This window comes from Pseudomonas sp. ef1, from assembly GCF_007293365.2.
GTDB classification, from domain to species: domain Bacteria; phylum Pseudomonadota; class Gammaproteobacteria; order Pseudomonadales; family Pseudomonadaceae; genus Aquipseudomonas; species Aquipseudomonas siliginis.
In genome coordinates, this window is record NZ_CM129815.1 from 1,548,722 (window position 1) to 1,606,392 (window position 57,671).

The window sequence follows — 57,671 nt, forward strand, 5'->3', positions numbered from 1 at the left end:
CAACGCTGGCGCCGATGCCGCTGCCGGAATGCAGCGCGATGAAGTGGCGGAAAGCCTGCGCGCGCTGTCGCAAATGGCAGACGAGGCGCAGTCGGAAAGTCAGGCGATGCAGGCGGCGCTCAAGCAGGTTGTCGATATTCGTCAGGCCACCGATGAGAACACCCGGACTTCGGCGAAAGTTGGCAGCCTGATCGAAGCACTGGCCGGGCAGGTCGATACCGGGGCGAAGGTTATCGAGCGACTGGCGCAGCAGAGCGAGCAGATCGAGGTGGTGCTGACGGTGATTCACGGCATCGCCGAACAGACCAACCTGCTGGCATTGAACGCTGCGATCGAGGCGGCGCGGGCCGGTGAAACCGGGCGTGGGTTTGCCGTGGTGGCGGATGAAGTGCGTGCACTGGCGAGCAAAACACAGAGCTCGACGGGCGATATTCAAGCGCACATCGTCGCTCTGCAGCAGGGCGCACGTGAGGCAGTCGAGGCGATTGGCCAGGCCGGACGGCAGGCCAGCGAAGGTTTGCTGGTCTTGCGCGACAGTGCGCGCTTGCAGCAATCGGTGCAGGCTTCGGTCGAGCAGGTGCATGCGGCGATCGGTCTGGCGACGCAAGCAGCAGCGCATCAGGCGCAGGGTGCACAGGCAGTGCGTGGGCGCGTCGAAACGATTCATGCACAGGCCGAGAAAGCGGCTCAGGCAGTGGTGGAAACCACGGCCAGTGGCAAGGTGCTGGATGGTCTGGCGGCGCAGTTGAAGGCTAGCCTGGGGCAGTTTCGCGCTTGATGTTATCCGGGCTGGCCTCTTCGCGTGCAGGCTCGCTCCCACAGGGAAACTCAATCCATTGTGGGAGCGAGCCTGCTCGCGAAAGCGGTATCAGCGGCTCAGATACATCCGCGTCGTCAGCAGATAAACCGGCAGCCCCGAGACCACAATCAACAACGCCGCATAAGGCGCCGCCGCCGCAAACTCGACATTCGCGGTATGCGCCCAGACTTCGGTCGCCAATGTATTGAGTCCGGTTGGGCTGAGCAGCAACGTTGCCGTCAATTCCTTCATCGCATCGAGAAACACCAGCGCAAACGCCGCGCCCAGTGCCGGGAAAATGATCGGTAATGTCACCCGGCAAAACGCCGTGAACGACGATGCGCCCAAGGTCCGCGCCGCTTCTTCCAGCTGCGGTGCAGCCTTGTTCAGTGCCGTACGAATCGGCGCCTGCGCCAATGGCAGAAACAGCAGCGCATAGGCGATCAGCAGCAAGCCCGACGTCTGATACAGCACCGGCACGTAATGCAGGGCGAAATACACCAGCGTCAACGCAATCACCAGGCCCGGCAGCGCGTGCAGCAGATAAGGCAGGCGTTCGGCCCAGATTGCCAATTGGCCTTTGTAGCGCACCACCAGCAGCCCGACCGGCACTGCCAGCGCCAGGCACAACGCCGCGCCGCCCAACGACAATGCCAGCGATGACAACAGCGCCTCAGTGATTGCTGCTACCGGGAACGCTGCCGACGAACCGACCGCCAGCCAGTAGGCCAACATGCCCAGCGGAACGCCGCTGCCGATAATCGCCAGCAACAGGCAATACAACTGACCTGCCGCAGCCCATGGCCCAAGCTTGACTTGCTCAGCCTGTCGCGCTGCACCTTGGCCGGTGCGCACATGCCGGCCCTTGCCGCGCACCCGCAGTTCCAGCCACAACAGCAGCAGGCACAGCGCCAGCAACACCGCCGAAAGCATCGCTGCGTTGGCGTTACTGAATTCCAGTTCGAATTGCTGGTAGATCGCCGTGGTAAAGGTCTGCAAACCGATGATCGACAGCGCGCCGAATTCCACCAGCATGTGCAGGGCAATCAGCAGCGAGCCGGCCAATAGCGATGGCCACAACAGCGGCAGGGTGACGCGGAAAAACACGCCCCAGCGATTCTGTCCCAGCGTGCGGGCGGATTCTTCGAGAGAGGGATCGAGATTGCGCAGGGTCGCCGCGACTGGCAGGAAGATCAGCGGATACTTCGACAGGCTCATCACCAGAATCGCTCCGCCGAGGCCTTCGAACTGCGCACTCAGCGACACCCAGGTGAAGCTGCTGACAAACGCCGGCACCGCAAACGGCAGGCACAGGATCACGCCCCACAGGCGTCGCCCCGGCAGATTGCTGCGCTCCAGCAGCCATGCCAGCGACAGACCGATCACGGCGCAGGTGATCGTCACGCCGACCATCAGTGCCAAGGTGTTGCGCAACAGGCCAAACACATACGGGCGCCACAGCAAATGCAGCGCCTCGGCCCAGCCGGCCTGCCAGGCTTTCACCCCGACGTAGGCCAGTGGCAACAGGCTCAGTACCACCAGTAGCAATACCGGCAGCACCAGCCAGATCGACGGCCGTTTGCGTCTTGGTACGTAACCCCCGCGCGCGGCGGGGGCCGATAACGATGCTGCCATCAGTTCAGGCCAACTTCGCGTTCCAGTTCCAGCGCTTCTTCAGCGTTGCCCAGATCCGCCGGGGTGACGTTTGGCGCTTCCAGTTCGCTGAACGGCTTGAGACCGCGATCCGATTCCATGCCTTTGTGCAGCGGGTATTCAGCGGTTGTCTGAGTGATCACGCGCTGACCTTCTTCGCTGGCCATGAAGGCGAGGAATTGCTGGGCTTCTTTTGGATGTTTGCTGGATTTCAGCACGGCAGCGCTGGACACGGTGATCAAGCCGCCAGCGTCGCCGCCGGTGAAGTAATGCAATTTGGAATCGAGCTTGCCTTTCTCGCGTTGCAGGGCGAACCAGTAGTAGTTGTTCACCAGTACGGTGGCGACTTCACCGTTTTCCACCGCTTTGAGCGCGACCATGTTGTTACTGTAGGTCTTGCCGAATGCGCGCAGGCCGGTCAGCCATTCTTCGGCGGCGTCACGACCGTGCAGCTTGATGATCGCTACGGCCTGCTCCTGGAAGGCGCCGCTGGTCGGAACGAAGCCGACCTTGCCCTGCCACTGCGGCTCGGAAAATTCCATCACCGATTTCGGCAGGTCTTTTTCATCGATCAGTTTCGGATTGAACGCGACCACGCGTACGCGGGCGGTAACGCCGATCCAGGTGCCATTGGCGGCGACGTATTTTTCCGGCAGAACTGCCAGCGTGGCGTCATCGGCCTTGGCCAGCAGACCCTGTTCGCCGAGGTTATTCAGCGGCGGCGACTCTTCGGTGTAGATCACATCGGCGGGGGAGCGGTCGCCTTCTTCGATGATCTGGCTGGCGAGCTGGTTGCTGCTGCCTTTGCGCACGTTGACGTGGATGCCGGTCTTGGCTTCGAAAGCCTTGGCAATCGCGTCGCCGACTTCCTTGTGCTGGCCGTTGTAGAGAGTCAGGGAAACCGCATCGGCAGCCTGGGTGAGGGGAGTGGCGAGTGCCAGGCCGAGGAGGGTGAAGGTCAGGCCTCGGCGCAGGGTATTTCGAAACGTCATTCGCAGGGTTCCTCACTGTCGCATTGCAAAAACTTGCAACAATGATAAACGATATTGTTTCTCAAGTGCGCCTTGTGCGGGACAAGGGGATCGGGTAGGAGCAGCAGAAGGCTCGGGCCGCGTTCGGACGATCTTTTGATCTGCCTCCTACGTGTTACGGGGGAAAGCTAGATCAAGAGATCGCAGCCTCGTTGCACTCGTCAGCTCCTACAAGCTCCTACAAGACCTGCGGAAATTCAGGAAGCCAGAAACGCAAAAACCCGCTTTCGCGGGTTTTTGTGAAATCCAAGGCCTGAACCTTGAATTTGAATTGGTGCCCAGAAGAAGACTCGAACTTCCACGACCGTAAGGTCACCAGCACCTGAAGCTGGCGTGTCTACCAATTTCACCATCTGGGCAATCATCGCAAGCGTTGCCGCTGTTGATGTGGCGCACTATACGGAGGCCTTTTTGATCTGTAAACCCCTGATTTGGTTTTAATAAATCAGTGTGAACAAAAGCTTTCCCGCAAATGCAAAAAACCCGCTTTCGCGGGTTTTGTGTGAGTCTTGAAACTGATCTAGTCTCAAACTCGAAATTGGTGCCCAGGAGAAGACTCGAACTTCCACGACCGTAAGGTCACCAGCACCTGAAGCTGGCGTGTCTACCAATTTCACCACCTGGGCATCATCGAAAGCGCTTGTGCGTCGTCGATGGCGCGCACTATACGGAGCGCCTTTTTAACTGTAAACCCCTGCTGCAGAAAAAACTGAATTTTTTTACCAGCGGCGTTCAAAACCCTATCAGAGCGTCGATACAGGGCCATGCAAAGCCTTATAGAAGCGGAAATTTCCCGTTTCCCGGCGCCTATGCCAAACTAACCCGCATATAGACAAGGTGAAAACTCTCTAATGGCCGATTGGCAGTCCCTCGATCCCGAGGCCGCTCGTGAAGCGGAAAAATACGAAAACCCTATTCCCAGCCGCGAACTGATCCTGGCGCACCTCGCCGATCGGGGTTCGCCTGCTGCCCGCGAGCAACTGGTCGAAGAGTTTGGTCTGACCACAGAAGACCAGATCGAGGCCCTGCGCCGCCGCTTGCGCGCCATGGAGCGCGACGCTCAACTGATCTACACCCGCCGTGGCACTTACGCGCCGGTGGACAAGCTCGACCTGATCCTCGGCCGCATCAGTGGTCACCGTGACGGTTTCGGCTTCCTGGTGCCGGACGACGGCAGCGACGACCTGTTCATGAGCCCGGCGCAAATGCGTCTGGTGTTCGACGGTGACCGCGCGCTGGCCAGGGTTTCCGGGCTCGACCGTCGTGGTCGCCGTGAAGGCGTGATCGTCGAAGTGGTTTCCCGCGCTCACGAAACCATCGTCGGCCGCTACTTCGAAGAAGGCGGCATCGGTTTCGTCGTTGCCGACAATCCGAAGATCCAGCAGGAAGTGCTGGTGACGCCGGGCCGCAACGCCAATGCGCAGATCGGTCAGTTCGTCGAGGTGAAAATCACCCACTGGCCAACGCCGCGTTTCCAGCCGCAAGGCGATGTGGTCGAAGTGGTCGGCAACTACATGGCGCCGGGCATGGAAATCGATGTTGCCCTGCGCACTTACGACATTCCGCACGTCTGGCCTGAAGCGGTTGTGAAAGAAGCCGCCAAGCTCAAGCCGGAAGTTGAAGAAAAAGACAAAGAGAAGCGCATCGACCTGCGTCATCTGCCGTTCGTCACCATCGACGGCGAAGACGCCCGCGACTTCGACGATGCGGTCTACTGCGAAGCCAAACCGGGCAAGCTGCGTCTGTTCTCCGGTGGCTGGAAGTTGTACGTGGCGATTGCCGACGTTTCCAGTTACGTGAAGATCGGTTCGGCGCTGGATAACGAAGCTCAGGTTCGCGGCAACTCGGTGTACTTCCCCGAGCGCGTGATTCCGATGCTGCCGGAGCAACTGTCCAACGGCCTGTGCTCGCTGAACCCGCAAGTCGATCGTCTGGCCATGGTTTGCGAGATGACCATCTCCAAGTCCGGCGAAATGACCGACTACTGCTTCTATGAAGCGGTGATCCATTCCCACGCCCGTCTGACCTACAACAAGGTCAGCGCGATGCTGGAAACGCCGAAGGCTACCGAAGCGCGCAAATTGCGCGGCGAGTACACCGACGTCGTGCCGCACCTCAAGCAGCTCTACGCGTTGTACAAGGTATTGCTCGCCGCCCGTCATGTGCGTGGCGCGATCGATTTCGAAACCCAGGAAACCCGGATCATTTTCGGTTCCGAGCGCAAGATTGCCGAAATCCGTCCGACCGTGCGCAACGATGCGCACAAGCTGATCGAGGAGTGCATGCTGGCCGCCAACGTGGCCACTGCCGAATTCCTCAAGAAGCACGAAATCCCTGCGCTGTATCGCGTTCACGCCGGTCCGCCGCCAGAGCGTCTGGAAAAGCTGCGCGCGTTCCTTGGTGAGCTCGGCCTGTCCCTGCACAAAGGCAAGGATGGTCCGTCGCCGAAGGATTATCAGGCTTTGCTCGCGAGCATCAAGGATCGTCCGGATTTCCACCTGATCCAGACTGTGATGCTGCGTTCGTTGAGTCAGGCGGTGTACAGCGCTGAAAACGACGGCCACTTCGGCCTGAATTACGAAGCCTATACCCACTTCACCTCGCCGATCCGTCGTTATCCGGACCTGCTCACGCACCGCGCGATCCGCAGCGTGATCCATTCGAAACAGGACACCCCGCACGTTCGTCGTGCCGGTGCGATGACCATTCCGAAAGCGCGCATCTATCCGTACGACGAAGCGGCGCTGGAGCAGCTTGGCGAGCAGTGCTCGATGAGCGAGCGCCGTGCCGACGAGGCGACCCGCGACGTGGTGAACTGGCTCAAGTGCGAGTTCATGAAGGATCGCGTGGGCGAATCGTTCCCGGGCGTAATCACCGCTGTGACCGGTTTTGGTCTGTTCGTCGAACTGACCGATATCTACGTCGAAGGCCTGGTGCATGTCACCGCGCTGCCGGGCGATTACTACCACTTCGATCCTGTGCATCACCGCTTGGCGGGCGAGCGCACCGGTCGCAGTTTCCGTCTTGGCGACACCGTTGAAGTACGCGTCATGCGCGTCGACCTCGATGAGCGCAAGATCGACTTCGAGATGGCCGAGAAAACCATCAGCGCGCCGATCGGTCGCAAGAAACGTGGCGCCGAAACCGCTGCGCCTGCTGCCAAGGCTGCGGAAGAAAAGGCTCCAGCGAAAACCGCCAGCCGTCGTCCGGCCAAGGAAAAGGTTGCCGAAGCCTATCGTCCGAGCGATGCCGTGGCGAAAAACGCCGAGCTGCGCAAAAGCCGTGAATTGAAGAAGGCCTTGCTAGCCGATGCGAAAAACGGTGGTAAAGCGGCGTCCGGGGGAAAGACCGGACGGTCGGCGCCTGACAGGGCGACCGACGGCAAGCCAGCCAAACCGAGCAAACACCGTAAGGGCCCGCCAAAAGCGGGTTCCGCTCCAGCCAAAAGTGGCGGGGCGCGTAAACCGAAGGCGAAGTCATGAGTCAGTTGGAAAAAATCTACGGCGTTCACGCGGTAGAAGCGTTGCTGCGTCACCACCCCAAGCGCGTCAAGCAGATCTGGCTGGCGGAAAGCCGCAACGATCCGCGCGTGCAGACGCTGGTCGAGCTGGCCAATGAAAACCGTGTTCAGGTCGGCCAGGCCGAGCGTCGCGAAATGGACGCCTGGGTTGAAGGCGTGCATCAGGGCGTTGTCGCTGAAGTCAGCCCGAGTCAGGTCTGGGGCGAGGCGATGCTCGACGAGTTGCTCGATCGCACCGAAGGCGCGCCGCTGTTGCTGGTGCTCGACGGCGTGACCGATCCGCACAACCTCGGCGCCTGCCTGCGTTCGGCCGATGCGGCCGGTGCACTGGCGGTGATCGTGCCGAAAGACAAGTCGGCCACGCTGACCCCGGTGGTGCGTAAAGTTGCCTGCGGCGCGGCGGAAGTGATCCCGCTGGTGGCCGTGACCAACCTGGCGCGCACGTTGGAAAAACTTCAGCAGCGCGGTTTGTGGGTAGTCGGCACCGCTGGTGAAGCCGAGGTCAGCATTTATGACCAGGACCTGACCGGTCCGACCATCCTGATCATGGGCGCCGAAGGCAAAGGCATGCGTCGCCTGACCCGCGAGCACTGCGACTATCTGGTGAACCTGCCGATGGCCGGCAGCGTCAGCAGCCTCAACGTCTCGGTCGCCACCGGCGTGTGCCTGTTCGAAGCCCAGCGCCAGCGCGGTGCGAAGGCCAAGGCTGCCGCGAAGAAATAAGCTTCACGCAATCAACTGTGGGAGCGAGCCTGCTCGCGAAGAGGGAGTGTCAGTCGACGTCATTGTTGCCTGGCAGGCCGCATTCGCGAGCAGGCTCGCTCCCACATTCGTTTACGGTGTCTGGAAGATCGGTGGTTGTTCAAATATTCACCAATTGCCTTGCGCGCCCGCAGTCCCTTCTCTACAATTGCGCCCCTTGCTGTGACGGCAGGCACGCATGTGCCCCGCGCCAGCAAGTCCATAAGTGTCATTCACTCCTTGTCTGACCGTTTTTGAGCGGCAGGCTACAACCCGTAAGGAGCATTCATGCGTCATTACGAAATCATCTTTCTGGTCCACCCGGATCAGAGCGAGCAAGTCGGCGGCATGGTTGAGCGTTACACCAAGCTGATCGAAGAAGACGGCGGCAAAATCCACCGTCTGGAAGACTGGGGCCGTCGTCAACTGGCCTACGCAATCAACAATGTTCACAAGGCTCACTACGTGATGCTGAACGTTGAGTGCACTGGCAAGGCCCTGGCCGAGCTGGAAGACAACTTCCGCTACAACGATGCAGTGATCCGTAACCTGGTCATCCGTCGCGACGAAGCCGTTACCGGCCAGTCCGAGATGCTCAAGGCTGAAGAAAACCGCAGTGAGCGCCGTGAGCGTCGCGACCGTCCTGAGCACGAAGGCGCCGAAGGCACCGACAGTGATGACAGCGACAACAGCGATAACGCTGACGAGTAATCCACGGACCTTATTAAGGAGCCTATCAAATGGCACGTTTCTTCCGTCGTCGTAAATTCTGCCGCTTCACCGCTGAAGACGTGAAAGAGATCGATTACAAAGATCTCAACACTCTGAAAGCCTACGTATCCGAGACCGGCAAAATCGTTCCAAGCCGCATCACCGGTACCAAAGCTCGTTATCAGCGTCAGCTGGCCACCGCTATCAAGCGCGCCCGCTTCCTGGCCCTGCTGGCCTACACCGACAGCCACGGCCGCTGAGACCGGGCAGTCGACAAGTAGCAAAGGATTGAATGCATGCGCGCCTTAGCTGAGTTCATCATGCGAGGCCGAATGCAGGCCACTCTCGTGGTGGCCGGATGTGCAACATTGCCGTTGTTGTATTGGTTGGGTGCTGCCGCCGGGAGCCTTGTGCTGCTGCGGCGCGGATTGACGGACGCCCTTGGCGTTCTGTCACTGGGACTGCTGCCGGCATTGATCTGGTGGCTGTATGCCGATGACCCACGGGCACTTCTGGTGCTGCTGGGGTCTTCGGGGCTTGCGTTGGTTTTGCGCGCAAGCGAATCCTGGGTCCGCACGCTGCTGGTCAGCGTAGTGATCGGAGTGGTGTTTTCAGTGGTGCTCGGGGTCGCGTTTGCGGCCCAGATCGAGATGCTTGCACAGGCCCTTATAAAGGTCATGCCGGCACTTCTCGGTGAGACCTACAAGCAATTGTCGGTCGATGAGCAAGCGCGTTTCGCGTCCCTGATTGCACCGGTCCTGACCGGACTGATTGCGGCCTTGTTGCAGATCGTCAGCGTGCTGAGCCTGATTGTCGGGCGGCATTGGCAGGCGTTGTTGTACAACCCGGGTGGTTTCGGTCGCGAGTTTCGCGCCATCCGCATCCCGCTGGGGCCGGCGATGTTACTGCTGGCGTTGATGCTTCTGGGCCCGAATCTCGGTGCACAGATGGCCATGTTGACGCCGTTGTGCAGTGTACCGCTGGTGTTCGCCGGGCTGGCCCTGATTCACGGGCTGGTCGGGCAGAAGCGACTGGCCGGTTTCTGGCTGGTGGGGTTGTACGTCACGCTGCTGTTGTTCATGCAGCTGATCTATCCGTTGCTCGTGGTTCTGGCCATTGTCGACAGCCTGATTGATTTTCGCGGTCGTCACGTGTCGAAAGACACCGACAGCGCGAACGGTGAAGGTTAAAAGTTAGAGGATTTTCACATGCAACTGATCCTTCTGGAAAAAATCGCCAACCTGGGCAACCTGGGCGACAAAGTAAACGTTAAGGCCGGTTACGGCCGTAACTACCTGCTGCCTTTCGGCAAGGCTACCGCTGCGACCGCTGCCAACCTGGCTGCGTTCGAAGAGCGTCGCGCCGAGCTGGAAAAAGCCGCCGCAGACCGTAAGGCATCGGCTGAAAGCCGTGCTGCCCAACTGGCCGAGCTGGAAGTGACCATCACTGCCACCGCTGGCGACGAAGGCAAGCTGTTCGGTTCGATCGGTACTCACGACATCGCTGACGCACTGACCGCCTCCGGCGTTGAAGTGCAGAAGAGCGAAGTTCGTCTGCCGAACGGCACCATCCGCAACGTGGGTGAATTCGACGTGGCCGTGCACCTGCACGCCGAAGTTGAAGCCACCGTACGCGTTGTCGTGGTAGCAGCTTAAGCAACACGGATCGGCTGGCGGCTTGTCCGTCAGACGGTTAACATCGGGCACGATCCTGTTTACAGGTCGTGCCCTTTGTCTTTCTGAATTCCCTGCTTTTCACTAATACTCAAGTGGCCATGAACGATATCTCCGCTCCCGAGCAATACGATCTGCAAACCGCTGCCCTGAAGGTGCCGCCGCATTCCATCGAGGCCGAACAAGCCGTACTCGGTGGTCTGATGCTGGACAACAACGCCTGGGAACGCGTGCTCGATCAAGTCTCCGATGGCGATTTCTATCGACATGACCACCGTCTGATCTTCCGAGCGATCGCCAAACTGGCTGATCAGAACTCGCCGATCGACGTCGTGACCCTTGCCGAACAGCTGGACAAGGAAGGTCAGACGTCGCAAGTCGGCGGCCTCGGCTATCTTGGCGAACTGGCGAAAAACACCCCGTCCGTCGCCAACATCAAGGCCTATGCGCAGATCGTCCGCCAGCGTGCGACGTTGCGCCAACTGATCGGCATCAGTACCGAGATCGCCGACAGCGCCTTCAACCCCGAAGGCCGCACCGCCGAAGAGATACTCGATGAAGCTGAACGGCAGATCTTCCAGATCGCCGAAGCGCGGCCGAAGACCGGCGGCCCGGTCGGCGTCAACGAGCTGCTGACCAAGGCCATCGACCGGATCGATACCCTGTTCAACACCGCCGACGCCATCACCGGCCTGTCTACGGGTTACACCGACCTCGACGAGAAGACCAGCGGCTTGCAGCCGTCCGACCTGATTATCGTCGCCGGCCGTCCGTCGATGGGTAAAACCACCTTCGCGATGAACCTGGTGGAAAACGCCGTGTTGCGCAGCGAGAAGGCTGTCCTGGTTTACTCCCTCGAGATGCCAGGCGAATCGCTGATCATGCGTATGCTGTCTTCGCTCGGCCGAATCGACCAGACCAAGGTGCGTTCCGGCCAGCTCGAAGATGACGACTGGCCGCGCCTGACGTCAGCGGTCAACCTGCTCAACGATCGCAAACTGTTCATCGATGACACCGCCGGTATCAGCCCTTCGGAAATGCGCGCGCGGACCCGGCGTCTGGTGCGTGAGCACGGCGATGTCGGCTTGATCATGATCGACTACCTGCAACTGATGCAGATCCCCGGTTCCAGCGGTGACAACCGCACCAACGAGATTTCCGAGATCTCGCGATCGCTGAAAGCGCTGGCCAAGGAATTCAACTGCCCGGTAGTCGCCCTGTCGCAGCTCAACCGGTCCCTCGAACAACGCCCGAACAAACGCCCGGTCAACTCCGACTTGCGCGAATCCGGAGCGATCGAGCAGGACGCCGACGTGATCATGTTCGTTTATCGCGACGAGGTGTATCACCCGGAAACCGAGCACAAGGGCATTGCCGAAATCATCATCGGCAAACAGCGTAACGGCCCGATCGGGTTTATTCGGCTGGCGTTCATCGGCAAGTACACGCGCTTCGAAAACCTCGCGCCGGGCAGTTACAACTTCGACGACGACGAGTAACAGCAGACCGGATCATCCGGCCTGCTGTCGTGGTCGGTTTCAATCGGCCGAAGCTGCCGTCTCGCTGCTTGCAGTTGTTTCGACTCCGTCACCGGGGCGAATTTCCTCGCGGGTCAGTGCCTGGATCAGCGTCGCTTCGCTGATGGCCAGCTGGGCTGTGACGTCATTGGTTTGCGCCTCATATTCGATTTCGGTCAGGGCATTTGTCGCGGACTGCGCGTCCAGTGCGGCCTGTTGCTGTTGATAGGGCTGACGTGCGGCGTCGAACCGGGACGAGTATTTGTGCGTGATGAAGTCCTGCCAGAAATCCATCGATACCAGAGCCTGAAACTCTTCAGGGGAGTCGTTCAAGGCGATGACCTTTCGGTAGGCCACTTCCAGCATCGGCGATGTGACGCCGGCCATGCCGATAAAGGACAGTGTCTGCGGCTGAAACGGTAACTGCAGCCGATCCTTGAGCCCAAAGCGGTAGGCCATCGTCATCTCGTGCGGGTCGCGCAAGCGCAGCTGATGGATATTGCGCTCCCTCGCTGAAGTTTGCGGATCGTCGACGATTGCCCTGCTCGCAGCGATTTCGGCTGCGGCCAGATCATCGACCTGTCTGAGTCTGAACAGGCTTCTGGACAGGTCCACCAATCGAGCACCATCGCCGTCTTGCCTCGCCTGCATTCGCGCCTTGTGCGTCATGGTCAGTACTTGCATGTCTGTAAACGTGGCAGCGGCAAGGTCAGTGCAGCCAGCCTCGCAGGCGCGATCAAAAACGTCTCTGCGCAGAGCACGTGTCTGCACGCTGTTCTCGCTGATCGCATCGACCACGTCCCAGATCTGTCGGCGGAAATCGGCATGGTGGGCGAGCTTGGAAATGATGTTGAAAAAGCCATCTGAGCCCACCTGTGCTTTGAGCCTGTTCAATTGCTCGGCGCGAATCATCGCCTCGTCTGCCGTCATGCCGACGGTCAACTGCGGATAGACCGAAACAGAGTTCGTTGCCACTGCTTGCGGGTGGGCTGCCGAAACAGAAGTCGTCAGCAGGTTCAATGGATTGTAGAGCGATGCGGAGGAGCGGTTCAGCCATTCACCATAGACGGCCAGGCGTTCTCGTGTGTATGCGCTCAGGGGATTACCGCTTATCTGAGTGCCACTGTTGACCTGAATCGAATGCGTCAGGCGATCCGCTGCCGGTGCGACGACAAAGTCGGGCAGACTCGTGATCCGGTTGTTGTTCAGATGGACCTTGCCCAGCAGGGGCTGATCGAACAGCCCGGTTGGCCAGCTTTCGATGCCCGTATTGGACATGTCGACCTCGCGCATGTCAGTGATCGCACTGAAATCCGGGCTCACGCTCAAGTGCGGGTTGTCGTGAATCCACAAGGCCCTCAGAGTGGTTCTGCCGGCCAGTATCTGCGCGGTCTCGGCGGTGAGTTCCAGTTGATTGCCCTGCAGGAACAACCGCGTCATCCCGTGCATCTCGCCGATCGCCGGAGGGAGATCCCTGAGTCGATTGTTCGCCATGTTCAGCCAGCGCAAATGCCGGAAGCGGGTCAGGAAACCTTCCGGGGATTCGGTGAGATTCATGTTGTTGAGTCTGAGTGAGCCGACATGGCTGAAGTCGCTGCTCAGATCCGGCAGGGTTGGCAGTGTCAAGCCGCTCAAATCCAGTTCAAGACCTATCGGCGTGCCGTCGAAGGCGTGTTGCTCGGGCGTTTCACGTCGCCAGCAACTGATGATCCGGTCCCGTGCCTCGATGCGCTCATTGCGGGTTTGAGTGTTGGCGTGCAATTGATTGACGCGGATATAGCGCAGACGATTGCTGCCTCCGGAAAAAACCCAGTCATCCAACTGGTTTTTCAGCACGGCGAAATCCTGCTCGAGCGCCAACAGCCTGGTCGCGACAGTGCCCTTGTCATGGCTCCAGATAAAATCCCGGCAGGCCTTGATGCTTTTGCCGGGAAACAGTCTTCGGTAGCGTTGCGCTCGCGAGTTCTCAGTATCAAATACGGCGGGGTGGGCTGGAGTCATCAACTCGGGATGCAGTTCATTGAGTCTTCGCCAGTAGCCATCGAACTTTCTCCAGTAAGGCGAAGGGAAGTCGTTGCCCTCAATCAGCGTGCGGTTGTTGATCCGCGCGACCACGGCCAATTGATCGGCAGGCGGGTTGATATGCGCGTCGGGGACGTTGCGCAGTTTATTGTTGCTGAGGTCGACGCCGGTCAAGGTGGTCTTGTCAGCCAGCCCGAGGGGCCACTCGCTGATTCCGGTGTTCCTCAGCTCCAGTGTCTGCAGTCCGGACATCGCGCTGAAATCGGGCGGTATCTGCAGTGGGTTGTCAGACAGCTTGACGGTAACCAGCTGATGCAATGCACTCAATGCACCAGCGCTGTGCTCATCGAGTTTTATCTGGTTTTCAGTCAGATTGAGGTGGGCGAGCCGGCTCATCCCGCTGATGGCTGCGGGCAATTTTTTCAGGTCGGAGCGGGTGATCGTCAGAATGTCCAGATCAGGCAACCGCGACAGGAACGTGTCGGCAGTGTCGGACCAGACGACGTTATTGAGGATGAGCATATTCAACCGACTGAAGTCGGCAGTCAGTGACGGTAGCGGTCCGTTCACTGCTGGCAGCATGAGCGACGTCGATTCCTGGAGCCAGCAGTCCTTGATAGTCCGGGCAATGTATTCTGCCCGAAGCTTTTCCTGGCCGGCGGCGCTGGATACTGCCGACGTGCTGTCGGCGACGTAAGCCTGCAGCTGTGCGTCGAGCACCTTGAACTCCTCGAAACGCCGGCTGATCGTGGCTTCTGCATCATCCCCCAGACCGATCAGGTATTCCCGGGCAGTTTGCGGGTTTCTCTCTGGATGCATCTGCAGCAGCATGGCGACTTCTGGAATGTCGCCATCAATCCGGAATGCAGCCGTGCGTGCGCTGGTGATCAGTGCCGGGTATTGCGCCGTAACCCGCTGCCAATAGACTTCCAGCCGCCGCCAATAACCGCTGGCGAAGGGATTGCCTTCGATCAGGGTGACGCGGTTGATGTTGGCGATGGCGAGCAACTGATCATTCGCCGGATTGATGATTGCCTGCGGAATTTCGCGCAATCGGTTGTCGCGCAGATCGATTGACTCTATCGCTAGCTGATCTCGCAGCCCCGTTGGCCATTCATCCAGCCCGGTGTTGCGCAGACTCACGGTCTTGAGCTGGAGCATGCCGCTGAAGTCCAGGGTCTTGCCCAGCGGGTTGTCCGACAGATCAAGGTTTTCCAGTTGGCTGAGCGAAGCCAGCTCGCCGGCGGTTTGCTCGCTCAGTTCAATGCGGTTCGCTCGCAGGTCCAGTTCCTTCAGGCCGGGCATCTGCGTGAGATTCGCCGGCGGTGTATCGAGCGCCGAAGCGTTGATTTTCAAGCGCTCAAGGGCTGTGAATCGCTTGAGAAAAGTTTCGGAGCCCGCCGACCATGCCACCGCCTGCAAGTGCAGCGTGCGTACATGGCTGAAATCTGCCGAGAGCGCAGCGATGCCGGCGCCGCCAAGATCCAGCTGCAGCGTTGTTCCCGTCTGCCGTTTCCAGCAACGCTTGATCTCTTGCGCGGCGCGCTCCACCGAGGGATGGGCCGCCCCGCCGGCCAGCGTACTGGTCTTCAGCCACGTCGCGAGTTCCAGCTTCAAGGTCTTGTATTCAGTCTCGACGCGGGTCAAGAAGCCTTGTACATCGTCGCTGTGGGGTCTCAGCAGCGTGCGGATCTGCTCGCTGTCCAGAGAGGGATAAAGTTTTCGCAGTCGCGATTGTGGCGTGCGCAGTCGGTTGAACGCGGTGTTGAGCCGTTCCCGCAGCCCCGGTGAAGCCGGTTGGTCGGGACTGCCACGCTGCATTCCGCCGGCTCCGCCGACTAAGATGCCTTGCCAGCCCTGACGGGCATCGAACACCACAGGCTCTGATCTGCCCGGGCGCGTAGCGCTGTAGATGTTGTCGACGTCGGCGGCGACAGGATCTTGCGGGCGAACGATGCGCATCACTTCGGCCAGAGGCGTCGACGCATCGGAATCGTACAGGACCTGATAGCCGTGATTATCGATCACTGCATAGAGCTTGCCGTCATGGCGGTGCAGCCCGTCGCTGTCGGGTGAGCTGGTGCTGAAGTCGAGCGGCGTGCGAAACGCCTGCAGACGCGCCCCCGATAAAGCGAAGGTGCTTGGTTGCGAAAATTCCAGCGCATGCCATCGCCCACTCTCGGGGTCGTGCAGCATCAGCGGTCCGGAGGGGATCGATTCACTGGCCAGCCTGGCGCGCCAGAGGCCGCTCTGCGCATCCTTGCCCACCTGCACGAAGCCACCATCGGTCATTTCCACGTAATGGCGGCCCTTGAATGTTCTCAGGCCTTCAGCGTCGGCATCGGGCAAGCCGATCGTTGCACTGAGCCGGTAATGCTCAGGCGGGTGGCCCACATGAGCGAAGGCGTCATGCATTGAAGCAATCGCATGCACTGTGACGTTGGGAGCAGGAACGATTGCATCAGGATCGATACCGTCTGTGAGCCTGTTCGCGCGGATTGACGGGCCGCTCAACGTGGTCGGATCCAGGCCGGGGCGCGGCGTCAGGTTGAGGCGTGGCGGGGGCGTATCCATGGATGTGTCCGGTCGAATATGTGAATGACCGGGAAGCGTCACTTTCGACGGCGGTTTGCTTGGCATGTCTTACATTCCTTGTAGTCGTTGCACGGTAGCTTCTTCAGCGGAAGCTGCCGGCCTGTTCGGCGTCATTGCCTGAGGCTGTGTCATCGGGTGAGCGGAGGCGGCGGCCAGGTCGAAGATTTTCTGCGCTGTGCGTCCATCGAGATATTCGCGCCAGACAGGTTGATGCGGCCGCTGCGCCAGTTCTTCCCTGCGCTGCGATTGAATACCCCTGCTGCTTTGTTCAAGGGTTTTCAGATGCGCGCCGCGCACGTTGAAATTCAAGTCCGGGGAATCCTGTCTCGCATAATGAAAATGTGCGTGCCAGAGGGGATCGTGGGTATGTGCATCGGTGACTAGATAGATGTCGAGATATTGCCGGTCCGAACCCTTGCCACGTTTCAATCGGCTCTCGATTTTCCGGGCGTTCACGTGGCCCTTGTCGATCAGGTACAGCAGTCGGTCGACGTTCAGAACATGCTTGTCCTTATAGATTCGCAGGCGGATGGTTTCGCCCTCATTGCGCAGACGTTCACTGGCGTCCTGCAGGCGCCGAATCAGCGCGGCGGTCTCATCATGGGCCAGTTCCGCCCGCTGCAACTGCAATACGGTGTCATCCATCGCCCCGGCGCTGCTTTCGAGCATCTCGACAATGTTGTCCGGATGGTTTCTTTGCCGTTCTTCGTGCAGGGCAGCGCGGACATGCGCGTCGACACGGTCAAGGTGCCGAGTGGCTTCGGCAACCAATGAAGGCAAGCTCCTCTGCGGCGTTGTCCGCGGCGAACGCCATTCACCGCGTCCTCGGTCATAGGTCTGTGACGGCTGCCTGGGATTGTGGAGGTTGCGGACCTCAATCACCTCTTCGTTTTGCGCGGTGCGTCGAGACTCGCCGACATTGAGCTTGTAGACGCCGTTTTTCTTTGCCCGAAAGATGAGCTTGGGCGGTGGTTGGAGACCGCTTCTGTCCTGGGCCGGAATGAACTCGAAATCAATGTTCTGCTGGTCGAACGTCAGCACCGGACGGTCAGCCTGATGGAGAAGCTGGTTCAAGCGGCCTACCAGCGTCTGCTCGAATATTTCGATTTCCGCAGTGATCTCCCTGCGTGAAGTGGCGTGCTGCTCCCCCGGTGCCAGATCAAGGCGTTCGAACCAGTGGCGGATGGCTGTGCATTCCTGGAACAGGTTATTCAATACGGCAGGGTGGGAAACCTCGGGAACTGCGCCAAGCGCTCCGTAAACAAAGGTCACCTGACCAAAGCGGGTAGCCAGTTCCGATGCCAGAGGGGCGTTGCCGGCCGATTGTGGGGTATCCAGCATCAGACTTTTGGTCAGGACCCAGGAGGCAACAACGTTATGGGTGTCCATTGGTGAAAGAACATCCGCGCTGAACTCGTCTGGAGAGACCCGCCATTTGTTCACCAGATTGTCGGCGATTTGCTGGCGCTCTTTCAGATGACTCAGCATCCTGCCCAGAACGTTGACTGTTCGCGGAAGCCGCTCCGGGTCGAGGTCGATCATCGGACCCTCCAGGGCGTGGCGCGTCAAGCCGCATTCGATCAGTTGCTGATAGGCGAGCATCTGTTTTTTTTGCAGCCTGATTATGTTGTTCAGGTAAGCGTCCTGCTTCATGAAGCGCTTGATCGAGGATTTTTGCTCCTCGTAGTATTTCAGCGCCTTTCCAAGGTGTTTCAGTTCTTTGTGGCAGTGAACCTCGCGATCAAGCAGCGCCATTGTTTCGCGTCGAACGGTTTGCGCATGCTCTCCCTGCGCGTTACTCGCCTCCAGCCAGGCGTTTATCAGCTGTTCACGTTTATCCTGATCCTGCTTGATCCGCTTGTTGATACCCTCGAGTGCGACTGTCACCTCCAGATGCAGCCATAAGTCTGAGGGTCGCGCCGCTGCGCCTCTCGGCATTCCGGCTACACCTGTCAAGGAGGTTCCGCGCCAGCCGGATTGAGCATTGAAAGTAATCGCTTCCGACCTGCCGGGACGTGATGCGACGTAAACGTTTGTCGCATCGGCGGCGATCGGATCTTCAGGGCGAACGATGCGCATCACCGCTCTGTGCGGTGTCGAGGCGTCGAGATCATGCAGAACCTGATAGGCGTAGCTCTCGATCTGCACATAGAGTTTGCCGTTGAAGCGCAACAGGCCATCGCCGTCCGGCTCGACCGTGCTGAAATCCAGATCGGTGCGAAACGCCTCCAGCCGGGTAGTGGACAAGGGGTAGGTGGAGGGCGCCGAGGTGTCGATGGGCTGCCAGAGACGGCTGTCGGTATCGAAGCGCAATAGCGGTCCCGACGCGTGCAATTCGCTGGGCAATTTTGCCCGGTAGAAACCGCTGGCCGAGTCCAGACTCACCTGTACGGTGCCACCCTCCGGTACCTGGACATACTGGCGTCCATTGAGCGTCGACATGCCTTCGGCATCGGCCGCCGGCAGCACAACCAGCGAAGTGATCCAGTAATCCTTCAAAGGGCGGTCGTGCACAAAGGCAACAGATTGCGCTACCGCCGCCGTTCTGACCGCCGCCCGCGCAGGCATGGGGATAATGTGGTTGAGCACGAGATCGATCGCTGTTGCGATCGTTGTCGTCGGGCGCGTGGGAATCCTGAGCCCCGACGCGCCATCGAAGGACAGGGGGAAACCAGGCCGGGTTAGCGAATAATCGGGTCGCGGATTATGGATCGAGACGGTAGTGATGCCTCTGATTGGCGGTTTGGGTGACATTGCCTGTCTTCCTTTACGTTGAATGCCCCGTTACTCCCGGGGGAGTGCTGCGGGCGGGCGGCTTCCTTGCCGTTTTGGTGCGTCGTACGCTCAGCGAAAACTCGTGATGTGTCGCGGGCTGGCTGCGCGAGACCAGCTCGCAGAGAAACCGACCACCGTCGTCGGAATTGGTCAAAATTTGTGCTATATTCCGCGCCCGCGATTTTTCACTTCAGCACCGGTCGTCGACATGCAAGCAGCCAAGCCGTTATTTGACTATCCAAAATATTGGGCCGAATGTTTCGGGCCAGCGCCATTCCTGCCGATGAGCAGGGAGGAGATGGATCAGCTCGGCTGGGATTCGTGCGACATCATCATTGTTACCGGTGATGCCTACGTCGATCATCCGTCGTTCGGCATGGCGATCATCGGCCGGCTGCTGGAGTCGCAAGGCTTCCGCGTCGGGATCATCGCGCAGCCGAACTGGCAGTCCAAAGACGACTTCATGAAGCTCGGCGAGCCGAACCTGTTCTTCGGCGTCGCGGCGGGCAACATGGACTCGATGATCAATCGTTACACCGCGGACAAGAAAATCCGTTCCGATGACGCGTATACGCCCGGCGGCATGGCCGGCAAGCGTCCGGATCGCGCCAGTCTGGTCTACAGCCAGCGCTGCAAGGAAGCCTACAAGCATGTGCCGATCGTGCTCGGCGGCATTGAAGCCTCGCTGCGCCGCATCGCCCACTACGACTATTGGCAGGATCGTGTGCGCAACTCGATCCTGATCGACGCCAGCGCCGACATTCTGCTGTACGGCAACGCCGAGCGCGCGATTGTCGAAGTTGCCCAGCGCCTGTCGTGGGGCCACAAGATCGAAGACATCACCGATGTGCGCGGCACCGCGTTCATCCGTCGCGACACGCCGCAGGGCTGGTACGAAGTCGACTCCACGCGCATCGACCGTCCGGGCAAGGTCGACAAGATCATCAACCCGTACGTGAATACCCAGGACACCCAGGCCTGCGCCATCGAGCAGGAAAAAGGCCCGGTCGAAGATCCGCAGGAAGCCAAGGTCGTGCAGATCCTGGCCAGCCCGCGCATGACCCGTGACAAGACCGTGATTCGTCTGCCGTCGATGGAGAAGGTGCGTAACGACCCGGTTTTGTACGCCCACGCCAACCGCGTGTTGCACCTGGAAACCAACCCGGGCAACGCCCGTGCGCTGGTGCAGAAGCATGGCGAGCTCGATGTCTGGTTCAACCCGCCGCCGATTCCGATGACCACCGAAGAAATGGACTACGTGTTCGGCATGCCTTATGCCCGTGTGCCGCACCCGGCGTATGGCAAGGAGAAGATCCCGGCCTACGACATGATCCGTTTCTCGGTGAACATCATGCGTGGCTGCTTTGGTGGCTGCACCTTCTGCTCGATCACCGAGCACGAAGGCCGCATCATCCAGAACCGTTCCGAAGAGTCGATCATTCGTGAAATCGAAGAGATCCGCGACAAGGTGCCGGGTTTCACCGGCGTGATTTCCGACCTCGGCGGCCCGACTGCGAACATGTACCGCATCGCCTGCAAGAGCCCGGAAATCGAATCCGCCTGCCGCAAGCCGTCGTGCGTGTTCCCCGGTATCTGCCCGAACCTGAACACCGACCACTCGTCGCTGATCCAGCTGTACCGCAGCGCCCGTGCCCTGCCGGGGGTGAAGAAGATCCTGATCGCCTCCGGTTTGCGTTACGACCTCGCCGTCGAGTCGCCGGAGTATGTCAAGGAACTGGTGACTCACCACGTCGGCGGTTATCTGAAGATCGCCCCGGAACACACCGAGGAAGGTCCGCTCAACCAGATGATGAAGCCGGGCATCGGCAGCTATGACAAGTTCAAGCGCATGTTCGAGAAGTACACCAAAGAAGCGGGCAAGGAGCAGTACCTGATTCCGTACTTCATCGCTGCCCACCCGGGCACCACCGACGAAGACATGATGAACCTTGCTCTGTGGCTCAAGGGCAACGGCTTCCGCGCCGACCAGGTGCAGGCGTTCTACCCGTCGCCGATGGCCACCGCCACGGCGATGTACCACTCGGGCAAGAACCCGCTGCGCAAGGTGACGTACAAGAGCGACGGCGTGACCATCGTCAAGAGCGAAGATCAGCGTCGTCTGCACAAGGCGTTCTTGCGTTATCACGACCCGAAAGGCTGGCCGATGCTGCGTGAAGCGCTGGTCCGCATGGGCCGCGCCGATCTGATCGGGCCGGGCAAGGATCAACTGATCCCGGCGCATCAGCCTGCCACCGACAGCTACCAGAGCGCCCGTCGCAAGAACTCGACGCCAGCCGGCAGCCACAAGGTCGCCAAAGAGAAGACCACCAAGATTCTCACTCAGCACACCGGTCTGCCGCCGCGTGCCAGTGATGGCGGTAATCCGTGGGACAAGCGTGAACAGGCCAAGGCTGCGGCATTCGCCCGCAACCAGCAGGCGGCCAAGGAGCGCAAGGATGCGGCCAAAGGCAAAGGGCCGAAGCCGACACGCAAGCCGGTCGTGCCGCGCTAAACACTGCTTGAGCTGAACAGAACGCCAACCTTCGGGTTGGCGTTTTGCTGATCGTTCCCACGCAGAGCGTGGGAATGATCAAGTTGTTGCCGCTGGCCTCTTCGCGAGCAGGCTCGCTCCCACCGGGGAACGCATTCCAAATGTGGGAGCGAGCCTGCTCGCGAAAGCGTCCGATCAAACACCGCAAGAATCAGCGCCCGCAACATTTGCGTGCAACTGAGTCCAAGCATTTCCTCGCATCGCCCGGTTTTGGTGCTGTACTGCCTTGAGCATTTCGCGAAAGCGCGCAAGCCTGTGCATGGCATAAGTCTTGCGCGCTTTCCCATACGCCCAAGGCTCGCAGGAGGCACGCCGTGTCGATTCATGTCGCATTGCATCACGTCACGCATTATCGCTACGACCGCGCTGTCGAACTCGGCCCGCAGATCGTCCGCCTGCGCCCCGCGCCCCACAGTCGCACGCGGATTCTGTCCTATGCGCTGAAAGTCTCGCCCGAGCAGCATTTCATCAACTGGCAGCAGGACCCCCAGGGCAATTACCTGGCACGTCTGGTGTTCCCCGAAAAAACCGCAGAGCTGCGCATCGAAGTCGATCTGGTCGCGGAAATGGCGGTGTTCAATCCGTTCGACTTCTTCCTCGAACCCTACGCCGAGAGAATTCCGTTCAGCTACGCCGCCGACGAGCGCAAGGAGCTGGCGCCCTACCTCGAAACCCTGCCGCTGACGCCAACGTTCAAGGCTTACCTGGACAGCATCGACCGCACGCCGCTGCCTGCGGTGGATTTTCTGGTGGCGCTCAACCAGCGCCTCAGCGAAGACATCGGCTACCTGATCCGCATGGAGCCCGGCGTGCAGACTCCTGAGCACACACTGCAACACGCCTCCGGTTCCTGCCGTGATTCGGCATGGTTGCTGGTGCAGCTGTTGCGCAATCTCGGTCTGGCGGCGCGGTTTGTTTCCGGTTACCTGATTCAACTGACCGCCGACGTGAAAAGCCTCGACGGCCCGTCCGGCACCGAAGTCGATTTCACCGACCTGCACGCCTGGTGCGAGGTGTATTTGCCGGGTGCCGGCTGGATCGGCCTTGATGCCACGTCCGGGTTGTTCGCCGGGGAAGGGCATATCCCGCTGGCGTGCAGTCCCGATCCGTCCTCGGCGGCGCCGATCAGTGGTCTGGTCGAGCCTTGCGAGACACAGTTCAGCCATGAAATGTCAGTGGAGCGAATCTGGGAAGCGCCGCGCGTCACCAAGCCCTACAGCGATGAACAGTGGCGGGCGATCCAGGCGCTGGGCCGGCAGATCGATGCCGACCTGCTCGAAGGCGATGTGCGCCTGACCATGGGCGGCGAGCCGACCTTCGTCTCCATCGACGACCCGGACGGCGCCGAATGGAACACCGCCGCACTGGGGCCGGACAAGCGTCGGCTGTCCGCCGAACTGTTTCAGCGCCTGCGCAAGCAATATGCACCGCAGGGGCTGGTGCATTTCGGTCAGGGCAAGTGGTATCCCGGCGAGCAATTGCCGCGCTGGTCGCTCAATTGTTACTGGCGCCGCGACGGTCAGCCGATCTGGCACAACGACGCATTGATCGCCGACGAACAGCAGGACTATGGCGCCGACGGCGAACTGGCCGGACGCTTTCTCGCCAGCGTCGCCGAGCGTCTGAAGTTGCCTGCACGCTTCGTCTTCCCGGCCTACGAGGATCATCTCTACTACCTGTGGCGCGAGGGTGCGTTGCCCGGCAACGTCAGCGCCGAAGATTCGCGCCTGGAAGATCCGCTGGAGCGTGCGCGGTTGCGCAAGGTCTTCAGTCAGGGCCTGAACAAGGTGATCGGCCAGGTGCTGCCGCTGGCGCGCACGGCCAAGGGCGATCATTGGCAGAGCGGGCGCTGGTATCTGCGCGATGAGCACTGTCGCTTGGTGCCGGGGGATTCGCCGCTGGGTTACCGCTTGCCGCTGGCCTCGCAGCCGTGGGTGAAAGCGGCGGAATATCCGTTCATCCGTCCCAACGATCCGAATCAGGACTTCGCTGAACTGCCGGATCCGGCGCAGCTCGGTGTGCACGGCGAACCTGCTGCGCTGGATGAGCGCGTGCCGAAAATCGACGAATCCGCTGACTGGCTGACCCGTACCGCATTCTGCGCCGAGGCCCGCGAAGGCCGGCTGTATCTGTTCATGCCGCCGCTGGAGCGGGTCGAGGATTATCTGGAACTGGTCTCGGCCATTGAGGCCACCGCCGAAGAACTGCACTGCCCGGTGCTGCTGGAAGGCTATGAACCACCAAGTGATCCGCGCCTGAGCAACTTCCGTGTCACTCCGGACCCGGGCGTGATCGAGGTCAACGTGCAGCCATCGGCAAGCTGGGACGAGTTGGTCGAGCGCACCGAGTTCCTCTATGAACAGGCACGGCAAACCCGCCTGACCACCGAAAAGTTCATGATCGACGGGCGCCACACCGGTACCGGCGGCGGCAATCATTTCGTCCTCGGCGGCGCGACACCAGCGGACTCACCGTTTCTGCGGCGGCCGGATCTGCTGCGCAGCCTGATCAGTTACTGGCACAACCATCCTTCGCTGTCGTACCTCTTTTCCGGGTTGTTCATTGGTCCGACGTCCCAGGCACCGCGGGTTGACGAGGCGCGCAATGACGCCTTGTACGAACTGGAAATCGCCTTTGCGCAAATGCCGGAACCGGGCGAGGAATGTGCACCGTGGCTGGTCGATCGACTGCTGCGCAATTTGCTGATCGATGTCACCGGCAATACCCATCGCGCCGAATTCTGCATCGACAAACTGTATTCACCGGACGGCGCCACCGGGCGTCTTGGTTTGCTGGAACTGCGCGCTTTTGAAATGCCGCCCCATGCGCGCATGAGTCTGGCTCAGCAGTTGTTGCTGCGGGCGCTGGTCGCGCGGTTCTGGCGCGAGCCTTACGCGCCGGCGAAACTGGCGCGCTGGGGCACCGAGCTGCACGACCGCTTTCTGCTGCCGCACTTTATCGAGCAGGATTTCGCCGACGTTATCGTCGAACTCAACAACGCCGGCTACCCGTTGCGCGCCGAGTGGTTCGCGGCGCATCTGGAATTTCGTTTTCCCAAGGTCGGCGACTACGCCGTCAATGGCATCGAGCTGGAGCTGCGTCAGGCGCTTGAACCCTGGCATGTGCTGGGCGAGGAGGGCTCGGCGGGCGGCACGGTGCGCTACGTCGATTCTTCGCTGGAGCGCTTGCAGGTCAAACTCAACGGCTTGCCGCCACAACGTTATCTGCTGACTTGCAATGGCGTCGCGGTGCCGTTGCACCCGACCGGGCGGGTGGGTGAGTTTGTCGCTGGGGTGCGCTTTCGGGCCTGGCAACCAGCCAACTGTCTGCATCCGACCATAGCGGTGCACGCGCCGTTGGTATTCGACCTGCTCGATACCTGGATGGGGCGTTCGCTGGGCGGTTGCCAGTATCACGTGGCCCATCCCGGCGGGCGCAATTACGAAACGTTGCCGGTCAACGCCAATGAAGCGGAGAGTCGGCGCATGGCGCGGTTTTTCCGCCTCGGACACACGCCGGGGAAGCTTCCCGTACCCAAAGTAGAAATCAATGACGAGCTACCGATGACCATCGATCTGCGCCGTTTCTAGAGCCTGCGCAACACGCGGATTTTTCGTATATCCGCGTGTCATGTGCCTGCGTTAGTCTGACCGTTCCCTGCTGTCTGCCGAGCTTTCCATGCCTGACCTGCTAGACCGCTACCCGCTGACCGCGGGCACCTATCACGAACTGCTCGACGGCAGCGGCGCGGTGCGCTCGCATTGGCAGCGCCTGTTCGATCAGTTGCAGCGCAGCAGTCCAGCGCAACTGGTGCAGCGCCAAGCCTTGCTGGCGCGGCAGATTCAGGAAAACGGCGTTACCTACAACGTCTATGCCGATCCCAAGGGCGCTGACCGGCCGTGGGAGCTGGATCTGCTGCCCCATGTGATCGCGGCAGATGAGTGGCAGCAATTGTCCGCCGGCATCGCTCAGCGTGCGCGCTTGCTCAATGCAGTGCTGGCGGATCTGTACGGTCCGCAGCGGTTGATCAGCGAAGGCCTGCTGCCCGCCGAGCTGGTATTCGGACACAACAATTTTCTCTGGCCCTGTCAGGGCATTGCCCCGCCCGAGTCAGCCTTTTTGCATTTGTATGCCGTGGATCTGGCGCGCACGCCGGATGGTCGCTGGTGGGTCACTGCCGATCGCACCCAGGCGCCGTCCGGGGCCGGCTATGCGCTGGAAAACCGCACCATCGTCTCCCGCGCCTTTCCCGATTTGTACCGGGATCTTAAGGTCCAGCATCTGGCCGGTTTCTTCCGCACCTTGCAGGAAACTTTGGCCCGTCAGGCACCGGAGGGCGATGACGCACCGCTGGTGGTGCTGCTGACACCGGGGCGGTTCAATGAAAGTTATTTCGAGCACCTGTATCTGGCGCGTCAGCTCGGCTATCCGCTGGTCGAGGGCGGCGATCTGACGGTGCGCAATGCCACCGTTTACCTGAAAACCCTCAGTGGCCTGCGCCGGGTGCACGCGATCATGCGCCGCCTCGACGATGATTTCTGCGACCCGCTGGAACTGCGTACCGACTCGGCGCTTGGCGTCCCCGGTCTGCTTGAGGCGGTGCGGCAGGGGCGGGTGCTGGTGGCCAATGCGCTCGGCAGCGGCATGCTGGAATCGCCGGGCCTGCTGGGGTTTCTGCCGAAGATCAATCAGTACCTGTTCGGCGAAGAACTGATCCTGCCGTCGATCGCCACCTGGTGGTGCGGTGAGGCGCCGGTGCTGGCGCAGGCGCTGGAAAAACTCCCGGAGCTGTTGATCAAACCGGCGTTCCCGTCGCAAAGCTTCGCCCCGGTGTTCGGCCGTGACTTGAATGAAAGCCAGCGCCTGGAACTGGCGCAGCGTATGCAGGCACGGCCTTATGCCTACGTCGCGCAAGAGCTTGCGCAATTGTCGCAGGCGCCGGTCTGGCAAGCCGAAGACGGTCATCTGCAACCCCGCGCGATCGGCATGCGCATGTATGCGGTGGCCAGCCACGACGGCTACCGCGTGTTGCCGGGCGGTCTGACCCGAGTGGCGGCCGAGGCTGATGCCGAAGTGGTGTCGATGCAGCGCGGCGGGGCGAGCAAGGACACCTGGGTGCTCAGCGACCGTGCGCCGAGTGGCGAGCAGTGGAAGGCGCAGCGCAATGTCGGCGTGCACGATCTGGTGCGGCGCGATCCTTACCTGCCATCGCGGGTAGTGGAGAATCTGTTCTGGTTCGGCCGCTACTGCGAACGCTGCGACGACAGCGCGCGGCTGCTGCGCATCATGCTCACGCGTTACGTCGATGGCGATGATCCGCAGGCGCTGCAGGCGGCGGTCGATCTCGGCGAGCGGCTGGCGCTGTTGCCGGATGAAGGCGAACTGCCGGAGCGCCTGCTCGCTGCGCTGCTGGGCGAGGACTGGTCGTTCAGCCTGCGTTCCAACTTGCAGCGCTTGCAGTGGGCTGCGTCGCAAGTGCGCGGCAAGCTGTCCCGGGAAAACTGGCAGGCGCTGGTCGAGTTGCAGCGCGAGGCGCTGGAGCTGGAAGTCGATGAACCGGACTTCGGCGAACTGCTGGATTTCCTCAACCGTCTGGTGATGTCGCTGGCAGCGCTGTCGGGGTTTGCGCTGGATGACATGACCCGTGACGAAGGCTGGCGATTTCTGATGATCGGCCGGCGCATCGAACGCCTGCAATTTCTCAGCAGCAGCCTCGCCGCGTTTCTGCGCGGTGCGGGTGCGTTCGATCAGGCGGGGCTTGAGTGGTTGCTGGAGTTGGGTAACAGCAGCATCACCTACCGCTCGCGCTATCTGGCAGTGGCGCAACTGATTCCGGTGCTCGATCTACTGTTGCTGGATGAGCAGAACCCCCACGCGGTGCTGTTTCAGCTGAAACTGGTCACCCGCACGCTGAAACGCTTGAACGACGACTTCGGCGCACCTCGCGAAACTGCGCTGCCACAGTTGGTCGAACGTCTGTCGCGGTTTGATCTCGGTTGTCTGGAGAACCCGCTGTTCGGCAAATCCAGCGTACGTGCCGCGCTGGATGGTCTGGCCGATCTGTTGCAGGAAATCGCCGAAGCCAGCGGCCAGGTATCGGATCGTCTGGCCCTGCGCCATTTCGCCCATGTCGATGATGTCAGCCAGCGAACGGTGTCCGTGTGATGAGCGCTCAATATCAGATCTTCCACGACACCTGTTATCACTATGACAGCCCGGTTTCCCTCGCGCAGCAACTGGCGCACCTGTGGCCGCGCGAATGCAGCTGGCAGCGCTGCACCGAGCAGCAGTTGCTGATCAGCCCCGAACCGACCATGCGCCGGGATGAGCTGGATGTTTTCGGCAATCCGCTGACACGGTTGGCCTTTGAGCGGCCCCATGACCAATTGCAGGTCAACGCCCGGCTGACGGTCGAAGTGCTGGCGCGCCCGGCGCTGGATTTCAATCACTCGCCGGCGTGGGAGCAGACCCGCGATGCGCTGACCTACAGCAGTCAGCCGTTGTCCGCCGACTTGCTCGAAGCCTGTCGCTACCGGTTCCAGTCACCTTATGTGCATTTGAAGCGCAGCTTCGTCGAGTTCTCGCAAAGCTGTTTTCCGCCAGGGCGACCGTTGCTGCTCGGCGTGCAGGCGCTGATGCAGAAAATCTTCAGCGAATTCACCTTCGATGCCGAAGCCACCCAGGTGGCGACGCCGCTGGTGGAGGTGCTGGAGCGTCGACGCGGGGTCTGTCAGGACTTCGCTCATCTGATGCTGGCCTGTGTGCGCTCGCGCGGTCTGGCGGCGCGTTATGTCAGCGGCTACCTGCTGACCCAGCCGCCGCCGGGGCAGCCACGCCTGATTGGCGCCGACGCCTCGCACGCGTGGGTATCGGTGTTCTGTCCGGTATCGGGCTGGGTGGATTTCGATCCGACCAACAATGTGCGGCCGGCGCTGGAACACATCACGCTGGCGTGGGGAAGGGATTTTTCCGATGTGTCGCCGTTGCGTGGGGTGATTCTCGGTGGCGGTAATCACGACCCGGAAGTGCGGGTTACGGTGATGCCTCAGAATTGATGAGTTTTCAAATGTGGGAGCGAGCCTGCTCGCGAAAGCGTCAGGTCAGCCAATAGATTTGTAACAGATATACCGCTTTCGCGAGCAGGCTCGCTCCCACAGGGGATTTTGGTGTGTCAGGGAACGAAGGGCTGTGAGGGCCGGCAGCAGAACTGCCAGCCCCGTCACAAATCCGCAGGGTCTGATTCGATCATCAAACCCGGTGGGGCTCAGGCGTCGGGCGTCTGATCTTTCGGTGCATCGGATGCATCAACATCATCATCGGTCGCCACTTCACCGTCAGGGTTCAGTGCCGCTTCTTCAGCGGTTTGCTTCTTGCGCTGAAGCTTTTCCTCTTTCTTCTGTTCCTTTGCCAGGTCTCGTTGACGTTTGGCGAAGGAGTAATTGGGTTTGGCCATGGGCGATCCTCTGGGGTCGAAGGTGAGGTTGAGCGGCGCGTATTCTGCCCTGTATCGGTGTCCGGGGGTTAACCGGGTTTTTGGTCGACCCACTTGGGCGTGACGGTCGGCTGCCACTGATCGAGGGCATCGAGCAGGGAATCTGGCGATTCGCTCACTTGCAGCATGTCACGGTGTGGCGCGCGAACGAAGCCTTCGCCGACGATATGATCGAGAAAAGCCGTGAGTTTGCTGTAGAAACCGTTCACTTCCAGCAGCCCCAAAGGCTTGCCGTGGTAGCCGAGCTGGCCCCAGGTCCAGACTTCGAATAGCTCTTCCAGCGTGCCGAGGCCGCCGGGCAGGGCGATGAATGCATCGCTGAGTTCGGCCATCCGCGCCTTGCGCGCATGCATGCCGTCGACCACTTCCAGGCGCGTCAGGCTCTTGTGGCCGATCTCCTTGTCCATCAGGCTTTGCGGAATGATGCCGATCACATCGCCGCCAGCGGCCAGCGCGGCATCAGCCACAATGCCCATCAAGCCGACCGCGCCACCGCCGTAGACCAGCGTCAGATTTCGCTCGGCCAATGCCCGGCCAAGGGCCACGGCAGCTTCAGTGTAGGCCGGCACGGTACCGGCATTGGCACCGCAAAACACACAAACGGATTTCAGCGACATGCGTTACTCCTGAGTCGATCAGGCGCACAGGGTAACGGCTGGCACGCTGCGCTCCAAGGACTAGACTTCGCGTTCGGGTGATTCAAAAGTACCGCTGGCGCCACAGGCGTAGGCGGCGAGCAAGCTGCACAACAGACCGTTAAAGAACATGACTGGCACTCCGTTTCAGTAGGTGGGCCGATCATAGGGCTGGCCGTACGAAATGGCCGTTAGATTGTGTCGATGGGTGTCATAGCCTGAAAGTTGTATACAATTTTTGACTCAAGTCATATGAACTTGCGATGATTTCAGGCAGTCTTTCCATCACTAGTGTTTTTGTTAACCCTGCCTTGGAGATTCACCATGTTTTCCAAAGTTGTTGCGGTATCCCTGCTGGCGCTGGCCAGCAGCCAATTGATGGCTGCCGAGTGCAAAACCACCGTTGATTCCACCGATCAGATGACCTTCAACACCAAGGAAATCGTGATCGACAAGAGCTGCAAGACCTTCACCGTCGAACTGACCCACTCCGGCAGCCTGCCGAAGAACGTCATGGGCCATAACCTGGTGATCAGCAAAGAAGCTGACATGCAGCCAATCGCTACCGACGGCCTGGCTGCCGGTATCGACAAGAACTACCTGAAAGATGGCGACGCCCGCATCATCGCCCACACCAAGATCATCGGCGCCAAGGAAACCGATTCGGTGACCTTTGACGTATCGAAGCTGGATGCCGCTGAAAAATACGGCTTCTTCTGCTCGTTCCCTGGGCACATCTCGATGATGAAAGGCACCGTCGTCGTCAAGTAAACCAGGCACAAAAAAAAGCGTCCCCCCGGGACGCTTTTTTGTGTAGGAGCTGCCGAAGGCTGCGATCTTTTGATCTTGATCTTGAAAGCAAGATCAAAAGATCGCAGCCTCGTTGCACTCGTCAGCTCCTACAGGCTCCTACAGGCTCGTGCAGGCATTTCCATACCTCAAGGCGCAAACGGCATCACGCGCTTGTGATGCGTCTTGTTGTACGTATCGACAATGATCTTCGCCGCCTCGTCCCGCACCGTTTCACCGTGCAGAAACGCATCGATCTCGGCATAGGTCACGCCGTGCGCCGCTTCGTCCGGCTTGCCCGGCGACAAGTCTTCCAGGTCTGCCGTCGGCACTTTCTCGACCAGCGATTCCGGCGCGCCAAAGCTGCGGGCAATCGCACGCACCTGATTTTTCACCAAGCCACTGAGCGGGGCGAGGTCGCAGGCGCCATCGCCGAATTTGGTGAAGAAACCCATCACCGCTTCCGCCGCATGGTCGGTGCCAATCACCAGACCGCCCGCCACTCCGGCAATCGTGTACTGCGCCACCATGCGCATCCGCGCCTTGGTATTGCCCAGCACGAAATCCACCGACGCCGCCGGTTTGCCTTCGAACGCTGACACCTGAGCCGCCAGTGCCTTGACCGCCGGGCCGATGTTCACGGTGTGGATTTCGTCAGGGGCGATGCAGTCGAGCGAAGCCTTGGCGTCGTGCTCGTCGAACTGGGTTTCATACGGCAGGCGCACGGCGATGAATTTGTAGCGGTCGTCGCCGGTTTTTTCGCGCAGTTCACGTACCGCGCGCTGGGCCAGGAGGCCGGCGGTCAGTGAGTCGACGCCGCCGCTGATGCCCAGCACCAGGGTCTTGAGCCCGGAATTGACCAGACATTCCTGGATGAACGTCAGGCGCCGGGCGACTTCGGCCTGCAGGGCCTGATCGTCGGCGAACGGTGGTTGCACCTTGAGCTGCTCAGCAATCTCACGCTGTACGGCTTGCATGAATTCACTCCTTGCTAGATAGACTGGATTCGGCAGGAACCTTGAACACATGTCGCAAATAGGCGACGAAATTCGGATCTTTGCAGTGGGTCTTGCCAGGCTCGTCGGAGATCTTCGCCACCGGCTGGCCGTTGCAGGCGGTCATTTTAAGCACGATGCTCATCGGTTCGACACCCGGGATATCACAAGTGAGGTTGGTACCGATGCCGAAGCTCACATTGATGCGACCGTGCAGCGCGCGGAAAATCTCCAGCGATTTGGGCAGGGTCAGACTGTCGGAAAACACCAGGGTCTTGCTCATCGGGTCGATGCCGAGCTTGTGATAGTGCGCGATGCACTTTTCACCCCACGCCACCGGGTCCCCGGAATCGTGGCGCAGACCGTCGAAGAGCTTGGCGAAGAACAGATCGAAATCGCCAAGAAACGCATCGGTGGTAATGCAGTCGGTGAGGGCGATACCGAGCAGGCCACGGTATTCGCGAACCCAGCAATCGAGCGCGGCGATCTGGCTGTCGATCAGGCGCGGGCCGAGTTGCTGATGGGCCATGATCCACTCGTGGGCCATGGTGCCCAGCGGTTTCATGTCCAGCTCGCGGGACAGATGCACGTTGCTGGTACCGACGAAACGCCCGGGGAAATCATGCTTGAGCACGTTGACCACTTCGGCCTGCACGCCAAAGGAAAAGCGCCGACGCGTGCCGAAATCGGCGACCTGCAATTGCGACAGCTCATCGGCCGAAGCATTGGCGGTCAGCCAGTCGAACTTGCGATACAGCTGTTCGCGTGCCTGCTCCAGCGAAGTCTCCCGGTAGCGATAGCGATTGCGCACTTCGCTGACGATCGCCAGCAGCGGCACTTCGTAGAGGATCACATGCAGCCATGGCCCGCGCAGACGGATGAACAACTCTCCGTTCTCGATGCCGGTGTGCAGGTAACGCAGGTTGAAGCGGAACAGACCGAGGAAGCGCAGAAAATCCGGTTTCAGAAAGCTGATACGCTCGAGAAAACTCAACTGATCAGCACTCAGGCTCAGCTCGGCCAGACGCTCGATCTGATGACGAATCTCGGCCAGATACGGACGCAGATCCTCGGCGTTGCGGCAGCGGAACTCCCATTCGACTTCGACGTTGGGATAGTTGTGCAGCACCGCCTGCATCATCGTCAGCTTGTAGAAGTCGGTGTCGAGCAGGTTCTGCACGATGCGATCGGCAAACACACTCTCGCTCATAAACGGGTCTCCAGTTGCGCCGCGCCTGGCGCGGTCTATATCGATGGCGCTAGTGGCGCATATCGGCGGTGGGGATTGCCAGCATTTTTTCAGAGCGCCGCAGATCCACTGTGGGAGCGAGCCTGCTCGCGAATGCGGTGTGTCAGTTAAAGATGATGTGGCTGACCCGACGCTTTCGCGAGCAGGCTCGCTCCCACAGGGATCCCGGTTGACCTCACACCGGGCTATCGATTTGTTCAAGCATCCATTTCACGAAATCCCGCACCTTCGGCACTTCCGCCGCGTGCTCCGGGTAGGCCAGGTAATAGGCATCGCTGCTGGGCATCGCATGCTGCCAGGGTATGACCAGTTTGCCTTCGGCCAATTCCTCTTCCACCAGAAACCGCGGCAGCAGCGCCACGCCACAGCCGACCTGGGCGGCGCGGATGCACATGTAAAAGGTTTCGAAACGCGGCCCGTGGTAGCTGTGTTCGGTGTGGTAGCCCTGACTGTCGAACCAGTCGTGCCAGGCCTGCGGTCGCGAGGCATTTTGCAGCAGTACCAGGTCGGTGAGTTGCGTCGGGTCAGTGAATGGCGTGTCCGGCAGGCTGCCCGGGGCGCACACCGGCACCAGTTGTTCGCCGAACAATTTCAGGCATTCGGTGCCCGGTCGCGATGCCTGGCCGAAGTAGAAAGCCAGATCGCTGCGCCCCTGCAACAGATCATCGGCCTCCTGTTCGTTACACAGATCCAGATGAATCGACGGATGGCGCAGGCGCCAGCCTTTCAGGCGCGGCACCAGCCAACGGGCGCCGAAGGTTGACGGGGTGGAGACGCGCAAGACTTCGGTTTCGCCGCCGTAGGAACGCAGGTAATGCGTCGACATCTCCACTTGGCTGAGGATTTTTCTGACCTCGACCAGATACAAATCCCCGGCCGGCGTCATCTGCAAACGCCGACGCACGCGGCGGAACAGCAAGTGCTGCAACAGTTCTTCAAGTTGTGCGACCTGTTTGCTCACTGCGCTCTGGGTCAGGTTCAGCTCTTCGGCGGCGCGGGTAAAACTCAGGTGCCGGGTCACGGCCTCGAAGCATTGCAGCGCGGTGATCGAGGGCAAGTGGCGTCTGTTCAGCATGGCCAGTCCTTTTTCTTGTCTTTCGCTAGGCAGCATGAATAAACGGAATGATATCTGGCGTAAAGGTCGTTTGTTGCATCGCCGCAGTGAGGCTACAACTAAAGGCCTGCCCGGCCATGCAAAGGATGGCCGCACACATTCTGTTTTTGCTTGAGGAGAGACCGATGGTAGCCGCATTGCTTGATCGTCTGGGAGTCAACCCGGCCCTGTACCAGAACGGCAAGGTGCCGGTGCATTCGCCCATTGATGGCAGTGAAATTGCCTCGGTGAACTGGGAGGGCGCTGCCGAAGTCGAGCAGCACATCAGTCGCGCAGATCATGCATTCGAGCAATGGCGCAACGTGCCGGCACCGCGTCGCGGTGAGCTGGTGCGTCAGTTCGGCGAAGTGTTGCGCGAGTACAAGGCCGATCTCGGCGAGCTGGTGTCGTGGGAGGCTGGCAAGATCACTCAGGAAGGCCTGGGTGAAGTACAGGAGATGATCGACATCTGCGATTTCGCCGTTGGCCTGTCGCGCCAGTTGTACGGTCTGACCATCGCCTCCGAGCGCCCGGGCCACCATATGCGTGAAACCTGGCATCCGCTCGGCGTGGTCGGCGTCATCAGCGCGTTCAACTTCCCGGTCGCAGTGTGGGCGTGGAACACCACCCTGGCGCTGGTCTGCGGCAACCCGGTGGTGTGGAAGCCATCAGAGAAAACCCCGCTGACCGCGCTGGCTTGTCAGGCGCTGTTTGATCGCGTGGTGAAAAATTTCAGTGATGCCCCACCGAGCCTGTGCCAAGTGGTGATCGGCGGACGCGATGCCGGCGAAGCGCTGGTCGATGATCCGCGTGTTGCGCTGATCAGTGCCACCGGCAGCACGCGCATGGGCCGCGAAGTGGCGCCGAAAGTCGCCGCGCGTTTCGCCCGCAGCATTCTCGAACTGGGCGGCAACAACGCGATGATCCTCGGCCCGAGCGCCGATCTGGACATGGCAGTGCGCGCGATTCTGTTCAGCGCCGTCGGCACCGCCGGGCAACGCTGCACGACTTTGCGCCGTCTGATTGCCCATGAGTCGGTCAAGGAAGAAATCGTCACCCGCCTCAAGGCTGCCTATTCGAAAGTACGCATCGGCCATCCGCTGGAAGGCAATCTGGTCGGCCCGCTGATCGACAGGCACAGCTTCGAAAACATGCAGGATGCGCTGGAACAGGCACTGAGCGAAGGCGGCCGGGTGTTCGGTGGCAAGCGCCAACTGGAAGAGCAATTCCCCAATGCTTATTACGTGTCGCCGGCCATCGTGGAAATGCCCGAGCAGAGCGATGTGGTCTGCAGCGAAACCTTCGCGCCGATTCTCTACGTGGTCGGCTACAGCGATTTCGAGGAAGCGCTGCGCCTGAACAATGCCGTGCCGCAAGGCCTGTCATCGTGCATCTTCACCACCGACGTGCGTGAGGCCGAGCGGTTCATGTCGGCGGTCGGCAGTGACTGCGGCATCGCCAACGTCAACATCGGCCCGAGCGGCGCGGAAATCGGCGGCGCCTTTGGTGGCGAGAAAGAAACCGGCGGCGGCCGTGAGTCCGGCTCCGATGCCTGGCGCGCGTACATGCGCCGGCAGACCAACACCGTCAACTACTCGCTGGAATTGCCGTTGGCGCAGGGCATTACATTCGATTAAGCAGCTACAAGCTTCAAGCTACAAGCGTCAAGCAGACCGGCTTGCAGCTTGTAGCTTGTGGCTTGCGGCTGCTCCGACAGGAGCTTGGCAATGCCGTTACGCGAAGAATGTCTGTGGGAAACGCTCACGCCACAACGCCCGGATAACGCCGCGCTCAGTGGCGAGGTCAAGGTCGATGTCTGCGTGATCGGCGCCGGGTTCACCGGGTTGTCAGCGGCGCTGCATCTGTTGGAAAAAGGCAAAAGCGTCTGCGTGCTGGAAGCGCATCGCGCAGGGCATGGTGGCTCCGGGCGCAACGTCGGGCTGGTCAACGCCGGCATGTGGATTCCTCCGGACGAGATCGAAGCCGGGTTCGGCGAGGCGGTCGGCAGTCAGCTCAACCGCATGCTTGGTGCAGCGCCGGCGCTGGTGTTCAGCCTTGTGGATAAATACAACATCGATTGCCAGTTGCGCCGCGAAGGCACTTTGCACATGGCACATAACGCGAAGGGCGAGGCGGATCTGCGCAGTCGCGAGCAGCAGTGGAAACGTCGTGGCGCGCCGGTCGAACTGCTGACCGGCAAGGCCTGCGAGCAAGCCACCGGCACGCAGAAAATCGCCGCCGCGCTGCTTGACCGCCGCGCCGGCACGCTCAATCCGATGGCCTATGTCACCGGGCTGGCCAATGCCGTGCGCGGGCTCGGCGGGCAGATGTTCGATCATTCGCCAGTGGCTCGCCTCGAGCGCATCGGGCAGAACTGGTCGGTGCAAACCGCCCAGGGTTCGGTACTCGCCGAACAAGTGGTCATCGCCTCCAACGCTTACACCGAAGGCGACTGGACCGAACTCAAGCGCAATTTCTTTCCCGGCTATTACTACCAGGTCGCCTCGGTGCCACTTACCGAAGACGCTGCGCAAGAAATTCTCCCGGGCGGGCAGGGCTCGTGGGACACCCGTCAGGTGTTGAGCAGCATCCGCCGTGACAAGGACGGGCGCCTGTTGCTCGGCAGCCTCGGCAATGGCAATCAGAAACCGACCTGGTTTCTCAAGGCCTGGGCTGATCGGGTGCAGCAGCATTACTTCCCCAATCTGAAGCCGGTCGAGTGGCAATGCACCTGGACCGGGCGCATTGCGTTTACCCCTGATCACCTGATGCGTCTGTTCGAGCCGGCGCCGGGACTGGTGGCCGTCACCGGTTATAACGGTCGCGGCGTCACCACCGGCACGGTGGTCGGCAAAGCCTTCGCCGATTACCTGTGCAACGGCAATCCGCTGGCACTGCCGATTCCCTTCGCACCGATGCAGCCCCTGGCCGGTGTGGGCTTGCGCAGTTGCCTGTACGAGGCCGGGTTTTCCCTGTATCACGCGGGCCAGTGCCTGCGCATCGTTATTTGAGTGTTGAAATTTGTTGCCGCAAGCGGCGCTTTTGCATCCAGCGACTAGCCTGTAATGGTGCGGGTTGTAGCAGTCCCGCACCAGCAGTGTGCAGTTCGGTGACGCGCGCTGTTACAGGCTGGTTGCACGTCGTTTGTCGCTGCGGTTGCAATGATGGCGCGTGCGGGTTGCGCCTGAAAAAACAAATGGTTTCACCTTCCGCGGTTTAGACGGTTGCACGCCCAATGAAAATGGGACCGAAACAGTCGAAATAACAACAATGCAGCGACTTTTTGAAGAATAAAAAACCGATGGCACGGGCCTTGCTCTGAGCTTTGAGTGAAGTGAAGTCGCAGTGCCAACTAAAAAAAACCTTGGAGCACCACCTCATGTCCCAGACGTTTTACAAGAAAGGCTTTCTGGCCCTCGCAGTCGCTACTGCGCTGGGTGTTTCTGCGTTTGCTCAAGCTGATATCAAGATCGGTGTAGCGGGTCCTATGACCGGTGCCAACGCGGCATTCGGCGAGCAGTACATGAAGGGTGCACAGGCGGCGGCCGATGCGGTCAACGCGGCGGGTGGCGTCAACGGGGAAAAAATCGTCCTGGTCAAAGGCGACGACGCCTGCGAACCGAAGCAGGCAGTGACGGTCGCCAAGGACCTCACCAACCAGAAAGTCGCCGGCGTGGTCGGTCACTTCTGCTCCTCTTCGACCATTCCAGCGTCGGAAATCTACGACGAAGCCGGGATCATCGCGATCACTCCGGGCTCGACCAACCCGCAAGTGACCGAACGCGGCCTCAGCGCCATGTTCCGTATGTGCGGACGCGACGACCAGCAAGGCATCGTTGCCGGCGACTACATCGTCGACATGCTCAAGGGCAAGAAAGTCGTTGTGCTGCACGACAAGGACACCTACGGCCAAGGCCTGGCTGACGCCACCAAGGCTCAGCTGGAAAAACGCGGCGTCAAGCCTGTGCTGTACGAAGGCCTGACCCGTGGCGAGAAAGACTTCAGCACCATCGTCACCAAGATCCGTGGCGCCGGCGCCGATGTCGTCTATTTCGGCGGCCTGCACCCGGAAGCCGGTCCGCTGGTTCGTCAGCTGCGTGAACAAGGTCTGAAAGACGTCAAGTTCATGTCCGACGACGGCATCGTGACCGACGAACTTGTGACCACCGCTGGCGGCCCGCAATTCACCGATGGCGTGCTGATGACCTTCGGCGCCGACCCGCGCCTGTTGCCTGAAAGCAAGACCGTAGTGGACGCGTTCCGCAAGGCCGGCACCGAGCCTGAAGGCTACACCCTGTACGCCTACGCCTCGGTTCAGACTCTGGCGGCAGCGTTCAATGGCGCGAAGAAAAACGACGGCGAAGCCGCTGCCAAGTGGCTGAAAGCCAACCCGGTGAAAACCGTGATGGGCGAGAAGACCTGGGACGCCAAAGGCGACCTGAAAGTCTCCGACTACGTGGTTTACCAGTGGGACAAGGACGGCAAATACCACCAGCTGGAAAAGCAGAAGTAAGGGCTGAAGCGATCACTCGGCTCACTTGAAACCCTGTGGGAGCGGGCTTGCCCGCGATGGCGTCAGGTCAATCGACACACAAGTTGGCTGATCCACCGCTATCGCTGGCAAGCCAGCTCCCACAGGTTTCAGTGGCGATCGGGCTGATCACGCTCCGACATTGCTCCGACGTACATCTGTATTTTTCCTAGAAGAACCGCGCGTCATGGGCGCGCAGGTTCTCACTGCGTGAGATTGCGTTATGGATGGTATTTTCCTGCAGCAACTGGTCAATGGCCTGACCCTCGGGTCGGTCTATGGCCTGATCGCCATCGGCTACACAATGGTCTACGGCATCATCGGCATGATCAACTTCGCCCACGGCGAGGTTTACATGATTTCCGCTTACCTGGCGGCAATCAGTCTGGCTCTGCTGGCTTACTTCGGTATCGAATCCTTCCCGCTGCTGATGCTCGGTACGCTGATCTTCACCATCGTCGTCACGGCGGTGTATGGCTGGGTCATCGAGCGTGTTGCCTACAAACCCCTGCGTAACTCGACCCGCCTGGCGCCGCTGATCAGCGCTATCGGTATTTCGCTGATTTTGCAGAACTACGCACAGATCGCTCAGGGCGCCAAACAACAGGGCGTGCCTACGCTGCTGACCGGTGCTTGGCGTGTTGAAGTCGGCACCGGCTTCGTGCAACTGACCTACACCAAAGTCTTCATCCTGATCGCCGCGTTTGTCGGCATGGGGCTGCTGACCTACATCATCAAATACACCAAGCTCGGCCGCATGTGCCGTGCGACCCAGCAAGACCGCAAGATGGCCTCGATCCTGGGGATCAACACCGACCGGGTGATTTCCTACGTGTTCATCATCGGTGCAGCCATGGCGGCACTGGCCGGTGTGCTGATCACCATGAACTACGGCACGTTCGACTTCTATGCCGGCTTCATCATCGGCATCAAGGCGTTCACCGCAGCGGTGCTGGGCGGCATCGGTTCACTGCCCGGCGCGATGCTCGGCGGGATCATCCTCGGCATCTCCGAGTCGCTGTTCTCCGGTCTGGTCAACTCCGACTACAAAGACGTGTTCAGTTTCTCGCTGCTCGTCCTCGTACTGGTCTTCCGGCCGCAGGGCCTGTTGGGCCGTCCTCTTGTGTCGAAGGTGTAAGCGATGTCTGCAACCACTGAAAAATCCATCGATATCAAAAAAAGTCTGGTCGAGGCGATTCTTGCCGGCCTGATTGCGCTGATCGTGTTCGGGCCGATTGTCGGCGTGGTCCTCGACGGCTACAGCTTCAACCTCGAAGCGACTCGCGTGGCGTGGATCATTGCCATCGTCATGGCCGGGCGCTTTGCCCTCAGCCTGTTCCTGCAAACACCCAAAGGCTTGAAGATCCTCGACGGATTCGAGAGCAGCGGTTCCGGTGTGCACGTGCTGCCGGCGGATTACAAATCACGGCTGCGCTGGATCATCCCGCTGATTATCGTGCTGGCGATCATCGTGCCGTTTGTCTCCAACTCCTATCTGCTGGGCGTGGTCATCCTCGGTTTGATCTACGTACTGCTGGGGCTGGGGCTGAACATTGTGGTCGGTCTGGCGGGGCTGCTCGATCTCGGTTACGTGGCGTTCTACGCCATCGGCGCCTACGGTCTGGCATTGGGTTATCAATATCTGGGGCTGGGTTTCTGGACCGTGCTGCCGCTGGCGGCAATCACCGCAGGCCTGGCTGGCTGCATTCTCGGTTTCCCGGTGTTGCGTCTGCACGGTGACTATCTGGCGATCGTGACCCTGGGCTTCGGCGAAATCATTCGTCTGGTGCTGAACAACTGGCTGTCGCTGACTGGCGGCCCGAACGGCATGCCGGCGCCATTGCCGACGTTCTTCGGTCTGGAGTTCGGCAAGCGGGCGAAGGATGGCGGGGTGCCGTTTCATGAGTTCTTCGGTCTGACCTACAACCCCGACGTGAAGTATTACTTCATCTACGCGGTGCTGTTCCTGGTGGTGCTGGCGGTGTTGTACGTCAAGCATCGGCTGGTGAAGATGCCGGTCGGTCGCGCCTGGGAAGCCCTGCGTGAAGATGAAATCGCCTGCCGTTCAATGGGCCTGAACCACGTACTGGTCAAGCTCTCGGCGTTCGCCATCGGTGCGTCGACGGCGGGTCTGGCCGGGGTGTTCTTCGCCACCTATCAAGGCTTCGTCAACCCGACCTCGTTCACCTTCTTCGAGTCGGCGCTGATCCTCGCCATCGTCGTGCTCGGCGGCATGGGTTCGACCATCGGCGTGGTCATCGCCGCATTCGTGCTCACCGTCGCCCCGGAACTGCTGCGCGGCTTCGCTGAGTACCGCGTGCTGCTGTTCGGCATCCTGATGGTGTTGATGATGATCTGGCGACCACGCGGGTTGATCCGCATCAGCCGCACCGGGGTCAAACCACGCAAAGGTGCCATTCACTACGAGAGGACTGCGCCATGAGTGAAGTCGTACTCTCTGTTGAAAAACTGATGATGCATTTCGGTGGCATCAAGGCTTTGAGCGATGTCAGCCTGAAGGTCAAACGCAATTCGATCTTCGCCCTGATCGGCCCCAACGGCGCCGGCAAGACCACGGTGTTCAACTGCCTGACCGGTTTCTACAAGGCCACGGGCGGCAAGATCGAACTCAACGTGCGCGGCCAGCAGACCAATGTCATCCAGCTGCTGGGCGAGTCGTTCAAAGCGACCGATTTCGTCTCGCCGAAATCCTTCCTCAGCCGCATGTACTACAAAATGTTCGGCGGTACTCACCTGGTGAACCGTGCCGGTCTCGCCCGTACGTTCCAGAACATTCGCCTGTTCAAGGAAATGTCGGTGCTGGAAAACCTGCTGGTGGCGCAGCACATGTGGGTCAACCGCAACATGCTCGCCGGCATCCTCAACACCAAGGGCTATCGCAAGGCCGAGAGTGATGCGCTGGATGTCGCGTTCTACTGGCTCGAAGTGGTCGATCTGGTGGACTGCGCCAACCGTCTCGCCGGTGAACTCTCGTACGGCCAGCAACGGCGTCTGGAGATCGCCCGGGCCATGTGCACGCGGCCGCAGATCATCTGCCTCGACGAACCGGCCGCCGGCCTCAATCCTCAGGAAACCGAAGCGCTCAGCGCGATGATCCGGCTGCTGCGCGACGAGCACGATCTGACCGTGGTGCTGATCGAACACGACATGGGCATGGTTATGAGCATTTCCGACCACATCGTGGTGCTGGACCACGGCATCGTCATCGCTGAGGGCGGACCGGAAGCGATCCGCAATGATCCAAAAGTGATCGCGGCCTACCTGGGCGCCGATGAAGAGGAGCTGGTATGAGCCAACCGATCCTCGAACTACGCAATCTGGACGTGTTCTACGGCCCGATTCAGGCGCTCAAAGGCGTTTCCCTGCAAATCAACGAAGGCGAGACCGTCAGCCTGATCGGCTCAAACGGCGCCGGCAAGTCGACCTTGCTGATGTCGATCTTCGGCCAGCCGAGAGCGGCGGGCGGGCAGATTCTCTATCAGGGCGTCGACATCACGCAGAAGTCCTCGCACTACATCGCCTCCAACGGTATCGCGCAGTCGCCGGAAGGGCGGCGGGTTTTCCCCGACATGACCGTCGAGGAAAACCTGCTGATGGGCACCATACCGATTGGCGACAAGTACGCCAAAGAGGACATGCAGCGCATGTTCGAGCTGTTTCCACGGCTTGAGGAGCGGCGCAATCAGCGGGCGATGACCATGTCTGGCGGTGAACAGCAGATGCTCGCCATCGCCCGTGCGCTGATGAGCCGGCCGAAGCTGTTGCTGCTCGATGAACCGAGCCTCGGGTTGGCGCCGATTGTGGTGAAGCAAATCTTCGCCACGCTGCGTGAGTTGGCAAAAACCGGCATGACCATTTTTCTGGTCGAGCAGAACGCCAACCATGCGCTGAAGCTGTCGGACCGGGCATATGTGATGGTCAACGGCGAAATCCGTCTGACCGGCACCGGCAAAGAGCTTTTGGTGAATGAGGAGGTGCGTAACGCCTATCTGGGCGGGCACTGATTCTTCTCGCGGTTGTACACAGCCCCGGCGACGCAAGTCCCGGGGTTTTTTTATCCTTCAAACTCACTGTGTAGGAGCTGCCGAAGGCTGCGATCTTTTGATCTTAAAAAAATCAGAAGATCGCAGCCTTCGGCAGCTCCTACATGGAATCAAGGCATGACATCAAGCGGAATTCAGAATTGTGGAAAACAAATTCCCCAAGCTGCCAAAGCGCGACATATAGACGCTGCAAATGGCTGTTTTTGCACAGTTTTGACTTGTCCCCGGTTACTGTGGAGCTGGCTGTGAATAACGTGGGTGTATCTGGCTGCAAGCCTTATGAAACGTGGCTTGCAGGGATGTGTTTGTTTTTTGATCAGGCATTTTTGCTGGAGCGCGCGGCGTCGTTGTCAACCTTTTTCTGGGGAGCAGAGACATGGCAATTCCATGTGCGCAAGCCTGTGGATAAGTCTGTGACTAAACTCTGGAAAGACCTCGCGGAGCGCCGTAATTGCTGGCCTCGCGCAATCACCCGGTGACACCGTCCGTCGTGCAAAATGCCCTGTCCCGCACATCCCCCGCCTCACGGTCAAGCAAAAAACTTTCCATTTCGCCCGCAAAGCCTTGTGTGGCGCGGCTTTGCGCGTTTGCACTTGCCCCCGGAAACTGTGGAGCAGATTGTGGATAACATGCGTGCACATGGCTGCAGGCCACGCAGGCTAAGGTCTTGGCGCACTTGGTTGATTTTTGTACAGCTGGCAAGTGTTGCCCGTATTCGCGAGGGCGGGCATGCTGCCTGCTGATTTTCTATTCCAAGGGCTGCCGTGGCGGCCGAAGCAAGGAGAACACGATGTCCGACACCCTGTTTATCACCGGCGCGACGTCCGGTTTTGGTGAAGCCTGTGCCCGGCGTTTTGCCGAGGCTGGCTGGAAGCTGGTACTGACCGGCCGTCGTGAAGAACGCCTCAATGCCCTGTGCGCCGAACTGTCGAAGCAGACCGAAGTGCATGGTCTGGTCCTCGATGTGCGTGATCGCAAGGCGATGGAGGAGGCGATCGCCAACCTGCCGCCGTCCTTCGCCAAACTCCGTGGCCTGATTAACAACGCTGGCCTGGCGCTCGGCGTCGATCCGGCGCCCAAGTGCGATCTGGATGACTGGGACACCATGGTCGACACCAACGTCAAAGGCCTGATGTACGCCACTCGCCTGCTGCTGCCACGGCTGATTGCCCACGGCCGTGGCGCCGGTATCGTCAACCTCGGCTCCATCGCCGGTAACTACCCGTACCCGGGCAGCCACGTGTACGGCGCGAGCAAAGCCTTCGTCAAACAGTTCTCGCTGAACCTGCGTTGCGACCTGCAGGGCACTGGCGTGCGGGTCAGCAACATCGAACCCGGCCTGTGCGAAAGCGAGTTCTCGCTGGTACGTTTTGCCGGTGACCAGGAACGCTACAACGCCACTTACGCCGGCGCCGAGCCGATCCAGCCACAGGACATCGCCGAGACGATTTTCTGGGTGATGAACACCCCGGCGCACATCAACATCAACAGCCTGGAGCTGATGCCGGTGAGCCAGACCTGGGCCGGGTTTGCCATCGAGCGTAACAAGGCTTGATACCGCGCTGAGGCCATTCGCGAGCAGGCTCGCTCCCACAGGAGAATGCATTCCAAAATGTGGGAGCGAGCCTGCTCGCGAAAGCAATTGTTCGGTCAGCGAAGATATTCAGCCAGTCCGCTATAACAAGTCGCCAAATGATAAGGCGTGGTCGAAGGCATGTCCTTGCGGCTGACCTCTCCATTCTCATCGCGACACTCATGCCAGCCGCCGGCATGCAGAAACCGCTGCTGCAACGCCTGCAACTGGCGCAGCACCACCGCTTCGCTGTCCGCCCGCAAGGTCAGCGCGCGCAGGTATTCAGCCTGAGCCCAGATCCGTTGGGTGGAATCCCTTGGCCGTCCATTGTTTTCCAGATCAAGCATCGCCCGCACCGCGCCGCAGGACTCCAGCACGCCATATTGTTCGGTAAAAGCAAACGCCCGATCCAGTGCCCGATGCAGCTTCGAGCCACGCAACAGCGCCGAGGACTGGAGCAGGAAATACCATTCGAACTGGTGCCCCGGCTCGTACCAGTTATCCACAGCGCCCAGCGGCTTCTCCATCAACACGCCATATTGCGGATCGACGAATTGCTTGTGCATGGCTGTGCATAACTCAAGCAGGGCGTTGTGCGTCTGCGAGTCTTCACGCACGGCGAGGGTCGCCAGAAAAGCTTCGGCCAGATGCATCAGCGGATTTTGCAGTGGCCCGGTTTGCAGGGTGAGCCAGTCACGCTCCAGGCAGGCTTCGTATAAACCGTCGCCGGTGGCGAATCGGCGGCCGATGATTTCCAGCGCGGCGTTCAATGTCGACTCGGCCAGCGAATCCCGGGACTTGTCCCAGTAATGCGCGCAGGCGTACAGGATGAAGGCGTGGGTGTAGAGATCCTTGCGCTGGTCCAGCGGCTTGCCCTGTGCGTCGATGCTGTAAAACCAGCCGCCGTGCTCGGCATCATGGAAATGCCGTTGCAGCGAACGGAACAGCGCGGCGGCGCGGACTTCGGCGTTATCCACAACCCCGATCAGGCTGGAGAACAGATACAGCTGCCGTGCGCAGGCCATCGCCCGATAGCGCTGCACTGGCAACGGCTGGTGTGTAGCGTCCAGCGCCTCATAGGGCAACGCCATGTCGGCATTCCAGCCCGGGCCTTGCCACAGCGGCACGATCACGTCGAGGAAGTGCTGCTGCACTTGGCCAAACAGGGCGGTCAATTCGGGCAGGGCGGTGGAGCGGGAAGCGTGGGGCATGGGCGGGCGTCACGGGCTGGGGCGATTGCGCGACATGGTAGCAGAGAGGCAGCCTTTAAAGGTTTGGTGTCTGATCGGCCGTCATCGCTGGCAAGCCAGCTCCCACAAGGAAATTGAGTGTTCACACAATTGTGGACTTACCCAATAACCTGTGGGAGCTGGCTTGCCAGCGATGAGGCCGGCTCAGGCGATAGAGATTAGCCTGCCAGCAACCACACCCCGGTCGCCGCCGAAGCCGCACCCGCCAACCGCACCAGCGGCGCCGCTGCCTGCGGAAGAACTCGCACCACGCCATAACCGAGCGCATGCAAAACTGCTGTCGCCGCGACAAACCCGGCCGCATACGCCCACGGGCTGCTCATTTCCGGCAGCTCCAGCCCATGCGCCACGCCATGGAACAGCGCAAACAGCGCCGTCGCTGCCACCGCCATCACCAGCGGCGGGCGCACGGCCAGTGCCACGGCCAGGCCCAGCGCCAATACCGAAGCAGCAATCCCGCTTTCCAGCGCCGGCAACTCCAGCCCTTCAAAACCGAGCAGGCCGCCCAGCAGCATGGTGCCGACAAACGTGCACGGCAGCGCCCAGCGCGCCGCGCCTTGTTGCTGCGCCGCCCACAAACCGACGGCGAGCATTGCCAGCAAGTGGTCGAGCCCGCCGATCGGGTGGCTGATGCCCGCGACGAGGCCGCTGTCGCCATGCCCAGGGTGCGCGAAGGCCAGTGCCGGTGTCAGCAGCAGCGCCACGGCGCCAAGAATGCGTTTGAGTGTCATGGATAAGCTTCCTTGTTGATAAGTGGATCAGGCGGCGGTCAGCAGGCCCTGGCGTTCGATGAAGGCGATGATTTCTTCAAGGCCCTGACCGGTTTTCTGGTTGCTGAAAACGAACGGCTTGCCGTTGCGCATGCGTTTGGTGTCGCTGTCCATCATTTCCAGCGAGGCGCCCACCAGTGGCGCGAGGTCAATCTTGTTGATCACCAGCAGGTCGGACTTGCAGATCCCCGGGCCGCCCTTGCGCGGCAGCTTGTCGCCGGCGGAGACGTCGATCACGTAGATGGTCAGGTCGGACAGCTCCGGGCTGAAGGTCGCCGAGAGGTTGTCGCCGCCGGACTCCACCAGAATCAGATCCAGCCCGGGAAAGCGCCGGTTCAGTTGATCGACCGCTTCGAGGTTGATCGAGGCGTCTTCGCGGATCGCCGTGTGCGGGCAGCCGCCGGTTTCCACGCCGATGATCCGCTCCGGCGCGAGGGCTTCGTTGCGCACCAGGAAATCGGCGTCTTCGCGGGTGTAGATATCGTTGGTGACCACGGCGAGGTTGTAGCGCTCGCGCAGGGCCAGGCACAGGGCCAAAGTCAGCGCAGTTTTGCCGGAACCGACCGGGCCGCCGATGCCGACGCGCAGAGGTTGTGTATCCATTTCATTCTCCAAAATAAACAGCCCTAAGAGCGGAAGAGACGGCTGTACTGGCGCTCGTGGGCCATGCACGCCAGAGACAGGCCAAACGCGGCGCTGCCGATGTGTTCGGGGTTGAGGTGAGTCGCGTCGTGCTGCGCCTGTTGCAGCAGCGGCAGCAGTTCGCTGGTCAGGCGCTGGGCGGCTTGCTGGCCCAGCGGCAGGGTTTTCATCAATACGGCGAGCTGGTTTTCCAGCCAGCTCCACAGCCACGCGGCAAGAGCGTCCTGCGGGGTGATGCCCCAGGCGCGTGCCGCCAGTGCCCAGCACAGGGCCAGATGCGGTTCTGTGGTCTGGTCAAGAAAGTCGCGGGCGGGCGCATCGAGTTCTGGCAAACCGTTCAACAACTGCTGCAGGGAGTAGCCCATTTGCCGGCTCTCCAGATGCAGCTCACGGGTTTCGCGACTGGCGCGGTGGCTCTCGCAGAGCTGCCGTAGTTCGGCCCAGTTTGCATCTGCTGCGACCTGGCAATGCGCCAACAGCAGGGGCGCTTCGAAGCGCGCGAGGTTGAGCAGCAGTTGATCGCTGATCCAGCGGCGGGCGGCGTCAGGGTTGTGGACCCGGCCGTTATCCACCGCCATTTCCAGGCCCTGGGAATAGCTGTAGCCGCCAATCGGCAATTGCGGACTGGCCAGACGCAGCAGCGCCCAGGCCGGATTCACAGGCGCACGCCGAACTGGTGGAGTTTCGGCGCGTAGTTGAAGTCTTCGTCACCGTGCCGGGAATGATGATGGCCGCCGCCGTAGGCGCCGTGTTCCGGCTGGAACGGCGCTTCAATTGCTTCGACTTGTGCGCCGAGCTGTTCGAGCATGGCCTTGAGTACGTAATCGTCGAGCAGGCGTAGCCAGCCATCGCCGACTTGCAGGGCGACATGGCGGTTGCCGAGGTGATAGGCCGCGCGGGTCAGTTCGAACGCATTGGCGCAAGTGACATGGAGCAGTTGTTCGGGGCGGGCGCAGACACGCACGACACGGCCGTCTTCGGCCTGCAGACATTCGCCGTCATACAGCGGTGGCTGGCCGCGCTCCAAAAACAACCCGACGTCTTCGCCTTCGGCACTGAAACAGCGCAAACGGCTTTTGCTGCGCGCTTCGAAGGTCAGGTGCAGCTCGGCGGCCCAGACGGGTTGAGGGTCGATTCTGCGATGAATCACCAGCATCGGAAAGCTTCCAGCAATGAACGTTGAATGGGCTAGAGCAAGCGCCGCGCCAATCGGGCGATCTGTAGGAAATAGCTGTCGGCACGTGCCTGATCTTTCAACAGGTGCGGCGATTCTGGAAGGTTTTGGTGCATGAAGGATTTGTCATGCACCAATTCGATGCCGTGACGGATGTTCAATGTGGGAGCGAGCCTGCTTGCGAATGCGCCGTGTCAGACAGATGTATTCAGCTGACCCAGCGCTTTCGCGAGCAGGCTCGCTCCCACAGGGGCTTTGCGCTGTGTCAGATAGAGAAGGGGATTACTCGGTACTGCCCAGCCCTTGCCAGTGCTTGAGGCCGATGAAGATGAAGCGCAGTTGCTGGGTGATCTTCGCTTGCGGCGTCAGATGCTCCGGCAAGGCCGCGGCGGGCGGGTCGATGATGTCGGGGAGGGTGGCGAACACCGATTTGACGATCAGGTCGGCGATCACGCTCAGACCGGCGATGTCCAGATGTTGCAGCTTGGGCATCAGCGCCAGGTCCGCCGCGAGGTCGGCGCTGATGTTTTCGCGCAAGCGTCCGATTGCCTGCCGCACCGGCAGCGAGCCGCCATATTGTTCGCGGGCGAGAAACAGGAATTGCGAGCGGTTGGCGTTGACCACATCAAGGAAGATGCGCACCGAGGCGTCGATGATGCCGCCCATGACGAATTCGTTGTGGCGCACCAGGCGGATGGTCTCGCGGAAGGTCTGGCCGACTTCGCTGACCAGCACCAGCCCCAACTCGTCCATATCGGCGAAGTGCCGGTAGAAACCGGTGGGCACGATGCCGGCGGTCTTGCTCACTTCGCGCAGGCTCAGGCTGCCGAATCCTCGGCCGCTTTCCATCAGGTGGCGGGCAGCGTCCATCAGGGCGTTGCGGGTCTGTTGTTTCTGTTCGGCGCGGGGCAGCATCGCAGGGTGTGTTCTTCGGCAGGACAAGCGCCGCACTCTAGCAAATCGGCTTTGTCGGCGTCGAACGGGGAGTCGTGCAGCGAGGGTTTTACAGCAGCTGAAAAGTCAAAAGCCCAATCCGCTGATTGGGCTTTTTCGCTGGGCCGTCATAGGCTCAGCTCACGGCGCTGTTGCGTTCGATTACACGATCACCACCACCTTCGGCGAGGGCTTGACCTTGTGGAGTCTTGTCGTAGCCATCTTCCACCAGGCCTTTTTCTTCGAGACGATTGCGGCCGTTTTCAGCCAGGGTCTGGCCCTGTGGGGTTTTGTCATAGCCATCTTCAGCCAGAGTCTGACCTTGAGGGGTTTTGTCATAGCCGTCTTCAGCCAGAGTCTGGCCTTGTGGGGTTTTGTCGTAGCCGTCTTCAGCGAGCGTCTGGCTGAACACCGAGTGGCTGTCTTTGACTTGCGGAGTGGCCTGATCGGCAGCTGGCAGGGCGAAAGCAGTGCTGGCTAGCATGGACAGGGTAAGGCTGAGCAGTAATTGGCGTTTCATGATAGTGGCTCCTTGGGAGGGCGATAAAGTGGGTACGAGGGCAATGCTACTCTCGATATGTCGATATAAAAGTTCATAAACGCAATGGTAATAATCAACAGAATTGATTGTTCGGCGCGAAGGCTCTAGATCGGGCCTTTGCGGGCGACGGTTTTGCACCGTCGTGGGTATTTTCGACTCACTCGTGCCTCCCAAAAGTGCGGGTCGCGGTAACACTGCTCGACCGATCGGTCAGTTTTGCTGCGTTTTTTATGGCTTAAACTGCCTTTCGATTAAACCTGCGGGCCTTTCGCCAGTCACAGACTGCATAGGGGCCGCTTCGGTCTGCCGTTTCAGCTGTGCGTCGGGTAATCGGCGTGCGGTCGTGATCAGGAGCTTTGTGCATGACGCGCACTGGAAAAATCTTCAGCTGGACCTTCGCCATCCTCGTGCTGCTCCTGGCAGCCTTGATTCTGATCATCGTGTTCTTCGACTGGAACCGGATCAAACCGACCATCAACGCCAAGGTCTCGGAAGAACTGCACCGGGCGTTTGCCATCAATGGCAACCTCGCGGTGATCTGGCAGCGCGAGCCGGAAGAAGGCGGCTGGCGTGCCTGGGTGCCGTGGCCGCATGTGGTCGCCGAGGACTTGAGCCTGGGCAACCCGGACTGGTCGAAGCAGCCGCAGATGGTCACCCTGAAACGTGTCGAGCTGCGCATTTCGCCGCTGGCCCTGCTGGCCCAGCGCGTGGTGATTCCGCGCATCGACCTGACCGAGCCGAATGCCGAACTGCAACGTCTGGCCGATGGCCGCGCCAACTGGACGTTCAAATTCGATCCCAAGGACCCGAACGCCGAGCCGTCGAGCTGGGTGGTCGACATCGGCGCGATCGGCTTCGACAAGGGCCACGTGACCCTCGACGATCAGACGCTGAAAACCAACCTCGATGTGTTGATCGACCCGCTCGGCAAGCCGATTCCATTCAGCGAGATTGTCGGCGACAAAGCGGCGAAAACTGCTCAGGACAAGGGCGGCGCACCGCAGGACTATGCCTTTGCACTCAAGGTCAAAGGCCAATACCACGCGCAGAACCTCACCGGGCAAGGCAAGATCGGCGGGCTGCTGGCCTTGCAGGACGCGAGCAAGCCGTTCCCGTTGCAGGCCCAGGCGAAGATCGGCGACACCCGTATCGAACTGGCCGGCACCTTGACTGACCCGCTGAATCTCGGCGCCCTTGATCTGCGCCTCAAGCTCGCTGGCGACAGCCTCGGCAATCTCTACCCGCTGACCGGCGTGACCCTGCCGGACACCCCACCGTATTCCACCGACGGCCACCTGATCGCCAGGCTGCATGACGAAGCCGGGGCGAAATTCACTTATGAGAAATTCAACGGCAAGATCGGCGACAGCGACATTCACGGCGACCTGACCTATGTTGCGAGCCAGCCACGGCCGAAACTCAGCGGTGCGCTGCTCTCCAATCAATTGCTGTTTGCCGACCTCGCGCCGCTGATCGGCGCCGACTCCAACACCGAGCAAAAGGCCCGTGGCGGCGCGAGCAAGCAACCGGCGGACAAAGTCCTGCCGGTCGAAGAATTCAAAACCGATCGCTGGCGGGCCATGGACGCCGATGTCGAGTTCACCGGCAAACGCATCGTCCACAGCGAGAAGCTGCCGTTCAACGACCTCTATACCCATCTGAAACTCAACGACGGCGAGCTCAGCCTGGAACCGCTGCGCTTTGGTGTCGCCGGCGGCACGCTGGATGCGCTGATTCGCCTCGATGGCCGCACCGAGCCGCTGGAAGGCCGCGCGCGTTTGACCGCACGCAAATTCAAACTCAAAGAGCTGTTCCCGACCTTCGAGCCGATGAAGACCAGTTTCGGTGAGCTCAATGGCGATGCCGACATCAGTGGCCGGGGCAACTCCGTGGCCAAGCTGCTCGGTGGTGCCAACGGCAATCTGAAGATGCTGATCAACGACGGTGCAATCAGCCGTGAGTTGATGGAGCTGGCCGGGCTCAACGTCGGTAACTACGTGATCGGCAAGATCTTTGGCGACAAGGAAGTGAAGATCAACTGCGCGGCGGCGGACTTCGACATCAAGACCGGCCTGGCGACCACACGGCTGTTTGTCTTCGATACCGAGAACGCGATCATCTACATCGATGGCACGGCGAACATGGCCACCGAACAACTCGATCTGACCGTGACCCCGGAATCCAAGGGCTGGCGTCTGATCTCGCTGCGCTCGCCGCTGTATGTGCGCGGCAAGTTCATCAAACCGGATGCCGGCGTCAAAGCCGTACCGTTGATGCTGCGCGGGGCGGGGATGGTTGCGCTGGGCGTGATCGCCGCACCGGCGGCGGGATTGCTGGCGCTGGTGGCGCCGAGCGGGGGCGAGCAGAATCAGTGCGCGCCGTTGCTCGAGCAGATGAAGCAGGGCAAGGCGCCGGTAACCGTTAAACCCAGTAAGTAAGCAGGGCAGATCAAAAGATCGCAGCCTTGGGCAGCTCCTACATTTGGAATGCGTTTCCCCTGTAGGAGCTGCTGAAGGCTGCGATCTTTTGCTGTTAAGGGTTACAGATCGTTGAGGATATCCGCCATGTCGTCGGCGTGTTCTTCTTCCTGGGCGAGGATGTCTTCGAAGATGCGGCGGGTGGTCGGGTCTTTGTCACCGATGTACTGGATGATTTCGCGATAGCTGTCGATAGCAATGCGCTCGGCCACCAGATCTTCGTAAACCATTTCCTTGAGCGTGTTGCCAGCCACATATTGCGCGTGGGACATCTTGCTCAGCAGGTCAGGGTTGAACTCAGGCTCACCGCCCAGTTGCACGATCCGCTCGGCGAGGCGATCGGCGTGCTCGGCTTCCTGGTTGGCGTGTTCGAGGAATTCGTCGGCGGCGACGTTGGCTTTCAGGCCGCTGGCCATGAAGTAGTGGCGCTTGTAGCGCAAGGTGCACACCAGTTCGGTGGCCAGCGACTCGTTGAGCAAACGCAGTATTTCTTCACGGTTGGCGTTGTAGCCCTCGGTGACCGCGCCGTTTTCCACGTGTTGCCGCGCGCGCTCGCGCAGGGTTTGAACATCAGACAAATGCACGTCACTCATTTCATTCTCCTGGAGGCTAATCCGATAGGCGCCACGTTCTGAAGACGCAGTCGCTACCCAGGTTGTGAGTCTTGAGCGAAGCGAAAAGTTTTATGCGATTTACGCCGGACGCGCTGCAGGAACTGCTGAAGACTGCTATGTCGGGAGGGCCTGACGCTGGTCAGTCCGGTTTCGGTGGAGCGGATCGTGGCGGGCTGAAGTAGGCTCATCGTTCAGTTGTCATCGTCACGCTGGATGCTTGGCGGGCGTCTTGCAGGTCTGGCATCCACTCACCGCGCACAAGGATGTAACCCATGTCGACACGTTATCCATTGGTGCTGGTGCCGGGCATGCTCGGCTTTATCCGGCTGGTGCTTTACCCGTATTGGTTCGGCATCATCAAGGCCTTGCGCCGTGGTGGTGCGACGGTGGTCGCGGTGCAGGTCTCGCCGCTCAACTCTACTGAAGTGCGCGGCGAGCAGTTGCTGGCGCGGATCGAGGAAATCCTGCGCGAGAGCGGGGCGCAAAAGGTCAATCTGTTCGGCCACAGCCAAGGCGCGTTGACCGCACGGTATGCGGCGGCGAAGCGTCCGGATCTGGTCGCCTCGGTGACTTCGGTGGCCGGGCCGAATCACGGCTCCGAACTGGCCGATTATCTGGAAAAGCACTATCCCGCCAACAGCGCCAAGGGGCGCTTGCTCGAAGCGTTGCTGCGCCTGATCGGCTGGGTCATGGCATTGCTCGACACGGGTTATCACGGGCCGAAACTGCCGGTGGATATCCACGCTTCCCACCAATCGCTGACCACGGCGGGCGTCGCATTATTCAATCAGCGTTATCCACAAGGGCTGCCTGAAGTCTGGGGCGGCCAGGGGGCGGAAGAGGTCAACGGTGTGCGCTATTACTCCTGGTCAGGGACGCTGCAACCGGGCAAGACCGATCGTGGCGGCAATCTTTTTGACGGCACCAACCGAAGTTGTCGCTTGTTTGCCAAGACCTTCGTCCGTGAGCCGGGGCAGTGCGATGGCATGGTCGGCCGTTACAGCTCGCATCTGGGCACGGTGATCGGTGATGACTATCCGCTGGATCATTTCGACATCGTCAATCAGTCGCTGGGACTGGTGGGCAAGGGCGCGGATCCGGTAAGGCTGTTTGTCGAGCATGCGGCGCGGCTGGAGGCGGCTGGGTTATGAAAGCAGGATCAAGATCAAAAGATCGCAGCCTTCGGCAGCTCCTACCCTTGAAATGCGGTGTCCTGCAGGAGCTGGTGAAGGCTGCGATCTTTTCAATCAGGCGACGCTGATCCTGCGGCCCAAAACGGTGGTCCAGCGCTCCGACAAAACCACCCCACCCAAGGTCAGCAAACCGCCCACCAGGTGATACATCGCCAACTGTTCCTTCAGCACCAGCGCTGCGATCAACGCGGTAATCAGCGGCAGCAGATTGAAGAACAACGTCGTCCGGCTCGGTCCCAGCCGCTGCACCGCTTGCATCCACGCCAGCGGCGCGACCATCGAAGCCAGCAGGCATGCATAGAGCACCAGCGGCACGTTCTGCAGATTCAAACCGGTCTTCGGCGAAGCAGCGAACAACGGAAACAACACCACAATCGCCACCAGCACCTGCAAGTACAGCAGCACCAGCGGCGGCAGGCGCAGTTGCCACTTTTTCAGCAGCGTGCTGTAAACCGCGTAGGCCAGCGTGGCGATCAGCATCATCGCATCGCCCAGATTGACCCCGTGTTGCAGCAGCGCTCCGAGGCTGCCGGATGACACCACTACCAGCACGCCAGCAAACGACAGCACCGCACCGACCAGCGCACCAGCCGTCAGGCGCTGGCCGAGGCTGATGATCGCCATGGCCAGCGACATCAATGGCATCAGCGACAGGATGATGCCCATGTTGGTCGCGGTGGTCAGTGTTGCGGCGAAATAGGCGAGGCTCTGATACACCGCCATGCCGAGCACGCCGAGGACGAAAATCCGCCCCAGGTTCGGCCGAATCTGCGGCCAGTGGGCGATGACTCTCTTCAGCATGAATGGCGTGAACAGCACGCCGGCCAGCAGCCAGCGATAGAAACCGATCTCGGCCGGGAATATTGCGCCGACCGCCAGTTTGTTGATCACGGTGTTGCCGGCCCAGATGAAAATCGCCAGCAGGGGAAACGCGTATTGCATGGGACAAAACCAGAACGTTGATGAAGGGCGATTATCGCCTGTCTGGATGCAGGCCTATACTGCAATCCAGACAACCTGCCTCTGCATCCGGACAGCATGAACAGCAAACACATTGATCTGCTCGATTTCAGCGAACTGCCGTCAGCGGTGTATTTCCGCTACGCCGATTTCAATGCCCGCGAATATGCCGCGCCACACCGGCATCCTTGGGGCACGCTGGAATACGCGGCCCATGGCGTGTTGCACATGGATGTCGACGGCAGCCGCTTCATGTCGCCGCCGCAGTACGCGGTGTGGGTGCCGCCCGAGGTCGAGCACAGTTTCTACAGCCACCAGCCGGTCAACTACCGCGCGGTATGTCTTGATCCAAGTGTTTGCAAACGGTTGCCGGCGCGCGCCTGCACCTTGGCGATCAGTGACATTCTCAAGGCGATTCTCAAGGACTTCGCCGCCCGCGATGTGAAGATCCCCGAGCATGAAGCCGATCAGCGTCTGGCCCAGGTACTGGTCGATCAACTGCAACAGGCACCGGTGCAGGAATGTTATCTGCCGTACGCGAGCAGCCCGGGCTTGCTGACGATTCTCGACGCCTTGCAGGCCGCGCCGGGCGACAACCAACCGTTGGCGCATTGGGCCGCGCAGGTGCATGTCAGCGAGCGAACTCTGGCGCGGCAGTTCGTTCGTGAGCTGGGCATGAGTTTTGGCGAGTGGCGTCAGCGCTTGCGTTATCTGGCGGCGATCGAGGCGCTTGAGACCTCGCGTTCGGTGCAGGAAATCGCTTTCGACCTCGGCTACAGCAGCGGCTCGGCATTCATCGCCATGTTCGCCCGCCAGGCCGGGTGCACGCCGGAGCAGTATCGGCGTAGCCACCTCGAGGGCAGGAAGGTGTAACAAGCTTTGACTACACTGCGACAGAGGCCGCATCCATCGGTGCGGCAACAAGGAGAAAACTCCATGAAGATGTTGCGTGTGCCGTTGTTGATGATCGGGCTGCTTGTGTGTTCCCAGGGTTTCGCCGCCACGGCGCAACAGAACAAGATGACCACCTGCAATGCCGATGCGACCGCCAAAAGCCTGAAGGGCGACGAGCGCAAGGCGTTCATGAGCACCTGCCTGAAAGCGGCGCCAGCGGCCAACGATGGCAAGGAGCTGACCCCGCAGCAGCAGAAGATGACCACCTGCAATGCCGATGCGAAAACCAAGGCGCTGACCGGCGATGCGCGCAAGGCGTTCATGAGTGAGTGTCTGAAGAAAAAGTGAAACGGTAAATAATGTGGTGAGCTTGCCGGCCTCTTCGCGAGCAGGCTCGCTCCCACATTTGAAATGCATTCCCCTGTGGGAGCGAGCCTGCTCGCGAAAGCGTCGCTGAATGCACCGCCAATCCCACGCCCCGCATATCCCTAGTGCTAACCCCGGATCGCTGGCAGACTGCCCATCCTTTCACGCCGTTCGTTTTGAGGCTGTATGCCAACGTTTTCGCAGCGTCATGTTGTGTTCTGGGTCAGTTGCATCATCATTGTTGGCGGTCTGCTGCTGGTGCTGCCGCTGCGCCTGTTGCCGAGCCTGCTGGCCGGGTTGCTGGTGTTCGAGCTGGTCAACATGCTCACCCCGCAACTGCAACGGCTGATCGAAGGGCGGCGTGCGCGCTGGTTGGCGGTGGCGCTGCTCGGCACGCTGGTAGTAAGTGCGCTGGCGCTGATCTTCGCTGGCGCCATCAGTTTCCTCCTGCATGAAGCGGAAAACCCCGGCGCCTCGCTCGATAAATTCATGGGTGTGGTCGATCGCGCGCGCGGGCAGTTGCCGCCGTTCATCGATGCCTACCTGCCGGCGAGTGCGGCGGAATTTCGCGTGGCGATCGGCGAGTGGGCGAGCAAGCATCTGGCCGACCTGCAACTGGTCGGCAAGGACGCCGCGCACATGTTCGTCACCCTGCTGATCGGCATGGTGCTCGGCGCGATCATCGCCCTGCAGCGCATTCCCGACGTGACCAAGCGCAAGCCGCTGGCCGCCGCTTTGTTCGACCGTTTGCATCTGCTGGTGCAGGCGTTCCGCAATATCGTCTTCGCGCAGATCAAGATTTCCCTGCTCAACACCGTGTTCACCGGGATCTTCCTCGCGGTGATCCTGCCGATGTTCGGCATCAAGCTGCCGCTGACCAAAACCCTGATCGTGCTGACCTTCCTGCTCGGCCTGCTGCCGGTGATCGGCAACCTGATGTCGAACACGCTGATCACCATCGTCGGTTTGTCGCTGTCGATCTGGGTGGCGATCGCCGCGCTGGGCTATCTGATCGTTATCCACAAGCTCGAATACTTCCTCAACGCGCGCATCGTCGGCGGGCAGATCAGTGCCAAGTCGTGGGAGTTGCTCCTGGCGATGCTGGTGTTCGAAGCCGCGTTCGGTTTGCCGGGGGTGGTGGCAGGGCCGATTTATTACGCGTATCTGAAGAGTGAGTTGAAGCTCGGAGGAATGGTCTAGAAAAGCAGCTTCGAGCTTCAAGCTTCAAGCTGCAAGTAAAAAGCAGAGCAAGAGCCGCAGTGGCTTTTGCTCTAGCTTGCAGCTTGCAGCTTAAAACTTGCAGCTGCCCCTAAACGCCATAGCGTTTGCGGGCTTCAATCGCCAAACCGCTACCAATGCTGCCAAAGATGTTGCCTTCGACATGCCGGGCGTTCGGCAGCATTGCCGACACGCTGTTGCGCAGGGCCGGGATGCCGCTGGAGCCGCCGGTGAAGAACACCGTGTCGACCTGATCGACCGCCACGCCTGCATCATTGAGCAATTGCGTAACGCTGCCGCGCACTCGTTCCAGCAAGGCTTCGATCGCCGATTCGAACAGCGCGCGGCTCAGCTCGACGCTCAGCCCGGCTTCGATGCGGTCCAGCGGCACGTGGCGGCTGTCGGCGTGGGTCAGCTGGATCTTGGTTTCTTCCACTTCCATCGCCAGCCAGTGCCCGGCGCGCTGTTCGATCAGCTTGAACAGGCGATCGATGCCGCCGGTGTCTTCGATGTCGTAGCGCATGCTGCCCAGTGCCAGCGTGGATTTCTGCGAGTACACCGAGTTGATCGTGTGCCAGGTCGCCAGGTTCATGTGGTGGCTGGTTGGCATGTACGCGCCGCTCTTCATGC

At 60.5% G+C, this 57,671-nt stretch carries 45 protein-coding genes and 2 tRNA genes (2 of these 47 running past the window's edge); 26 read left to right on the forward strand and 21 right to left on the reverse strand.

Annotated elements, in window-relative coordinates; translation table 11 throughout:
- Positions 1 to 778 carry the final stretch of a methyl-accepting chemotaxis protein gene (locus tag FEE99_RS07105; RefSeq protein WP_041480726.1) on the forward strand. The gene continues 1,157 nt to the left of window position 1, outside the view, so only the last 778 of its 1,935 coding nucleotides appear in the window; the start codon falls outside the window, past its left edge; it ends in the stop codon at positions 776 to 778.
- 90 nt (positions 779 to 868) lie between these two features.
- Here FEE99_RS07105 and FEE99_RS07110 read toward each other — a convergent pair whose 3' ends face one another.
- The 4 genes from FEE99_RS07110 to FEE99_RS07125 all read right to left on the reverse strand — a co-directional run bounded on the left by FEE99_RS07110 (position 869) and on the right by FEE99_RS07125 (position 4,109).
- The gene (locus FEE99_RS07110; RefSeq protein ID WP_041480725.1) at positions 869 to 2,434 is read right to left on the reverse strand and encodes an ABC transporter permease; all 1,566 of its coding nucleotides are present in this window, start codon (positions 2,432 to 2,434) and stop codon (positions 869 to 871) included.
- Positions 2,434 to 3,444, reverse strand: coding sequence for an extracellular solute-binding protein (locus FEE99_RS07115; RefSeq protein WP_016771941.1), 1,011 nt, complete (start codon positions 3,442 to 3,444; stop codon positions 2,434 to 2,436). Before FEE99_RS07115 ends, FEE99_RS07110 begins: the two co-directional genes overlap by 1 nt.
- Positions 3,445 to 3,755: 311 nt before the next feature.
- Positions 3,756 to 3,842: transfer RNA gene (locus FEE99_RS07120), tRNA-Leu, on the reverse strand.
- Between the two features lie 180 nt (positions 3,843 to 4,022).
- Positions 4,023 to 4,109 (reverse strand) — tRNA-Leu (locus FEE99_RS07125).
- 225 nt (positions 4,110 to 4,334) lie between these two features.
- On the opposite strand from FEE99_RS07125, the gene rnr reads away from it, so the two are divergent.
- The 7 genes from rnr to dnaB all read left to right on the forward strand — a co-directional run bounded on the left by rnr (position 4,335) and on the right by dnaB (position 11,627).
- Positions 4,335 to 6,965 carry a ribonuclease R gene (gene rnr / locus FEE99_RS07130; protein ID WP_024011371.1) on the forward strand — a complete coding sequence of 877 codons (2,631 nt, stop codon included), beginning with the start codon at positions 4,335 to 4,337 and terminating at the stop codon, positions 6,963 to 6,965.
- Positions 6,962 to 7,726, forward strand: a complete 765-nt coding sequence (gene rlmB / locus FEE99_RS07135) for a 23S rRNA (guanosine(2251)-2'-O)-methyltransferase RlmB (RefSeq protein ID WP_024011372.1) — start codon at positions 6,962 to 6,964, stop codon at positions 7,724 to 7,726. The genes rnr and rlmB overlap by 4 nt, the downstream gene beginning before the upstream one ends.
- A 306-nt stretch (positions 7,727 to 8,032) precedes the next feature.
- Positions 8,033 to 8,455, forward strand: a complete 423-nt coding sequence (gene rpsF / locus FEE99_RS07140) for a 30S ribosomal protein S6 (RefSeq protein ID WP_016771938.1) — start codon at positions 8,033 to 8,035, stop codon at positions 8,453 to 8,455.
- Positions 8,456 to 8,484: 29 nt separating this feature from the next.
- Positions 8,485 to 8,715, forward strand: coding sequence for a 30S ribosomal protein S18 (gene rpsR, locus FEE99_RS07145; protein ID WP_002551829.1), 231 nt, complete (start codon positions 8,485 to 8,487; stop codon positions 8,713 to 8,715).
- A gap of 36 nt (positions 8,716 to 8,751) precedes the next feature.
- Positions 8,752 to 9,645, forward strand: coding sequence for a hypothetical protein (locus FEE99_RS07150; protein WP_016771937.1), 894 nt, complete (start codon positions 8,752 to 8,754; stop codon positions 9,643 to 9,645).
- A gap of 18 nt (positions 9,646 to 9,663) precedes the next feature.
- On the forward strand, positions 9,664 to 10,110 hold the full coding sequence (gene rplI / locus FEE99_RS07155; protein WP_003221136.1) for a 50S ribosomal protein L9: 447 nt from the start codon (positions 9,664 to 9,666) through the stop codon (positions 10,108 to 10,110).
- A gap of 119 nt (positions 10,111 to 10,229) precedes the next feature.
- On the forward strand, positions 10,230 to 11,627 hold the full coding sequence (dnaB, locus tag FEE99_RS07160; protein WP_016771936.1) for a replicative DNA helicase: 1,398 nt from the start codon (positions 10,230 to 10,232) through the stop codon (positions 11,625 to 11,627).
- A gap of 39 nt (positions 11,628 to 11,666) precedes the next feature.
- Here dnaB and FEE99_RS07165 read toward each other — a convergent pair whose 3' ends face one another.
- Entirely contained in the window at positions 11,667 to 16,307 is a 4,641-nt protein-coding gene (locus tag FEE99_RS07165) for an NEL-type E3 ubiquitin ligase domain-containing protein (protein WP_081932648.1), read from the reverse strand.
- A 3-nt stretch (positions 16,308 to 16,310) separates the two neighbouring features.
- Positions 16,311 to 19,016 carry a hypothetical protein gene (locus FEE99_RS07170; RefSeq protein ID WP_143979087.1) on the reverse strand — a complete coding sequence of 902 codons (2,706 nt, stop codon included), beginning with the start codon at positions 19,014 to 19,016 and terminating at the stop codon, positions 16,311 to 16,313.
- A gap of 229 nt (positions 19,017 to 19,245) precedes the next feature.
- On the opposite strand from FEE99_RS07170, the gene FEE99_RS07175 reads away from it, so the two are divergent.
- The 4 genes from FEE99_RS07175 to FEE99_RS07190 all read left to right on the forward strand — a co-directional run bounded on the left by FEE99_RS07175 (position 19,246) and on the right by FEE99_RS07190 (position 28,643).
- Entirely contained in the window at positions 19,246 to 21,549 is a 2,304-nt protein-coding gene (locus FEE99_RS07175) for a YgiQ family radical SAM protein (protein ID WP_041480755.1), read from the forward strand.
- Positions 21,550 to 21,902: 353 nt separating this feature from the next.
- Positions 21,903 to 25,178 (forward strand): transglutaminase family protein, encoded by a 3,276-nt coding sequence (locus tag FEE99_RS07180; protein ID WP_041480723.1) that lies wholly within the window; start codon positions 21,903 to 21,905, stop codon positions 25,176 to 25,178.
- 88 nt (positions 25,179 to 25,266) lie between these two features.
- Positions 25,267 to 27,753 (forward strand): circularly permuted type 2 ATP-grasp protein, encoded by a 2,487-nt coding sequence (locus FEE99_RS07185; RefSeq protein ID WP_041480722.1) that lies wholly within the window; start codon positions 25,267 to 25,269, stop codon positions 27,751 to 27,753.
- On the forward strand, positions 27,753 to 28,643 hold the full coding sequence (locus FEE99_RS07190) for a transglutaminase family protein (RefSeq protein ID WP_041480721.1): 891 nt from the start codon (positions 27,753 to 27,755) through the stop codon (positions 28,641 to 28,643). Before FEE99_RS07185 ends, FEE99_RS07190 begins: the two co-directional genes overlap by 1 nt.
- Before the next feature lie 209 nt (positions 28,644 to 28,852).
- On the opposite strand, the gene FEE99_RS07195 is transcribed toward FEE99_RS07190, so the two are convergent.
- The gene (locus FEE99_RS07195; protein ID WP_016771927.1) at positions 28,853 to 29,041 is read right to left on the reverse strand and encodes a hypothetical protein; all 189 of its coding nucleotides are present in this window, start codon (positions 29,039 to 29,041) and stop codon (positions 28,853 to 28,855) included.
- Positions 29,042 to 29,109: 68 nt separating this feature from the next.
- Positions 29,110 to 29,697 (reverse strand): LOG family protein, encoded by a 588-nt coding sequence (locus FEE99_RS07200; RefSeq protein WP_041480720.1) that lies wholly within the window; start codon positions 29,695 to 29,697, stop codon positions 29,110 to 29,112.
- 342 nt (positions 29,698 to 30,039) lie between these two features.
- On the opposite strand from FEE99_RS07200, the gene azu reads away from it, so the two are divergent.
- Positions 30,040 to 30,486, forward strand: a complete 447-nt coding sequence (gene azu / locus FEE99_RS07205; protein ID WP_041480719.1) for an azurin — start codon at positions 30,040 to 30,042, stop codon at positions 30,484 to 30,486.
- Between the two features lie 167 nt (positions 30,487 to 30,653).
- Here azu and nadE read toward each other — a convergent pair whose 3' ends face one another.
- The 3 genes from nadE to FEE99_RS07220 form a co-directional block, all read right to left on the reverse strand.
- A complete protein-coding gene (nadE, locus tag FEE99_RS07210; RefSeq protein ID WP_041480718.1) occupies positions 30,654 to 31,481 on the reverse strand; it encodes an ammonia-dependent NAD(+) synthetase in 828 nt (275 codons plus the stop codon).
- A gap of 4 nt (positions 31,482 to 31,485) precedes the next feature.
- Positions 31,486 to 32,709 carry a nicotinate phosphoribosyltransferase gene (pncB, locus tag FEE99_RS07215; protein ID WP_041480717.1) on the reverse strand — a complete coding sequence of 408 codons (1,224 nt, stop codon included), beginning with the start codon at positions 32,707 to 32,709 and terminating at the stop codon, positions 31,486 to 31,488.
- 214 nt (positions 32,710 to 32,923) lie between these two features.
- Positions 32,924 to 33,823, reverse strand: a complete 900-nt coding sequence (locus tag FEE99_RS07220) for a LysR family transcriptional regulator (protein WP_041480716.1) — start codon at positions 33,821 to 33,823, stop codon at positions 32,924 to 32,926.
- A 164-nt stretch (positions 33,824 to 33,987) separates the two neighbouring features.
- Here FEE99_RS07220 and amaB point away from each other — a divergent pair, with 164 nt between their 5' ends.
- The 8 genes from amaB (at position 33,988) to FEE99_RS07260 (ending at position 43,991) form a co-directional block, all read left to right on the forward strand.
- A complete protein-coding gene (gene amaB, locus FEE99_RS07225; RefSeq protein ID WP_041480715.1) occupies positions 33,988 to 35,478 on the forward strand; it encodes an L-piperidine-6-carboxylate dehydrogenase in 1,491 nt (496 codons plus the stop codon).
- Positions 35,479 to 35,568: 90 nt separating this feature from the next.
- Complete coding sequence (gene amaA / locus FEE99_RS07230) at positions 35,569 to 36,852, forward strand: L-pipecolate oxidase (RefSeq protein ID WP_041480714.1); 1,284 nt, start codon at positions 35,569 to 35,571, stop codon at positions 36,850 to 36,852.
- A 368-nt stretch (positions 36,853 to 37,220) separates the two neighbouring features.
- Positions 37,221 to 38,354, forward strand: coding sequence for an ABC transporter substrate-binding protein (locus FEE99_RS07235; protein WP_041480713.1), 1,134 nt, complete (start codon positions 37,221 to 37,223; stop codon positions 38,352 to 38,354).
- 241 nt (positions 38,355 to 38,595) lie between these two features.
- The gene (locus FEE99_RS07240) at positions 38,596 to 39,510 is read left to right on the forward strand and encodes an ABC transporter permease subunit (protein ID WP_041480712.1); all 915 of its coding nucleotides are present in this window, start codon (positions 38,596 to 38,598) and stop codon (positions 39,508 to 39,510) included.
- A 3-nt stretch (positions 39,511 to 39,513) separates the two neighbouring features.
- Positions 39,514 to 40,815, forward strand: a complete 1,302-nt coding sequence (gene livM / locus FEE99_RS07245) for a high-affinity branched-chain amino acid ABC transporter permease LivM (protein WP_041480711.1) — start codon at positions 39,514 to 39,516, stop codon at positions 40,813 to 40,815.
- Positions 40,812 to 41,684, forward strand: coding sequence for an ABC transporter ATP-binding protein (locus tag FEE99_RS07250; protein ID WP_041480710.1), 873 nt, complete (start codon positions 40,812 to 40,814; stop codon positions 41,682 to 41,684). Before livM ends, FEE99_RS07250 begins: the two co-directional genes overlap by 4 nt.
- On the forward strand, positions 41,681 to 42,397 hold the full coding sequence (locus FEE99_RS07255; protein ID WP_016771915.1) for an ABC transporter ATP-binding protein: 717 nt from the start codon (positions 41,681 to 41,683) through the stop codon (positions 42,395 to 42,397). Before FEE99_RS07250 ends, FEE99_RS07255 begins: the two co-directional genes overlap by 4 nt.
- An 829-nt stretch (positions 42,398 to 43,226) precedes the next feature.
- Positions 43,227 to 43,991 carry an SDR family oxidoreductase gene (locus FEE99_RS07260; RefSeq protein ID WP_016771914.1) on the forward strand — a complete coding sequence of 255 codons (765 nt, stop codon included), beginning with the start codon at positions 43,227 to 43,229 and terminating at the stop codon, positions 43,989 to 43,991.
- Between the two features lie 95 nt (positions 43,992 to 44,086).
- Here the strand turns inward: FEE99_RS07260 and FEE99_RS07265 are convergent, their stop codons facing one another.
- From FEE99_RS07265 to FEE99_RS07295, 7 genes are all read right to left on the reverse strand, one after another.
- On the reverse strand, positions 44,087 to 45,220 hold the full coding sequence (locus FEE99_RS07265; RefSeq protein WP_041480709.1) for an AGE family epimerase/isomerase: 1,134 nt from the start codon (positions 45,218 to 45,220) through the stop codon (positions 44,087 to 44,089).
- Between the two features lie 197 nt (positions 45,221 to 45,417).
- On the reverse strand, positions 45,418 to 45,990 hold the full coding sequence (locus tag FEE99_RS07270; protein ID WP_041480708.1) for a HupE/UreJ family protein: 573 nt from the start codon (positions 45,988 to 45,990) through the stop codon (positions 45,418 to 45,420).
- Positions 45,991 to 46,017: 27 nt separating this feature from the next.
- Positions 46,018 to 46,632 (reverse strand): urease accessory protein UreG, encoded by a 615-nt coding sequence (ureG, locus tag FEE99_RS07275; RefSeq protein ID WP_016771910.1) that lies wholly within the window; start codon positions 46,630 to 46,632, stop codon positions 46,018 to 46,020.
- A gap of 23 nt (positions 46,633 to 46,655) precedes the next feature.
- Positions 46,656 to 47,330, reverse strand: a complete 675-nt coding sequence (locus FEE99_RS07280) for an urease accessory protein UreF (protein WP_041480707.1) — start codon at positions 47,328 to 47,330, stop codon at positions 46,656 to 46,658.
- Positions 47,327 to 47,827, reverse strand: coding sequence for an urease accessory protein UreE (ureE, locus tag FEE99_RS07285; RefSeq protein WP_039756959.1), 501 nt, complete (start codon positions 47,825 to 47,827; stop codon positions 47,327 to 47,329). The genes FEE99_RS07280 and ureE overlap by 4 nt, the downstream gene beginning before the upstream one ends.
- Positions 47,828 to 48,127: 300 nt before the next feature.
- Positions 48,128 to 48,760: a TetR family transcriptional regulator gene (locus tag FEE99_RS07290; RefSeq protein ID WP_041480706.1), complete on the reverse strand. Its 633-nt coding sequence runs from the start codon at positions 48,758 to 48,760 to the stop codon at positions 48,128 to 48,130.
- A 154-nt stretch (positions 48,761 to 48,914) separates the two neighbouring features.
- Positions 48,915 to 49,298: a hypothetical protein gene (locus FEE99_RS07295; protein WP_041480705.1), complete on the reverse strand. Its 384-nt coding sequence runs from the start codon at positions 49,296 to 49,298 to the stop codon at positions 48,915 to 48,917.
- A gap of 383 nt (positions 49,299 to 49,681) precedes the next feature.
- Here FEE99_RS07295 and FEE99_RS07300 point away from each other — a divergent pair, with 383 nt between their 5' ends.
- Positions 49,682 to 51,757 carry an AsmA family protein gene (locus FEE99_RS07300; protein WP_041480704.1) on the forward strand — a complete coding sequence of 692 codons (2,076 nt, stop codon included), beginning with the start codon at positions 49,682 to 49,684 and terminating at the stop codon, positions 51,755 to 51,757.
- Positions 51,758 to 51,858: 101 nt separating this feature from the next.
- Here FEE99_RS07300 and FEE99_RS07305 read toward each other — a convergent pair whose 3' ends face one another.
- Entirely contained in the window at positions 51,859 to 52,389 is a 531-nt protein-coding gene (locus FEE99_RS07305; RefSeq protein WP_041480703.1) for a ferritin-like domain-containing protein, read from the reverse strand.
- Between the two features lie 293 nt (positions 52,390 to 52,682).
- Here FEE99_RS07305 and FEE99_RS07310 point away from each other — a divergent pair, with 293 nt between their 5' ends.
- Complete coding sequence (locus FEE99_RS07310) at positions 52,683 to 53,561, forward strand: esterase/lipase family protein (RefSeq protein ID WP_041480702.1); 879 nt, start codon at positions 52,683 to 52,685, stop codon at positions 53,559 to 53,561.
- 96 nt (positions 53,562 to 53,657) lie between these two features.
- On the opposite strand, the gene FEE99_RS07315 is transcribed toward FEE99_RS07310, so the two are convergent.
- Positions 53,658 to 54,545 (reverse strand): DMT family transporter, encoded by an 888-nt coding sequence (locus tag FEE99_RS07315; RefSeq protein WP_041480701.1) that lies wholly within the window; start codon positions 54,543 to 54,545, stop codon positions 53,658 to 53,660.
- 96 nt (positions 54,546 to 54,641) lie between these two features.
- Between FEE99_RS07315 and FEE99_RS07320 the strand changes: the two genes are divergently transcribed.
- The 3 genes from FEE99_RS07320 (at position 54,642) to FEE99_RS07330 (ending at position 57,023) form a co-directional block, all read left to right on the forward strand.
- Positions 54,642 to 55,436, forward strand: a complete 795-nt coding sequence (locus FEE99_RS07320) for an AraC family transcriptional regulator (protein WP_041480700.1) — start codon at positions 54,642 to 54,644, stop codon at positions 55,434 to 55,436.
- A gap of 63 nt (positions 55,437 to 55,499) precedes the next feature.
- Entirely contained in the window at positions 55,500 to 55,805 is a 306-nt protein-coding gene (locus tag FEE99_RS07325; RefSeq protein ID WP_016771900.1) for a PsiF family protein, read from the forward strand.
- 204 nt (positions 55,806 to 56,009) lie between these two features.
- Positions 56,010 to 57,023, forward strand: coding sequence for an AI-2E family transporter (locus FEE99_RS07330; protein WP_041480699.1), 1,014 nt, complete (start codon positions 56,010 to 56,012; stop codon positions 57,021 to 57,023).
- 109 nt (positions 57,024 to 57,132) lie between these two features.
- On the opposite strand, the gene FEE99_RS07335 is transcribed toward FEE99_RS07330, so the two are convergent.
- Positions 57,133 to 57,671, reverse strand: the 3' end of a protein-coding gene (locus tag FEE99_RS07335) for an Hsp70 family protein (protein ID WP_024011396.1). The gene runs 730 nt beyond the window's last position; only the last 539 of its 1,269 coding nucleotides appear in the window; its start codon lies off the right edge, out of view — the gene reads right to left on this strand; the stop codon is at positions 57,133 to 57,135.

Coding starts and splice junctions, on each gene's coding strand:
- FEE99_RS07110 (WP_041480725.1), bottom strand. CDS start 2,434: ATGGCAGCATCGTTATCGGCCCCCGCCGCGCGCGGGGGTTACGTACCA.
- FEE99_RS07115 (WP_016771941.1), bottom strand. CDS start 3,444: ATGACGTTTCGAAATACCCTGCGCCGAGGCCTGACCTTCACCCTCCTC.
- rnr (WP_024011371.1), top strand. CDS start 4,335: ATGGCCGATTGGCAGTCCCTCGATCCCGAGGCCGCTCGTGAAGCGGAA.
- rlmB (WP_024011372.1), top strand. CDS start 6,962: ATGAGTCAGTTGGAAAAAATCTACGGCGTTCACGCGGTAGAAGCGTTG.
- rpsF (WP_016771938.1), top strand. CDS start 8,033: ATGCGTCATTACGAAATCATCTTTCTGGTCCACCCGGATCAGAGCGAG.
- rpsR (WP_002551829.1), top strand. CDS start 8,485: ATGGCACGTTTCTTCCGTCGTCGTAAATTCTGCCGCTTCACCGCTGAA.
- FEE99_RS07150 (WP_016771937.1), top strand. CDS start 8,752: ATGCGCGCCTTAGCTGAGTTCATCATGCGAGGCCGAATGCAGGCCACT.
- rplI (WP_003221136.1), top strand. CDS start 9,664: ATGCAACTGATCCTTCTGGAAAAAATCGCCAACCTGGGCAACCTGGGC.
- dnaB (WP_016771936.1), top strand. CDS start 10,230: ATGAACGATATCTCCGCTCCCGAGCAATACGATCTGCAAACCGCTGCC.
- FEE99_RS07165 (WP_081932648.1), bottom strand. CDS start 16,307: ATGCCAAGCAAACCGCCGTCGAAAGTGACGCTTCCCGGTCATTCACAT.
- FEE99_RS07170 (WP_143979087.1), bottom strand. CDS start 19,016: ATGTCACCCAAACCGCCAATCAGAGGCATCACTACCGTCTCGATCCAT.
- FEE99_RS07175 (WP_041480755.1), top strand. CDS start 19,246: ATGCAAGCAGCCAAGCCGTTATTTGACTATCCAAAATATTGGGCCGAA.
- FEE99_RS07185 (WP_041480722.1), top strand. CDS start 25,267: ATGCCTGACCTGCTAGACCGCTACCCGCTGACCGCGGGCACCTATCAC.
- FEE99_RS07190 (WP_041480721.1), top strand. CDS start 27,753: ATGAGCGCTCAATATCAGATCTTCCACGACACCTGTTATCACTATGAC.
- FEE99_RS07195 (WP_016771927.1), bottom strand. CDS start 29,041: ATGGCCAAACCCAATTACTCCTTCGCCAAACGTCAACGAGACCTGGCA.
- FEE99_RS07200 (WP_041480720.1), bottom strand. CDS start 29,697: ATGTCGCTGAAATCCGTTTGTGTGTTTTGCGGTGCCAATGCCGGTACC.
- azu (WP_041480719.1), top strand. CDS start 30,040: ATGTTTTCCAAAGTTGTTGCGGTATCCCTGCTGGCGCTGGCCAGCAGC.
- nadE (WP_041480718.1), bottom strand. CDS start 31,481: ATGCAAGCCGTACAGCGTGAGATTGCTGAGCAGCTCAAGGTGCAACCA.
- pncB (WP_041480717.1), bottom strand. CDS start 32,709: ATGAGCGAGAGTGTGTTTGCCGATCGCATCGTGCAGAACCTGCTCGAC.
- FEE99_RS07220 (WP_041480716.1), bottom strand. CDS start 33,823: ATGCTGAACAGACGCCACTTGCCCTCGATCACCGCGCTGCAATGCTTC.
- amaB (WP_041480715.1), top strand. CDS start 33,988: ATGGTAGCCGCATTGCTTGATCGTCTGGGAGTCAACCCGGCCCTGTAC.
- amaA (WP_041480714.1), top strand. CDS start 35,569: ATGCCGTTACGCGAAGAATGTCTGTGGGAAACGCTCACGCCACAACGC.
- FEE99_RS07235 (WP_041480713.1), top strand. CDS start 37,221: ATGTCCCAGACGTTTTACAAGAAAGGCTTTCTGGCCCTCGCAGTCGCT.
- FEE99_RS07240 (WP_041480712.1), top strand. CDS start 38,596: ATGGATGGTATTTTCCTGCAGCAACTGGTCAATGGCCTGACCCTCGGG.
- livM (WP_041480711.1), top strand. CDS start 39,514: ATGTCTGCAACCACTGAAAAATCCATCGATATCAAAAAAAGTCTGGTC.
- FEE99_RS07250 (WP_041480710.1), top strand. CDS start 40,812: ATGAGTGAAGTCGTACTCTCTGTTGAAAAACTGATGATGCATTTCGGT.
- FEE99_RS07255 (WP_016771915.1), top strand. CDS start 41,681: ATGAGCCAACCGATCCTCGAACTACGCAATCTGGACGTGTTCTACGGC.
- FEE99_RS07260 (WP_016771914.1), top strand. CDS start 43,227: ATGTCCGACACCCTGTTTATCACCGGCGCGACGTCCGGTTTTGGTGAA.
- FEE99_RS07265 (WP_041480709.1), bottom strand. CDS start 45,220: ATGCCCCACGCTTCCCGCTCCACCGCCCTGCCCGAATTGACCGCCCTG.
- FEE99_RS07270 (WP_041480708.1), bottom strand. CDS start 45,990: ATGACACTCAAACGCATTCTTGGCGCCGTGGCGCTGCTGCTGACACCG.
- ureG (WP_016771910.1), bottom strand. CDS start 46,632: ATGGATACACAACCTCTGCGCGTCGGCATCGGCGGCCCGGTCGGTTCC.
- ureE (WP_039756959.1), bottom strand. CDS start 47,827: ATGCTGGTGATTCATCGCAGAATCGACCCTCAACCCGTCTGGGCCGCC.
- FEE99_RS07290 (WP_041480706.1), bottom strand. CDS start 48,760: ATGCTGCCCCGCGCCGAACAGAAACAACAGACCCGCAACGCCCTGATG.
- FEE99_RS07295 (WP_041480705.1), bottom strand. CDS start 49,298: ATGAAACGCCAATTACTGCTCAGCCTTACCCTGTCCATGCTAGCCAGC.
- FEE99_RS07300 (WP_041480704.1), top strand. CDS start 49,682: ATGACGCGCACTGGAAAAATCTTCAGCTGGACCTTCGCCATCCTCGTG.
- FEE99_RS07305 (WP_041480703.1), bottom strand. CDS start 52,389: ATGAGTGACGTGCATTTGTCTGATGTTCAAACCCTGCGCGAGCGCGCG.
- FEE99_RS07310 (WP_041480702.1), top strand. CDS start 52,683: ATGTCGACACGTTATCCATTGGTGCTGGTGCCGGGCATGCTCGGCTTT.
- FEE99_RS07315 (WP_041480701.1), bottom strand. CDS start 54,545: ATGCAATACGCGTTTCCCCTGCTGGCGATTTTCATCTGGGCCGGCAAC.
- FEE99_RS07320 (WP_041480700.1), top strand. CDS start 54,642: ATGAACAGCAAACACATTGATCTGCTCGATTTCAGCGAACTGCCGTCA.
- FEE99_RS07325 (WP_016771900.1), top strand. CDS start 55,500: ATGAAGATGTTGCGTGTGCCGTTGTTGATGATCGGGCTGCTTGTGTGT.
- FEE99_RS07330 (WP_041480699.1), top strand. CDS start 56,010: ATGCCAACGTTTTCGCAGCGTCATGTTGTGTTCTGGGTCAGTTGCATC.